We start from the raw sequence: 54,561 nt of genomic DNA on the forward strand, positions 1-54,561 counted from the left end.
TGACCCTCCTGTACGGCACCGAGGCCGCCACCGGCCGCCTCGTCCTCGCCGTCCGCGACGACGGCCACGGCCTGCCGCCCGGCCTCCCCGGCCCGCGGGAACTCGCCGCGCGCGGCCACTACGGCCTCCTCGGCCTGAGCGAACGCCTCGCGACCCTGCCGTACCCCACCCGCCTCACGATCGGCGCGCCGCCACGCGGGCCGGGCACCGAGGTCCGCGCCGAACTGACCCTCCGCACTGCCCGAGAGGAGCCCGAGGACCATGCCCATCGCTCCGCCTGAACCACTGCGGCTCGTCGTGGCCGACGACAATCCCGTCGTACGAGCCGGACTCCGCGCCCTCCTCGAAGGCCGCGCCGACGCGGTCGTCGTCGCCGAGGCGGCGGACGGCCGCCAGGCGCTGGCCGCGACCGAACGCCACCGGCCGGACGGGGTCCTCCTCGACCTGCGGATGCCGGTCGTGGACGGACTGACCGTCCTGCCCCGCCTCGCCCGCCTGGCACCCGTCCTGGTCATCACCTACGGAAGGGACGCGGAACTCCACGCGAGGGCGAGGCGGCTGGGCGCGGCGGGCTGCCTCGTGCACGGCGACTTCACCGTCCCCCAACTGGTCGGAGCCGTACGTCACTTACGCGCGGGGACTCCGGCCCCGCCACCCCCTTCGCAAAAGCAACCATCCGTGCGACCCTCGTGGGGCGGGCCGCTGAGCGCACGGGAGGAAGAGGTCATGAACCTCATCGCGGCGGGTCTGAACAACCGGCAGATCGCGGCGGCGTGCTTCATCACCGAGAAGACGGTGAAGAACCACATCAACCGCATCTTCGCCAAGCTCCAGACCACCACCCGCAGCGAGGCCATAGCCCGCTGGCTCGGCACGGCCCACCCCGCCCTGGGAGGCCCCCATGCCTGACCCCACCCCTTGGGCCCACGGACCCTCCCCCCACCACCCTCCGTCGCCCTACGGTCACACCACCACACCGGCCCACCCGGGAGACCACCATGCCCAAGCCCACCACCTGGCTCCCCACCCTCCTCAACAAGCTCCGCAGGGACGACGGGGCGGGGTTCGTGGAGTACGCGGGGTTGCTGATCATCATCGCGGGGATTTTCGTGCTGATCGACGGTTTGGGGCTCGACGGGAAGATCTCCGGTGCGATTCTGGACGCGGTGAACAGCGTGGTGGGCGGCTGAGGGCTGGGGACGGGCAAGCCGGTCAAGTGCTGCCGTTGTTCGTGTGGGCTACAGCGGCGATCCTCTTCGCGGCATTCGCGTTCTTTGCCTTCGCCCAAGCGGCGCTGGGGAGAAACGGTGCTCAATCAGCTGCTGACGCGGCTGCCCTCGCTGCGGCTCAGGAGGAGAGGGAGCAGCTTGCCGACGGATTTGTGGCTGCTCTGGAGCAGGACGGGGACTGGAAAAGATGGCTGGATGGTCTTGGTCGTGATGCTGTAGATCTCTCCCCAGCCGCAGAACGCCTGGCGTCGTCGAATGACTCCACCCTCGAAGACCTGCAGCGCGTCGACACGGCCGTGGGGCCGGGTGTTCGTGTGCGAGTGGTACGGAAGTCCGGCCTCGGGGCGAATGTGGTGGCGGGCGTTCAGGGGAAGCGCGCGCACGCTGAAGCGACGGCGGCGGTGAAGCCACTCTGTGCGATTGGCGAGGAGAAGGCCGAAGGTGGCCAAGTTTCCTTCGTTTGCGCGAAGGGTGAGCGCTACTCCTTCGATCCGGAAGAAGTCGACGAAGCGGAACTTCCAAGCGCTGCGGAGCTTTTTTCGGTGCAACTGACCCACTGATCACATTGGAAGGCAGAGTCATGGCTGTTCTCCGACGGCGTGCCCCGAGGGAGTCGAGAAAGGTGGTCGTGGCCTTTTCTCTTGTTGCTGTGATGAGTTTCTCCCTCGCCTCCTGCGGCGGAGGTGGCGAGGGGGATTCCGGAAAAGAACCGAAGGATTCGTCCCCCTCTGCGGCTCATGAAGACCGACCTTCATCACCAGCCGCCCAGCCTTCCTCGCAAGAAACCGGCGGGGCCACTCTCGCGGAAGTCAAGGGTGGACAGGAACTCGATCTGAAAGTTACGAGCGCGCAGCGTGACGCCGCGGGTTTCGTCACCGTCAGCGGCACTGTGACCAATGGCAGCGGAAACGCCTGGACGGCTGCTGACTGGCGTGGCGACGAGCGAGAGCTGCGCGACAACGGAGGGTCCATCGCCGGAGCCTCATTGGTCGACGCGACGGCAAAGAAACGATATCTCGTACTCCGTGACACGGCGGGACGCTGCCTCTGCACCCGCTTTGTCGGCGGTGTGAACCCCGGGGCGACGACCGACTGGTTCGCTCAGTTTCCCGCTCCCCCCGCCTCCACCAAGAAGGTCACCTTTCAGGTGGGGAGTATGCCGCCCGCCGAGATTCCGCTCAGTGAGGCGCGGTGATGGCGCGGGTGCGGGGCGGGGCCGTGGTGGTCGCTTCGGTGGTGCTCGTGTTCGGGCTGCCGGGGGGCGTGGCCGGGGCCGATGACGGGCCCACCGTGCCGCCGGGGAGTGTGACCACCTCGCCGCCCCCCGATGTCGATTCGAGCAGTCCCGGGCTCCGTCTCGCCGACGGCGCGCAGCTCGCGCCCGCCAAGGTGCTCGACATCAAGTCGGTCGTCGAGGACCTCGGCGGCGAGGAGCGCCGCGAGGACACCAACACCGACGTGAAATTCGCTCTCCAGGCAGAAGTCCTCTTCGACAAGGACAAGTTCGCCCTCGACCCCTCCGGCAGGGCCCGCATCAAGGCCATCGCCGAGGAGGCGAAGAAGCAGAGGGCCCGCACCGTCCGCGTCTTCGGCTTCACCGACAACCTCGGCAGCTACGCCCACGGCAAGACGCTCTCGAAGCGCCGCGCCGACATCGTCCACGACGAAATCGCCCCGTACCTCGGCCCCGAGGTCACCTTCGAGGTCCGCGGCTACAGCGAGGACTACCCCATCGCCGACAACACCACGGAGGAAGGCCGCCGCAAGAACCGCCGCGTCGAGGTCTCCTTCCCCCGCACGGGCTGAGCGGGAGGACCGGGGTACGCGAGCGAGCGCCGGCGCCGCCAGTACCACCTTCAAGCCTCCGTCGGCCCGGCCCCGTGCCGGCTCCCCACCCCGAAACCCGCTGGCCACACCCCTCGCACCCGCGTCATGCTCGCCCCATGGACTCCACCGCACACGACTCCACCGCACACGACTTCGACGCCCTCGTCCGTGACGGCGCCACCTCCCCCGTCGAAGGCTGGGACTTCTCGTGGTTCGAGGGCCGGGCCACGGAGGAACGGCCCCCGTGGGGGTACGCGCGGCTGCTCGGGAAACGCCTGGGGCGGGCGCGGGTGAGCCTCGACATCGACACGGGCGGGGGAGAGGTCCTGGCGAGCGCGCCCGCCGTACCGCCGTGCGCCGCCGCCACCGAGTCCTGGCCCCCGAACGCCGCGAAGGCCACCGCGCTCCTCGCCCCGCGCGGCGTCGTCGTCGTGGCGACGCGCGCGGGCGAGCCGCTGCCCTTCCCGGACGGCGTCTTCGACCTCGTGAGCGCGCGGCACCCGGTCCGTACGGACTGGCCCGAGGTCGCGCGCGTACTCGCTCCCGGCGGTACGTACTTCTCGCAGGAGGTCGGCCCGTGGAGCGGCGCCGAGGTGAGCGAGTGGTTCCTCGGCCCGCAGCCGGAGGAGACGTGGACGGCACGCGACCCGGAGAAGGCGCGCGCGGCCGCCGAGGCGGCGGGTCTGGAGGTCGTGGACCTGCGCGCGGTACGGCTGCGGATGGAGTTCCACGACATCGGGGCGGTCGTCCACTATCTGCGCAAGATCGTGTGGATGGTCCCCGGCTTCACCGTCGAGCGGTACGAGGACCGCCTGCGCGAGCTGCACGAGCTGATCGAGGCCGAAGGCGGCTTCCTCGCCCACAGCAGCCGCTTCCTCATCGAGGCCCGCAAACCGGTCTGAGCGCGGGCCGGGCCGGGAACAACTCCTCGACGAACGCGACCCGCCCGGCCACGTCGACGCAGGGCAGCGGCACGACCTCGTAGCCGTACTCCGCGTACACCGCCGCGATCACCTCGCCCGTGCGCCGCGCCACGGCGGGCGTCTGGGCGCGCTCCTCGTCGAGGCGGTAGATGTCCGGCCAGAAGGGCGCGAGGAGGACGCGCGGGTGGTACGGGTGCGCGCGGGCCGCGCGGGGGAGCGCGGGCGGCACGGGGAGGCCCTCCAGACGGAGGTAGCCGATCGTGTCGGGCAGGCCCCGGTCGAAGAAGACCGGCGGCCCGGTGCGGTCGGCTCCGGCGTACGTGGCGGCGTCCCGCGCGACCATCAGCTGCGCGAAGCGCGCCCGGTCGGCCCACGGCAGCGCGTCCCCGCCGCACGCCCGCTGCTCCCGGATGATCGCGCGCCCCGCCTCCGCCGTGACCGGATGGCCGCGCCGCGCCAGCGCGTCGAGCAGCCTCGTCTTCCCCGCCCCCGGCCCGCCCGTCACCACGACGAACGGCGGCGCGGGGGCGCCGGCCGCGTGCGGTGCGGGCGGACGCTCCCCACCACCGCCTGATTCCGCATCGTTATCGTGCGGGTCTCGTGCAGGCGTCATCGATCCCCTAAGTTCAGACCAACGGAAATCGCGTGCGCAAACGCGCGTGCTCCGGTACCGCGCGGTGGAGGGGGCCGCGCGGTACCTCTCCGCATTCGCGAAGGCACAGCCGACAGGTCCACAGCGCGGTCGGGGGCTCAGGCGCGGGCGTCCTCGTCGCTCTCGCCGTCCCCGGCTTTCTCGATGGCGACACGGGTCCCGGGGCGCAGCCCCCAGTCGGCCATCGCGCCCGCCTCCGCCTCCAGGACGTGCCGCGCCCACGGGCGGGGCAGGCCCAGGCGCCCGGGGCGCATCGTGCGCACGGACCGTACGCGCCACTCGCGGTCGAGGAACGCCACGTCGATCGCGAAGCGCATCCCGAGCGTGTGCACCGCGCTCGCGGGACTCAGCAGCAGCGCCCCCCGCACCGCGTCCCGCCCGAGCAGCCCACGCCCCCGTTCCCGCGCCGTCCGCGCGACCTCCAGCGGGACCGCCGAGCCCGGCGAACCGTCCCGGGCGAGGACCCGCAGCACGTTTCCCGGCGCGACGGGCTCGCCCTGGTGGCCGCCGGACGCGGACTCCGTACTCGTCATACCGGCGACCGTAGTGCCCCCGCGACGCCCGCGTGCCGTCCTCTCGTCAAACCAGACGCACCGGCTTCGCCCGTGTGGGTGGGATACGCCCCGAAGTGCCGTACGGCGATCCCGCGCTGCCCCGCCTCGGAGAGAAAGCGGCGGAAAAGGGCATCAAGGGGTCGCGAAGTGAGCGAATCGATCGGCGCCACGTCGCCGGGCGAACCCGGAGAGTAGTGGTTCGGTGTGAATGTCGCCGTCTTCCCTCACGAAGGGTTATGGTGGAGCTCCCCCCCTCGGGCCGGTCCGTACCCCCCCCCACGGACCGGCCCGTTTTCTTTGCCCGCAGCCGCCCCCGCACACGCCGGAGGCCGACGGGGCCCCGCAAGGTCCTCACGGACCCGGGCGGCACGGCACCCCACCGGCCTCAGCGCGTTCCTTCGGCTTCTCCGGCTCTTCGGCTTCTCCGCTCCTCGGGAGAGCGAGCGTTCAGCGGCCGAAGCCGCCGAAGGCCCTCAGCCCCAGCTCGGCTCCGCCACCCCCGTCACCACTCCACCGTCAGCGCGTCGATCCGCTCCAGCTCCTGCCCCGTGAGCGCGGGCGCCGACACGGCCGCCACGTTCTCGTCGAGCTGCCGGGTCGAGGAGGCGCCGATGAGCGCGGAGGTCATCCGGGGATCGCGGAGCACCCAGCTCAGCGCGAGCTGTGCGAGCGTCTGGCCCCGCCCGGAGGCGATCTCGTTCAGCTCGCCCAGCTTCTTGATCCGCTCCTCGGTCAGCGACGTCGGGTCCAGGGACTTGCCCTGCGTGGCCCGCGAGCCCTCCGGGATGCCGCCCAGGTACTTGCCCGTGAGCACGCCCTGCGCCAGCGGTACGAACGAGATGCAGCCCATGCCCGCCGTCTCCAGCGTGTCGAGCAGACCGTCCCGCTCCGTCCAGCGCTCGATCATCGAGTACGAGGGCTGGTGGATGAGCGCGGGCACCCCCATCTCGCGCAGGATGCGGGACGCCTCGGCGGTCTGCTCCGAGGAGTACGAGGACACGCCCACGTACAGCGCCTTGCCCTGCTGGACGGCGGTCGCGAGCGCGCCCATCGTCTCTTCGAGCGGTGTGTCGGGGTCGAAGCGGTGCGAGTAGAAGATGTCGACGTGGTCGGTGCCCATCCGGCGCAGCGAGGCGTCGAGCGAGTTCAGCAGGTACTTGCGCGAGCCCCACTCCCCGTACGGACCCGGGGTCATCAGGTAACCCGCCTTGGTCGAGAGGACCAGCTCGTCGCGGTACGGGGCGAAGTCCCGCGCGAGGAGCTTGCCGAAGTTCAGCTCCGCCGAGCCCGCCGGGGGCCCGTAGTTGTTCGCGAGATCGAAGTGCGTGATGCCGAGGTCGAAGGCGTGCCGCAGGATCTCGCGCTGCGAGTCAAGGGTGCGGTCGTCGCCGAAGTTGTGCCACAGGCCGAGCGAGACGGCGGGAAGGAGCAGGCCACTGCGGCCCGTCCGCCGGTACTCCATGGTGTCGTAACGGCCGTCCGCCGCCTGGAAGAAAGCGTTGTCTGACATGCGCGAAGGGTACGTGAGGGCCGTGTGACCCGGCGTCGGGGGCCGCCCGCGAACGGCGGTAGGGTGGCGCCTTCCGGAGTGCATTGCCTGCCGCACGGAGGGGCTGACAGACGTGAACATGCGCGACCTCGTGTACCGACTCTACGCACGGCGGGTGCGAGGGCGCCTCGACCACGCGCAGGTCCCCAAGCACATCGGCCTCATCCTCGACGGCAACCGCCGCTGGGCACGCGCCTCGGGCGGCACCACCGCGCAGGGCCACCGGGCGGGCGCCGAGAAGATCGAGGAGTTCCTCGGCTGGTGCGCCGAGACGGACGTCGAGGTCGTGACGCTGTGGATGCTCTCCACGGACAACTTCGACCGCCCCGAGTCCGAACTCGTCCCCCTCCTCGGCATCATCGAGGACTCGGTACGGGCCCTCGCCGCCGACGGCCGCTGGCGCGTCCACCACGTGGGCGCCCTCGACATCCTGCCCGACAACACCCGGACCACTCTCAAGGAGGCCGAGGCCGCGACCTCGGACAACACCGGGATACTGGTCAATGTCGCGGTCGGCTACGGCGGCCGCCAGGAGATCGCCGACGCCGTCCGCTCCCTCCTCCACGACGCCGCCCGCAAGGGCACGAGCTTCGAGGAACTCGCCGAGGCCGTCGACATCGACCTCATCTCCGAGCACCTCTACACGCGCGGCCAGCCCGACCCGGACCTCGTCATCCGCACGAGCGGCGAGCAGCGACTCTCCGGCTTCATGCTCTGGCAGAGCGCCCACTCGGAGTACTACTTCTGCGAGGTCTTCTGGCCGGCCTTCCGCAAGGTCGACTTCCTGCGCGCGATGCGCGACTACGCGGCCCGCCACCGCCGCTACGGAGGCTGAGCGGGCGGAGCGCGAGCCCCGCTACGAGGGGCCGCGCGCCGTACCACGCGGCCTCGCGTGTCCGCTCCCACCGCCCCCGGGTCCGCTCGTACCGCCCCCCACCGCGCGCCCCGGGCGCACCCCGCCGCTCCCCTGCTTCACCCCTCGTTCCCCCACGTGTCGTCAGACGCTCGCGCATGACCGGCTTCCGGTCCGGGAATAGCTCACCCAGGCCGGTATCCGACCCACGGACACCGGATCTCAGCGGGTGGCAGGGTGCCGCCCGCCCGGGAGGGCCCGTGCGCCAGGACGACCGAGCGGTACGTCTTCACCTCACCGGCCCACACGGCCGGACCGCCGGTTCGCGCGGCCGGCCCAACGGCCCGCGCGGCCGAACGGTCGTCCCCCTCGCGCCTGTCGCGGCCTCTCCCGGTCCCCGTTCCCCGGCCGTCCCTCCTCCCCGGACCCCGCACGCCCGCGTGCGCGGTGCGGGGGCGCGCGGGGCGGCCGTTCCCCGTCCTCGTCCGAGGGGGTATGTCTCTCCGTGGTGACCAGCACGCAGCGCCGCAAGCCCGACCGGCGCACCTACGTCATCGACACCAGCGTCCTGCTGGCCGACCCCAACGCCGTGCACCGCTTCGACGAGCACGAGGTCGTGCTCCCCGTCGTCGTGGTCACAGAACTGGAGGCCAAGCGCAACCACCCGGAACTCGGCTACTTCGCCCGCGAGGCCCTGCGCCTCCTGGACGACTACCGGGTGCGCTACGGACGGCTCGACGAGCCGCTCCCGGTCGGCGAGATCGGCGGCACGCTCCGCGTCGAGCTGAATCACTCGGACCCCTCGGTGCTCCCTTCGGGGTACCGCCTCGGCGACAACGACTCGCGCATCCTCGCCGTCGCCCGCAACCTCCAGGCCGAGGGGTACGACGTCACCGTCGTCTCCAAGGACCTGCCGCTGCGCATCAAGGCGTCCTCGGTCGGCCTGCTCGCCGAGGAGTACCGCGCGGAACTCGCCATCACCGACTCCGGCTGGACCGGAATGGCGGAGCTGAGCCTGACCGGGGAACAGGTGGACCAGCTCTTCGACGAGGAGCGGGTCAGCGTCCCCGAGGCCGCCGAACTGCCCGTGCACACGGGGCTCACCATCCAGTCCGAGCGCGGCAAGGCGCTCGGCCGCGTCACACCGGCGGGCGACATCCGCCTCGTACGGGGCGACCGCGAGGTCTTCGGGCTCAAGGGCCGCAGCGCCGAGCAGCGCGTCGCGCTCGATCTGCTCCTCGACCCGGAGGTGGGCATCATCTCGATGGGCGGCCGGGCGGGCACCGGCAAGTCGGCGCTCGCGCTGTGCGCGGGCCTCGAAGCGGTCCTGGAGCGCCGTCAGCACAAGAAGGTCATGGTCTTCCGGCCGCTCTACGCCGTCGGCGGCCAGGAACTCGGCTATCTGCCCGGCAGCGAGTCCGAGAAGATGAACCCGTGGGCGCAGGCGGTCTTCGACACCCTTTCCGCCGTCACCAGCCGGCAGGTCATCGAGGAGGTCGTCTCGCGCGGGATGCTCGAGGTCCTGCCGCTCACCCACATCCGCGGCCGCTCGCTGCACGACGCGTTCGTCATCGTCGACGAGGCCCAGTCGCTCGAACGCAACGTCCTGCTCACCGTCCTCTCCCGGATCGGCGCCAACTCGCGGGTCGTGCTCACCCACGACGTCGCGCAGCGCGACAACCTCCGGGTGGGGCGCTACGACGGGGTCGTGGCCGTCGTGGAGAAGCTGAAGGGGCATCCGCTCTTCGCACACGTGACCCTCACCCGTTCGGAGCGTAGCCAGATCGCCGCTCTTGTGACCGAACTCCTGGAGGACCGAGAGCTGTGAGAGGTACGGGTCAATTCCCGCCCTGAACAGGGAAGTTGACCCGCGCATCCGTGTGATCCCGAGACGCCGCCCGGCAGATGGCCAAGGAGCCTAGCCGGGCGGCGTCGTATCGCGCCGCCTTATCCATCAGAAACGCCACCCAAACGGCGTGTGACCTATCCCACGCAACGGAGAATTGCCTTGCGGCGTCCAGTTCCGGCAGAGTTCTCAGCCGTCAGGCCCCGCACACAGCTTGTGTCTCCCCGGCCCCGGCACCGCACCCGCGTCACGGGTGAGGCACCGGGCCACGCAACTCCATAGAGAAGCTGTGTGCCACCCGTGTCTTACGGGGCGCCCCGCTGTGAGGAAGCAGCCGGGCAGCGCCCCTCGGGTCCGTGCTTCCCGTGACCACGAGCAAGGGGAAGTCAGCGTCAGGGGCACGATCGCGCCCGCGAGGTCACCTAAGCGGGCGACGCTGGAAGGAAACCGTGTGAGCCGGATCTCGGTCCGGGGATTCGCAGTGGCTTCGGCCACCGCGGTCACCACCGTCGGAGCCGTGGTGGGCGTTGCCTCGGGCAGCACCCCCCAGCAGACCTCGAACGACTTCGAGGCGACTGCGGCGGAAGACGCCACCCTCCTCGCGGACATCCCGGCGGGCCAGCAGGCCCGCGTACAGACCGCGACGCTGACCCAGCAGGCCGACGCCCAGGCGGACGCCGCGCAGGCAGGCGCCCGCAAGTCCGCCGAGGAAGCGGCCCGCAAGAGCGCGGCCGAGGCGGCGACCGCCAAGAAGGAAGCGGCGGTCAAGAAGGCCGACGAGGCGAAGAGGAAGGCTGACGAGCTCGCCAAGCAGCGCGCTCAGGAGGCCAAGGAGAAGGAGCAGGCCGCCAGCCGCTCCGCGACCCGCGACGCCTCCTCCTTCACGGTCCAGAGCTCGTACTCGGTCGGCGACGTCCAGGCGATGGCACGCCAGATCGTGCCCGCGGACCAGTTCCAGTGCTTCAGCAACATCGTGAGCCACGAGTCGGGCTGGAACTACCGCGCCACCAACGCGGGCAGCGGCGCCTACGGCCTCGTCCAGGCGCTCCCCGGCTCCAAGATGGCCTCGGCGGGCGCCGACTGGCAGACCAACCCGGCGACCCAGATCAAGTGGGGCCTCAACTACATGGACGGCCGTTACGGCAGCCCGTGCGGTGCCTGGTCCTTCTGGCAGGCCAACAGCTGGTACTAGACCGGCCCGCCGGTACGCCGAGAGGCGCGCCGGTACGCCGACAGGCCCGCCGGTACTCGCACGTACCCCGGAACCCCTCGCCCATCCCGGCGGGGGGTTCCGCCGTGTACGGTCTTTTCCCAGGACCTCGGGGGTGGTCCAGGACTGACGGGGAACAGGGACGTACATGCCGAAGAAGCCGGAGTGGTTCGGGCGCGCGAGCGCGCGGATCACGCACCTGGGGCAGAGACTCGACGAGCGGCGCGCCGCGGCGGACGAACGGGACGAGCCGCGCCCGCCCGAAGCCGTGAGCGTGCCCGCGAGCGAGCCCCCGCCCCCCACCTACCGCCCGCTGCCGCGACCGCGCCCCGAGCCGGCCTCCGCCGTCCCCTGGGGCGTACGCGTCGCCGCCGAGGCGGGCTGGCGGCTCCTCGTGCTCGCCGCGACCGTGTGGGTGCTGATGAAGGTCATCAGCGCCGTCCGCCTCGTGGTGCTCGCCTTCGTGGTCGCCCTGCTGATCAGCGCGCTCCTCCAGCCGCTCGTGGCCCGGCTCACCCGCCACGGCGTCCCGCGCGGCCTCGCGACCGCGCTCACCACCCTCTTCGGCTTCATCATCATGGGGCTCATGGGCTGGTTCGTGGTCTGGCAGATCATGGAGAACGTCGACCAGCTCTCCAGCCAGGTGCAGGACGGCATCGAGGACCTGCGCCGCTGGCTGCTCGACAGCCCCTTCCACGTGACCGAGAAGCAGATCAACGACATCGCGAAGAACCTGCGCGAGGCGATCGGCACCAATACCGATCAGCTCACCTCGGCGGGCATCGAGGGCGTCACCGTCATCGTCGAGATGTTCACGGGGCTGCTCCTCGCCTTCTTCTCCACGATCTTCCTGCTCTACGACGGCGAGAGGATCTGGGGCTGGTTCCTCAAGCTCGTCCCCGCCGCGGCGCGCGAGGGCGTCGCGGGCGCGGGCCCGCGGGCCTGGAACACCCTGACCTCGTACGTGCGCGGGACGGTGGTCGTCGCGCTCATCGACGCGGTCTTCATCGGCATCGGCATCTACTTCCTCGACGTGCCCATGGCGGTCCCGCTCGCCGTGATCATCTTCCTGGCCGCGTTCGTGCCGCTCGTCGGGGCCGTCGTCTCGGGGGCGCTCGCCGTGCTCGTGGCGCTCGTGACGCAGGGGGTGTGGACGGCGATCATCGTGCTCGGCGTCGTCCTGCTCGTGCAGCAGATCGAGGGGCACGTCCTCCAGCCCTTCATCCTCGGGCGGGCGGTACGGGTCCACCCGCTCGCCGTCGTCCTGAGCGTCGCGGCCGGCGGGATGGTCGCCGGGATCGGGGGCGCGGTCGTCGCCGTGCCGCTCGTGGCAGTGCTCAACACCGTCGTGGGCTACCTGCGGCGCTACTCGGCGCGCGTGGACCCGCCGTTGCAGGGCGGGGCGCCGGAGATCGAGAAGGTCAAGGACCCCGGGCCGGGGCCGGGGGCGGTCCCCGAGCCGGAGCCCGCGCCGCGCCCGGCCAACTGAGTCTCGCCCGCACCGGCCGGTACGCGTGAGAGGGCCCCGTGGACATCCACGGGGCCCTCTCACGTACGTACCGCGCGCCCTCAGGCGGAGATGCGCTCCTCGGCGTCGATGGTGACACCGACGGCCTGGAGGACCGAGGCGACCTTGACGGCCTCCTGGATCGTCTCGCGCTCGACGCCGGCCTTGCGGAGCACCTGCTCGTGCGAGTCGAGGCACTGGCCGCAGCCGTTGATGGCGGAGACCGCGAGGCACCACAGCTCGAAGTCGGTCTTCTCCACGCCCGGGTTGCCGATGACGTTCATCCGCAGACCGGCCCGCAGGTTCCCGTACTCGGGGTCCGACAGGAGGTGGCGGGTGCGGTAGAAGACGTTGTTCATCGCCATGATCGCGGCGGCCGACTTGGCGGCCGTGTACGCCTCGGCGGAGAGGTTCGCCTTCGCCTCGGGCTCCAGCTCGGCGAGCACCTTCGGCGAGCGCGAGGCGATCGCGCAGGCCAGCACGGTGCCCCAGAGCTGCTGCGCGGGCAGCGGCGAATTGCCGATGACCGAGCCCAGGTTGAGGCGGAGGTCCTTGGCGTAGTCCGGTATCGCGGACTTCAGTTCGTCGAGGGCCATGGCTCACTCACCGGCCAGGAGCGCGACCGGGTCGAGGGTCTCGTCGCCCTGGCTCCAGTTGCAGGGGCACAGCTCGTCGGTCTGGAGCGCGTCGAGGACCCGCAGGACCTCCTTGGGGTTACGGCCCACGGAACCGGCGGTCACCATGACGAACTGGATCTCGTTGTTGGGGTCGACCACGAAGACGGCGCGCTGCGCGAAGCCGTCCTCGCCCTCGATGCCGAGGTCGCGCATGAGCTCGTGCTTCGAGTCGGCCATCATCGGGAAGGGGAGGTCGGTCAGGTCCGGGTGGTCCTTGCGCCAGGCGTGGTGCACGAACTCCGAGTCGCCGGAGAAGCCGAGGACCTGGGCGTCGCGGTCAGCGAACTCGCCGTTCAGCTTGCCGAAGGCGGCGATCTCGGTCGGGCACACGAAGGTGAAGTCCTTCGGCCACGCGAAGACGACGCGCCACTTGCCCTCATAGGACTTGTGGTTGATCTGCTCGAACTCCTTGCCCTTTTCGAGCGAGACACAAGCAGTGAGGTCGTACGCGGGGAACTGGTCACCGACAGTGAGCACAAAAGCCTCCGATGGTGCGGGGTTGGACAAGGCACAGCGTGCCACACAGCCGATCTAGCAGGGAAATCGATCAGTCGGTTCGTGTCGATAGGTATGCCCGATCAATACTCGATCATTAACGGTCCGTCTCCGAACAGGACCGGAACGTTCCGGTACCACCGTGCGTGCGGGGACTCGAACGAGGGTTCTGTACCCTCAGGTGTCCCGCGCCCGACTCCTCGGGTGCGGGCGGGAGTTGACAGTGCGGTGCGAGGGGGAGACCGGGTGACGGGCGGGCACAGGCAGCGAGCGCGACGGGGAGCGGCCGGACCGGGGAAAGGCAGACGCGCACTGCGCTGGACGGCGGTCACGGCGACCGTGCTCGTGCTCGGCACCGGGGCCGCCGGATACGCGTACTACGAGCACCTCAACGGCAACATCAAGAAGGACGAGCTCAACCTCGGCAAGCACGGCGTCGCGAAGGCCGCGCCCAACGCGGACGGCCAGACGCCGCTGAACATCCTGCTGCTCGGCTCCGACGACCGCAACAGCGCCGGGAACCTCAAGCTCGGCGGAGCGAAGAACGAGGTCGGGCGGGCCGCGCTCGCCGACGTGCAGATGCTCCTGCACGTATCGGCGGACCGGAAGAACATGTCCGTCGTGAGCCTTCCCAGGGACACCATGATCCCGATCCCGGAGTGCACCGACCCGAAGACGAAGCGGACCTACCCGGCCGCGGAGATGGAGATGGCCAACGCCTCGCTGTCGCACGGCGGTCCGGGCTGCTCCGTGGCGACGTGGGAGGCGCTGACCCGTACGCACATCGACCACTTCATGATGGTCGACTTCAGCGGGGTCGTCTCGATGGCCGACGCGATCGGCGGCGTCCCCGTCTGCGTCAAGCAGAACGTGTACTCGCACACCCCCGACGGCCACGGCTCCGGGCTCAGGCTCAAGGCGGGCACGACCTCGGTCAAGGGCGAGCAGGCCCTCCAGTGGCTCCGCACCCGCTACGGCTTCGAGGACGGCACCGACCTCGGCCGCACCCACGCCCAGCACATGTACATGACCTCGATGGTCCGCGAACTCCGCGAGAACGCGACGCTCACCAACCCCGGAAAGATGCGCTCGCTCGCCGAGACCGCGACGAAGGCCCTCACGGTCGACGACCGGCTCGACACGGTGAAGAAGCTCTACGACCTCTCGAACGAGCTCCGCAAGGTCCCGAGCAAGCACATCACCATGACGACCCTGCCGACCGCGCAGTGGTCCGAGGACCACAACCGCCTCGTCCCCAAGCCGGGCGACGCCGAGGCGCTGCTCTCCCTCGTCCGCAAGGACCAGGCACTCGACGGCAGCGGCACCGCGCCCAAGCCCAAGGAGAAGCCCGCGCCCACCCACCCGGCCGACTCGCTCGACATCCAGGTCCTCAACGCCACCGGGGCGGGCGCCGAGGCCCCCGTCCAGGGACGCGCGGGCCAGGTCGTGGAGCGGCTCAAGGCGAAGGGCTACACCGGCGCCGAGATCAACACACAGCTCACCCCGGGCCAGGAGACCGCGGTCCTCTTCCCCGCCTCCGTCCCCAAGGCCGACGCCCAGGCCGCAGGACACGCCCTCGGCATACCCGACGACCTGCTCCGCAAGTCCACCGACGTGCCGCGCATCACGATCCTCGTCGGCACCGACTGGCGCGAGGACACCGCCTACCCCGCCGAGAAGCAGCCGAAGAAGGCCCCGGAGTCGGCCGCGGTGCTCAACGGGGAGGACAAGGGGGCGTGCATGGCGGTGCAGCCGGGGTTCACGTGGTGAGGACGGGCTCGCGGCTCACGCGGTGAGCCGGGGCCGGCCCGTACGGGCGGGGGGCGCCTCGTACCCCGCCCGTACGACGAAGAGGCCCCCCATCCGCGTTTCCGCAGTTGAGGGGCCTCTTCCGAGAGGGTGAGTGACGGGACTTGAACCCGCGGCCACCTGGACCACAACCAGGTGCTCTACCAACTGAGCTACACCCACCATGACCGGCGCTTTTCTGACCGGCCGAGAAAAAGTGTACAGGGTTCTCGGGGGTGCTCGCGCACACCTTTTCCCGGGCGGCCCGGGAGCGCCGGAGAGAGGGGATCAGGAGAGCTGGTACTTGGCCGCCACGGCCCGCGCGGTGTCGGAGTCGGGGCCCGGCTGCGTGACGAAGACGGCCTCGCGGTAGTAGCGCAGCTCCGCGATCGACTCGCGGATGTCGGCGAGGGCGCGGTGGTTGCCCTTCTTCTCCGGAGCGTTGAAGTAGGCCCGCGGGTACCAGCGGCGGGCCAGCTCCTTGATCGAGGAGACGTCGACGATGCGGTAGTGGAGGAAGCCCTCCAGCTCCGCCATGTCGCGCGCGAGGAAGTTGCGGTCGGTGCCGACCGTGTTCCCGCACAGCGGCGCCTTGCGGGGCTCCTTCACGTGCTCCCGTACGTAGGAGAGCACGCGCTCCTCCGCGTCCGCGAGCGTCGTGCCGCCGTCCAGCTCGGCGAGGAGCCCCGAGGAGGTGTGCATGTCGCGCACCACCTCCGGCATCGTCGTGAGCGCCCGCTCGGGCGGGCGGATCACGATGTCCACCCCCTCCCCGAGGATGTTCAGCTCGGAATCGGTGACCAGTGCGGCCACCTCGATGAGCGCGTCGTTCGCCAGCGAGAGACCGGTCATCTCGCAGTCGATCCACACCATGCGATCGTTCATATGTCCCAGCCTACGCGGGACGCTCCCGCTGGCTGGGCAGTACGCCGCGGGCGGGCAGCCCCGCGAAGGCCTCGGCACGTTCCTCGCCCTGGCGCCGCACCTGGGCGGGGACCGCGCTCGGCGCGGGCACCCGCTCCACCGCGAGCGCCGCCGCCGGCTGCTCGGCGCGCTCCTGCTGCGGACGCCGGGCACGGTAGGCGGCCCGGTACGCGGCGGGGGAGGAGCCGAGCTGGCGGCGGAAGTGCCCGCGCAGCGCGACGGGGGAGCGGAAACCGCAGCGCCCGGCGACCTCGTCCACCGAGTAGTCCGAGGTCTCCAGGAGCCGCTGCGCCTGGAGCACCCGCTGGGTGATCAGCCACTGGAGCGGGGCCGAGCCCGTCAGCGAGCGGAACCTGCGGTCGAAGGTGCGGCGGCTCATGTACGCGCGCGCGGCGAGCGTCTCCACGTCGAACTGCTCGTGGAGATGCTCCAGCGCCCAGGCGACGACCTCGGCGAGCGGGTCGGCACCGATCTCCTCAGGTAAAGACCTGTCGAGGTAGCGCTCCTGACCGCCCGTGCGGCGCGGGGGCACGACGAGACGGCGGGCGAGCGCCCCGGCCGCCTCGCTGCCGTGGTCGGAGCGCACGATGTGCAGGCACAGGTCGATCCCGGCCGCCGTACCGGCCGAGGTGAGGACGTCACCGTCGTCGACGAAGAGTTCGCGCGGGTCCACGTGGACCGAGGGGTAGCGCTTGGCGAGCGTCGGGGCGTACATCCAGTGCGTCGTGGCGGGGCGCCCGTCGAGGAGACCGGCGGCGGCCAGCACGAAGGCACCCGTGCACAGGCCGACGATCCGCGCGCCCTCCTCGTGCGCCCGGCGCAGCGCGTCGAGCGCCTCGGCGGGGGGCGGGGCCGTGATGGACCGCCAGGCGGGGACCACGACGGTGCCCGCCCGCGACACGGCCTCCAGACCGTGGGGAGCCGTCAGTTCCAAGCCGCCGGTGGTGCGCAGCGGACCGTCCTCGCCGGCGCACACGAGCAGGCGGTAGCGCGGCACCCCGGCGTCCTGCCGGTCGATGCCGAAGACCGAGAGCGGGATCGAACTCTCGAAGATGGGACCGCCGCTGAAGAGCAGCACCGCGACGATCTCGCGTCGTCTGCGGCCCGAGAGCCTGCGGCCCGGCGCCTCCGGTGCGACAGTGACATCCTGGCTCATGGCGCTAAGCCCCCCTCGGTGTTCGACGCGCCCCGTCCGGACCATCCCCGCGGGCGCGGGGAAGAGACTCCTCGTTCTCGTCGGGCGTTCCGCTCCTGCACCTTGTCCCCTCGGTCCGGCACGAGTCCCCCGCCGTACGACAGTCATGATCGAATCTACTGTGTCCCGCGGTGCTCGCGTGACCTGTTCGCCACCGGCCACTATGTCGACATGGCAACGTGGCGTAAAGCATTCGATCACGAAGCGTTGCACTTGGCGGCCCGGCTGGGAAGTACGCCTCTCGCCGGTGGCCAATCCCCATAGGGTGCGTGGCACCCGCGCGAGGCTTCCCACCCTGCTCGGACGGGGCGTTGGCGGGGGTAAGGGGCACTCGGCCGGTTGACCGATAAGTTGGCTGAAAAGCTACGGGGGCGTGTACGGGCACACCTCACCCCCTCAGGGCGTGCGCCCCCGGGGCGCGCGGCTCCCGTCGCGCTCCCCGCAGCGCGCCGGGCGCCGGGGCGTACTCGTGCGTACGGGCCTCGTACCTCGTCAGATGAGCGGCTCGCCGCTCAACCTGACGGAGCATCAACTGACGGTGAGACGCGGAGCCGCACGTCCGAGCACCACTCCGGCTCTGTCGCCCGCGCGTGACCCGCGGGTGAGCGGGACCACCGGAAACAGGACGCCGCCGAACGCCGGCCGGTGCGCGACGGCGCCCCCTCGCGCTACGGCTGCCCGACACGGAGCACCCCTCCCGTACGCCGGGGCGCGCGCCCGCCTCGCCCACGCGCCACCGCGCCCACCTTCACGCCCCCGCGACCCTTCCGCGCCCGCCCCCACGTCCCCTCCCTGCCCGCGCCCGCCCCGCATCCCCGCCGCCGGTCCACGCGCCGCCCCGGTTCGCGAACGTGGCACGCGCCACCGGCCATTGCCAGAGGGGGCAGGACTCGGGCATGCTCCCTGGAACGCGTCGGCGGACCGCTTCGGGCGGGCCCTTCGGGGAGGAGTGAGGCCGTACCCTTGGGGGTATGCGCTGGGGAAGGCGATTCCCGGACAGTCGCACGGTCCGGTGGTCGTGCCGCTCCCTGTTCCTCCCCGTGCGCCGCTTTCCCCGCATTTCCCCCTGATTCGTCTTCCCTGATTCCTTCTTCCGTCTTCCTTGTCACGAGGACTCACTCGCCGAGACACCGATGGCCGGTCACGAATTCCCCGAACCAGCGGACCGCAAGCGGCCCACCGCCGAAACGGCGGCCGATCCCCTCGCGCTGGAGGAAAACCGCCCGTCCTGCGATCCGGCCTTCCGGCACGGCGTCGTGGTCGGCTTCGACGGTTCCACCTCCAGTGAACGGGCCCTCTCCTACGCCGTGGGGCTCGCGCTGCGCGCCGCCTCCGCGCTGATCATCGTCCACGTGGCCAACCGGCTGCCCACCACCGTGTGGGCGGGCTGCGAGCCACCCGTCTTCGTCGACGTCCCCGACCACCGCACCGAGGTCCTCGGCCTGGAGCTGGCCTGCGCCGACTTCCTCTCCGAGGTGCCCTGGGTCCTGGTGGAGCGGGGTGGCGACATCTGCCACGAACTGGAGGAGGTGGGCAAGGAGTACGAGGCGGACGCCATCGTCGTCGGTACGACCCACGGCGTCGTGGGCCGGATCTTCGGCTCCGTCTCGGGCCGCCTCGCCCGCCGCGCCCAGCGTCCGGTGATCGTCATCCCCTGAGCGGGACGCGACTCGGGACTACGGCAGGGGCGCCCCACGGCCTGGGGCGCCCCTCGCTCGTACGACTCGTGCTCCTCGTAGCTCGTACGACTCGTGCTCCTCGTACGAGCGAACCTCGTAGCCGCGCCCGCGCTGGAGCGAGCGCCGCCGACTACTCCACCGTCACCGACTTCGCGAGGTTGCGCGGCTTGTCGATGTCGCGGCCCATCGCGAGGGCCGTGTGGTAGGCGAAGAGCTGGAGCGGGATGCCCATGAGGATCGGGTCGAGCTCGTCCTCGTTCTTCGGCACGACGTAGGTGTCGTCGGCCTTCTCCTGCTTCTGGTGGGCGACGGCGAGGACGCGGCCCGCGCGGGCCTTGATCTCCTCGATCGCGGCCCGGTTCTTCTCCAGGAGATCGTCGTCGGGGACGATCGCGACGGTCGGCAGGGCGGGCTCGATGAGGGCGAGCGGGCCGTGCTTCAGCTCCGAGGCGGGGTACGCCTCGGCGTGCACGTAACTGACCTCCTTGAGCTTGAGGCTCGCCTCGCGCGCCACCGGGTAGCCGCGCACGCGCCCGATGAACATCATCGAGCGGGCGCCCGCGTACGCCTTTGCCAGCTCCTTGACCTCGTCCTCGCGCTCCAGGATCTCGACGATCTGCCCGGGCAGCCGCCGCAGTCCTTCCAGGAGCCGCTTGCCGTCCGCCACGGAGAGGTCGCGGATGCGGCCCAGGTGCAGGGCGAGCAGCGCGAAGGCGACGGTCGTGTTGGTGAAGCACTTCGTCGAGACGACGCAGACCTCGGGGCCGGCGTGCACGTAGATCCCGCCGTCCGTCTCGCGGGCGATCGCGGAGCCCACGACGTTGACGAAACCGAGCACCTTCGCGCCCTTGCGCTTCAGCTCCTGCACGGCCGCGAGCACGTCGTAGGTCTCGCCGGACTGCGAGACGGCGATGTAGAGCGTCTCCGGGTCGACGACGGGATTGCGGTAGCGGAACTCGCTCGCGGGCTCGGCGTCGGCGGGGATGCGGGCGATCTCCTCGATGAGCTGCGCGCCGATCTGCCCGGCGTGGTACGAGGTGCCGCAGCCGAGGATCTTGATGCGGCGCACGGTGCGGGCGTCGCGCGCGTCGAGGTTGAGCCCGTCGAGGCGCACGGTCGAGAAGCGCTCGTCGATCCGGCCGCGCAGCACGCGGTCGACGGCCTCGGCCTGCTCGCTCATCTCCTTGTGCATGTACGTGTCGTGGCCGCCCATGTCGTACGACTCGGCCTCCCACTCCACCGTGGTCGTCTCGGGGTTCGTGCGCGAGCCCTCGGTGGTGTAGGTGCGGAAGTCGTCGGCGGTGAGGGTCGCCATCTCACCGTCGTCGAGCGTGACGATCTGGCGCGTGTGGGCGACGAGGGCGGCGACGTCGGAGGCGACGAACATCTCCTTGTCGCCGATGCCGAGCACGACGGGGGAGCCGTTGCGGGCGACGACGATGCGCTCGGGGAAGTCGGCGTGCAGCACCGCGATGCCGTACGTGCCCTCGATCTGGCCGAGCGCGGCGCGGACCCTGTCCTCCAGGGTCTCGTGCGGGGCGCGGGCGATGAGGTGGGTGAGGACCTCGGTGTCGGTCTCGGAGGCGAAGACGACGCCGTCGGCGGTGAGGCGGGCGCGCAGTTCGTCGGCGTTGTCGATGATGCCGTTGTGCACGACGGCGACCTGCTCGGCCGGGTCGAGGTGGGGGTGCGCGTTGTGGTCGCTGGGGGCGCCGTGGGTGGCCCAGCGGGTGTGCGCGATGCCGGTCGTCCCGGCGAAGCGCTTGGGGATGCGCGCCTCCAGATCGCGGACGCGGCCCTTGCCCTTGGCGAGCTTGAGGCCGGGGGTCTTCGCCTTCGGGCTGGTGATCACGACACCGGCCGAGTCGTACCCCCGGTACTCCAGTCGCTGGAGCCCTTCGAGCAGGAGCGGGGCGACGTCGCGCCGGCCTACGTATCCCACGATTCCGCACATTTTGCTTCCGCCCCTTGTGTTGTCGCTGGTTCTGGCTGGTGGGTGGGTGGGTTCGCGGCTGCCGGGTATCCGGCCGCCGGGGTTTCCGGCCGCCGGGTTCGCGGCTGCCGGGCTCTCGGCTGTGGGGTATCCGGCTGCCGGGCTCGCGGCTGCCGGGTTCGCGGCTGTCGGGTGCCGCGTTCTCAGCCGTAGACGATGCGCCGCAGCTGCCGCAGGGACAGCTGGGGCGGGGCCACCGCGCGGTGCGGCAGCTCCTCGGAGATCCGCTCGAAGATCGCCGGGTTGGTCAGGCCCTTGGCCTGGAGTTCCCGGTGCCGTCTGCGCACCCATTCCTCGGTGGTCTCGTCGTAGAACGCCAGGACGTCCATCACCACGCGGTGGGCCTCGCCACGGCTCAGCGGGGTGCTTCGCGTGAGGTGGTCGAGCAGCTCGTCGAGGGGGTCGGGATCGGTCCGGCGTTCTTGCACCCGTCGATATTGGGGGAGGGGAGGGGGGTTTCGCAAGAAATCTGCCCGATATCGGGCAGGGGGGGTGGCGGCTCTCTTGGGTGGCCCCCTTCCTGCCCGGTTTTGGCCTCCTGGGCAGCCCCCTCCCTCCCTGGGGGTGGTCCTCGGGGTGGACCCTCCCTGGGGGTGGGGGTCGTCGGGGCGGCGCCCTCCCCCCCGGTGGTGGCTCCCCTGGGCGGCGCTCTCCCCCCGGTGGTGGCTCCCCTGGGCGGCGCCCTCCCTCTCCGGTGGTGGCGCACTGGGCGGCCCCCTCTCCCTTTCCAGGGGGTGGCCCGCTGGGCGGCTTCCTCCGTGGGGGTGCCCTGGACAGCCCCCTCCCTCCCTGGGGGGCGACCCCTATACCAGGATGTCAAACCCCCACCCTCCGTAACGCCACCCCAGCCCCCCGTGCCCAAATCTGTGGATAACTTCGCCGAAGTCGCGAATCGGCTCACTCCGGAGAGTGAGCCGATTCCTCGCGCGCACCAGTTTTTCCACAGGCTGCGGCCCGCCCGCCGTCGCTCAGCGACTGCCGACCAGCGCGGCCACCTGCCGCTCAGCGTCGACTGTCGGCCAGCGCGGCCATCTGTCGCTCAGCGACTGCCGGCCGGCGCGGCCGTCGCCGGCCCTCCCCCCCGTCAGTGGCGGCTCTTGCTCACGCCGCCGCTGCGGCTGCGGCTGCGGCTGCCACTCCCACTGCGACTCCGGCTCTTGCTCGTGCCGTTCTTGTAGCTCTTGTGGTTCTTGTAGCTCTTGTGGTCGTCGTCCGAGTACGACGAGGACGAGCCGTTCGACGACCTCTTGCAGTCGTCGTCCTTCGGTGTGAACTTCAGCCGGGCGCCCGGCTCGGAGGAGCTCGCCTTGCTGTAGTCCTTCTGCTTCACCTCGTACCAGCGGCCGTCCTGGCTCGACTTGCCGTTGACGTTGTCGAGCTGCACGCAGTAGAACGAGGAGGGGGTGTTCGTGGTCTGCACGAGAGTCCCCTTCACCGCCTTCTGTCCTCCGCCGCCGCACGCCGTGAGCGAGAGGCTGAGCGCGAGGCCGAGACAAGCGGCGGCGACCGTGGTGCGGCGTCCGGTGTGCATGGAGATCCCCCCGGGTAACGGACGCCGCCCCCTGCGACGCCTCTCCAGTAAGTCCGCTCCGCACCCCCGGGCGGTTCCCGCACGGGCGTACGGAGCGGAACCTTGGAACTTTACCCGAAGGGCGGTGACGGACCCACGGCGGGCCCCGCCGCGTGCGAACGTGGCCCCCGCGCCCCCTCACGCCGCTGTAGGCAACCCCAACTCCCGGGCGATCAGCATGCGTTGCACCTCGCTGGTTCCCTCGCCGATCTCCAGGATCTTCGCGTCCCGCCACATGCGCGCGACCGGGTACTCGTTCATGAAGCCGTAGCCGCCGTGCACCTGCGTCGCGTCCCGCGCGTTGTCCACGGCGATCGTCGACGAGTACAGCTTCGCGAGCGCCGCCTCCTTCTTGAACGGTTCGCCGTGCACGAGCCTGCTCGCCGCGTCCCGCCACGACAACCGCGCCGTGTGCGCCCGCAGTTCCATGTCGGCGATCTTGAACTGGAGGGCCTGATTGGCCCCGATGGGCTTCCCGAAGGCGTGCCGCTCCTTCGCGTACGTGACCGACTCGTCGACGCAGCCCTGCGCGAGCCCCGTCGCGAGCGCCGCGATAGCGACCCGCCCCTCGTCGAGGATGCGGAGGAACTGCGCGTACCCGCGCCCGAGTTCACCGAGCAGATTGGCGGCCGGGACCCTTACGTCCTGGAAGGACAGCTCCCGCGTGTCCGAGGCGTTCCAGCCGACCTTCGAGTACGGGGCGGCCACCGTGAAGCCCGGGGTCCCCGAGGGCACGATGATCGAGGAGATGCGCGGGCGGCCGTCGTCCTTGCGCCCGGTCACGGCCGTCACCGTCACCAAACCCGTGATGTCCGTACCGGAGTTGGTGATGAAGCACTTCGAGCCGTTGATGACCCACTCGTTCGTCGCCTCGTCGAGCACCGCCGTCGTACGGGTGCCGCCCGCGTCCGAACCCGCGCCCGGCTCGGTGAGGCCGAAGGCACCGAGGAGCTCGCCCGAACACAGGCGCGGCAGCCACTCGCGCTTCTGCTCCTCGGTGCCGAAGAGGTGGATCGGCATGGCGCCGAGCGAGACGCCTGCCTCCAGCGTGATCGCCACCGAGGAGTCCACGCGCGCGAGTTCTTCGAGCGCGAGGCCGAGCGCGAGGTAGTCGCCGCCCATCCCGCCGTACTCCTCGGGGAACGGCAGCCCGAAGAGCCCCATCCGGCCCATCTCGCGCACGATCTCGTACGGGAACTCGTGCCGCTCGTAGTAGTCGCCGATCTTCGGCGCGACGACGTCGTGAGCGAACTCCTCGACAGTACTGCGCAGTTGCTCGTGCTCCTCGGTGAGCCTGTGGTCCAGGGGCATGGGGGTCACTCCTCGGTACGGGTGAGCGGGGGCGCGCCCCGGGGTGCCGGGACGCGGGGGAGGTGGAGGCCGTCGCCGGTCGGGCGACGGGCCGGAGACGGGGACGAGGACGGAAACGGGGACGGGGACGTACGTACGGGGTCAGGAACCGGCCAGTGCGCGGACCGTGCGGGACGGGGACGGGCGGCCCAGGTGTCCCGCCATCCACGTACTCGTCTCCACGAGCGCGTCCAGGTCGACGCCGGTCTCGATACCGAGGCCGCGCAGCATCCACACGAGGTCCTCGGTCGCGAGGTTCCCCGTCGCGCTGCGCGCGAAGGGGCAGCCGCCGAGCCCGCCGGCCGAGGCGTCGACCGTGGTCACGCCCCCGCGCAGCGCCTCCAGGGTGTTCGCGAGAGCCTGCCCGTACGTGTCGTGGAAGTGCACGCCGAGCGTCGCGAGCGGCACGCCCGCTTCCGTGAGGCCGCTGAGCAGGGCCCGTACGTGCCCGGCCGTCGCGACGCCGATCGTGTCGCCGAGGCTCAGTTCGTCGCAGCCCATCGCTTCGAGCGCCTTCGCGACCCTGACGACCCGCTCGACCGGCACCGGGCCCTCCCACGGGTCGCCGAAGCACATCGAGAGGTAGCCGCGCACGTGCGCCCCGGCGGCCTTCGCCTCCGCGACGACCGGCGCGAAGACCGCGAGGGACTCGTCCACGGTGCGGTTCAGGTTCGCCTTCGCGAAGCTCTCCGTGACGCTCGCGAAGATCGCCACGCGGTCCGCGCCGAGCGCGAGCGCGCGCTCCAGGCCGCGCGCGTTCGGTACGAGGACGGGCAGCCGCACGCCCTGCTTCCGCAGGTCCGCGAGACGCGGGAAAAGCTCCTCGGCGTCGGCGAGTTGGGGCACCCACTTGGGGTGTACGAAGCTCGTGGCCTCGATCGTCGTGAGCCCCGCGGCAGCGAGCCGGTGCGCGAACTCGGCCTTCACGTCGACGGGTACGGTGCTCTTCTCGTTCTGGAGCCCGTCGCGCGCGCCGACCTCGTGGATACGGACGCGGGAGGGGAGCCCGTCGAGCGCGACCGTCATCGGGAGTCCCGTGCTCATCGCGCCACCTCGGTCAACGGCTCGACGACGGCGAGGACTTCGTCCATCGCCACGGTGCTGCCCTGCCGCACCGCGATCCGGGTCACCGTGCCGTCGTGCGGCGCGGTGATGACGTGCTCCATCTTCATCGCCTCCACGACGAGCACCCCGTCACCCGCCCGTACCGTGTCGCCCTCCTGGGCCTTGACGACCGTGACCGTGCCGGGCATCGGCGCCGTGAGCGAGCCCGTGCCGCCCGCGCCTCCGGCCGCGCGCAGCGCGGCGGCGACCGGGTCGTGGTCGCGCACCTCCCACGCGTCCCCGTCGCGCCCGAGCCAGTCCCCGGCCCGTACGAAGCGGAGCCGCCGCCCCACCGCCGTGACCGTCACGGCCTCCTCGCTCACCTCGGCGTCCGCGGGGACGGTCCGCTCGACCGGCTCATGGCCCGGGACCCGCAGCGGTACGCGCAAGGGGGCCGGGGTCCCGCCGAGCCGCCAGCCGTCCCCGGCGGCGAAGGGATCGCGCCACCCCGGCCCCTCGCCCCCCGCCGTGACGGCCGCGCGACGCACCGCCGCTGCCGCCGCGTACACCTCGCGCGGCACCTCGGGCTCCACGAAGGCGGCCGCCTCGCGTTCCACGAGCCCCGTGTCCAACTCGCCTGCCACCACCTGCGGATGAGCGAGCAGGCGGCGCAGGAAACCCGCGTTCGTCGGCACGCCGAGCGTCACCGTACGGGCGAGCGCGCCGCGCAGGCGGCGCAGGGCCGTGTCCCGGTCCGGGCCGTACGCGACGATCTTCGCGAGCATCGGGTCGTACGCGCTGCCGACCTCGACGCCCTCGCTGAGCCCCGAATCGACCCGTACACCCGGCCCCTCCGGTTCCTCAAGGCGCAGCACCGTGCCGCCGCTCGGCAGGAACGCCGGTGCTTCGTCGATGAGTTGCACCGACTCGGCGCAGATCCGCGCCTCGACCGCGTGCCCGTCGAGCCGTACGTCCTCCTGCGTGAGCGGGAGGCGCTCCCCGGCCGCGACCCTGATCTGCCACTCGACGAGGTCGAGTCCCGTCACCAACTCGGTGACAGGGTGCTCGACTTGGAGACGCGTGTTCATCTCCATGAAGTAATACGCCTCGGGCGCGGTGCCCGCCGGAGCGTCCGGGTCGGGGCCCGGGACGATGAACTCGACCGTGCCCGCGCCCTCGTAGCCGCAGGACCTGGCCGCGCGGACCGCCGCCTCGCCCATCGCCGTGCGCGTCGCCTCGTCCAGCAGGACCGAGGGCGCCTCCTCGATGAGCTTCTGGTGGCGGCGCTGGAGCGAGCACTCGCGCTCGCCGAGGTGGATGACGTTGCCGTGCCGGTCGGCGAAGACCTGGATCTCGATGTGCCGGGGGCGCTGCACCCACCGTTCGACCAGGAGCGTGTCGTCGCCGAACGAGGAGCGGGCCTCGCGGCGCGCCGCCGCGATCTCCTCGGCGAGCAGCGCCTCGTCCCGGACCAGGCGCATCCCCTTGCCGCCGCCGCCCGCCGAGGGCTTGAGCAGCACCGGCATCCCGATCTGCCGTGCCGCGTCCGCGAGTTCCTCGTCGTCGAGGCCGCTGCCGCTGGACCCGGGCACGACGGGGACGCCCGCCCCTTCGACCGTCTCCTTGGCGCGGATCTTGTCGCCCATGAGGTCCACGGCGTCCGCCGGGGGGCCGATGAAGACGAGGCCCGCGTCCGCGCAGGCGCGCGCGAAGGCCGCGTTCTCCGCCAGGAAGCCGTAGCCGGGGTGGACCGCCTGGGCGCCCGTGCGCCGGGCCGCCTCCAGGAGTGCGGGCACCGAGAGGTAGCTCTCGGTCGCCGGCGCGGGGCCGATGCGGACGGCCTCGTCGGCCTCCCGTACGTGCCGGGCGCGGGCGTCCGCGTCGCTGTAGACCGCGACGGAGCGGATGCCGAGGGCGCGCAGGGTGCGGATGACGCGGACGGCGATCTCGCCGCGGTTGGCGATGAGGACGGTGTCGAACAGAGCGGTTCCTGGCATGGCCACCTTCGAAGTCGCCTTTGACGTCGGGGGAGTTGAGTTCTGCACGGGGGGACGCGACACCGGGATCACATCCGGAAGACGCCGAAACGCGGTTCGGGTAGGGGTGCGTGGGCGCAGGCGGTGAGCGCGAGGCCGAGGACGCGGCGCGTGTCGAGCGGGTCGATCACGCCGTCGTCCCACAGGCGGGCGGTCGCGTAGTAGGCGTCGCCCTGCTTCTCGTACTGCTGCCTGACCGGCGCCTTGAAGCGCTCCTCGTCGTCGGCGGGCCACTCCTCGCCGCGTGCCTCCAACTGGTCGCGTTTGACGGTCGCGAGGACGGAGGCGGCCTGTTCGCCGCCCATGACGGAGATCTTCGCGTTGGGCCACATCCACAGGAAGCGGGGCCCGTAGGCGCGCCCGCACATCGAGTAGTTGCCCGCTCCGTACGAGCCGCCGACGACGACCGTCAGCTTCGGTACGCGCGTCGTCGCGACCGCCGTGACCATCTTCGCCCCGTGCTTCGCGATGCCGCCCGCCTCGTAGGCGCGGCCGACCATGAAGCCGGAGATGTTCTGGAGGAAGAGCAGCGGGATGCCGCGCTGGTCGCACAACTCGATGAAGTGCGCGCCCTTCTGGGCGGATTCGGAGAAGAGGATGCCGTTGTTGGCGACGATGCCGACCGGGTGGCCGTGGATGTGCGCGAAGCCCGTCACGAGCGTTTGCCCGTACTCGGCCTTGAACTCCTGGAAGCGCGAGCCGTCCACGATCCGCGCGATGACCTCGCGCACGTCGTACGGGGTGCGCGAGTCGGCGGGGACCGCCCCGTACAGACCCGCCGGATCGACCGCGGGTTCCTCGGACTCCCTTACCGCCCAGGGGAGTTCCTTGCGCTCGGGCAGCGTCGCGACGATGTTCCGCACGATCCGCAGCGCGTGCGCGTCGTCCTCGGCGAGGTGGTCCGTGACGCCGGAGACGCGGCTGTGGACCTCGCCACCGCCCAGTTCCTCGGCCGTCACGACCTCGCCCGTCGCCGCCTTCACGAGCGGCGGGCCGCCGAGGAAGATCGTGCCCTGCTCGCGCACGATGACGGCCTCGTCGCTCATCGCAGGGACGTACGCGCCCCCGGCCGTGCACGAGCCCATCACCGAGGCGATCTGCGGAATCCCGGCCGCCGACATGCGCGCCTGGTTGTAGAAGATCCGCCCGAAGTGCTCGCGGTCGGGGAAGACTTCGTCCTGCATCGGCAGGAAAGCGCCACCGGAGTCCACGAGATACACGCACGGCAGGCGGTTCTCCAGGGCGACCTCCTGGGCGCGCAGGTGCTTCTTGACGGTCATCGGGTAGTACGTACCGCCCTTGACCGTCGCGTCGTTGGCGACGACGACGCTCAACCGGCCGGAGATCATGCCGAGTCCGGCGACCACCCCCGCGGCGGGCGCGGCCCCCTCGTACAGCCCCTCGGCGGCGAGCGGCGCCAGCTCCAGGAACGGCGAACCGGGGTCGAGGAGTCCGTCGACCCGGTCGCGCGGGAGCATCTTGCCGCGCGAGACGTGCCGCTCGCGGGCGCGCTCGCCGCCGCCGAGCCGGGCCCGCTCCAGGCGCGAGCGCAACTCGTCGGCGAGCTTCGCGTGCGCCGCCTCGTTGGCGCGCCACGCCTCGGAGGCGGGATCGGCGGCGGTGGCGAGGACCGGGGCGAGCCGCGCCCCGGCCGCGGGGCGGACGCCGGAGGGGGCGGCCTCGGGGCCGGGGGAGGGGGTGTGCTGGTGGTGCGGGGCCGTGCCGCCCGTGCTGCCGCCGCCGCCCGTCGCCGTCATCTGGTCCGCCATGCGGTCGATCCCCTCGCCGGCCGGGCTCCGTCGCCCGGCGGTCGCTGAACGTATGAGTGAGCGTGTTAGTGAGCGTTAACGTCTGCCGTTCAGGTTAACGAGCGCTAACGACCTTGTCTAGAATGGCTTCCCATGAGCACCAGCCCCGCCAGCGCAGACGCGCCGACGAGACGCGTCCAGATCCTCCGGGAGGCGGCCCGCCTCTTCGCCGCGCGCGGCTTCCACGGGGTCGGGGTGGACGAGATAGGCGCGGCCGTGGGCATCAGCGGCCCCGGCCTCTACCGCCATTTCGCGGGCAAGGACGCGATGCTCGCCGAGCTGCTCGTCGGCATCAGCGAGCGCCTGCTCACCGGCGGCCGCGCGCGCCTCGCCGCGGCGGAGGGGCCTCCGGGAGCGGTGCTCGACTCGCTGCTCGCCGGACACATCGCCTTCGCCCTCGACGACCGCGCCCTGATCGTCCTCCACGACCGCGAGCTCGACCGCCTCCGCCCCGAGGACCGCCGCCGGGTGCGCCGCCTCCAGCGCGAGTACGTCGAACTCTGGGTGGACACCCTCCGCAAGGCCCGCCCCGCGACGGACGAACCCACGGCCCGCGCGACGGTCCACGCGGTCTTCGGCCTCCTCAACTCGACCCCCCACCAGGTGACGGACGGCATCGGACGGGCGGAGCTGGAGGACCTGCTGCTACGGCTGGCGCGGGGGGCGTTCGGGGCGGTGTGAGGGGCGTTCGCGGCGGTGTGAGGGACACGTGCGGTTCGCGGCGGTGATCAGCCCCGCTGCCGGCCGCTGGTCACCGGGGCCGGGGTGCCGCCAGGACATCGGACACGCGGAACGACCGCCCGCACGTCGGGCACTCCGCCTCGCCGCAGACGTACGTGAGCGCGCGGGCCACGTCCGGGTGGCCGTCGGCGAGCGCGTAGCCGTGCAGACGGGCGCCGGGCCCGGTGCCGGGGACGGCCGGGCGCAGGGGCACGCGTCGCACGTCGTCCTCGGCGAGCGCGTAGTCCTCGGCCGTGGTGAAGTGCCCCCGCTCTCCGAGGACCACCCACACCTCGCCGCACCCGTCCGGGCCCGGGCACTCGATCTCGTACTCCTCGTTCAGGAGCCCGCCGATCAGCTCCTCGGCGTACGGAGCGCCTCCCTCCACGCCCAGCAGCGCCTCCAGGACCACGCAGTACGTGCCGCTTCCCACGACCGCCTGCCGTGAGCGGTGCGCGGCGGCGAGCAGACGCGCGACCTCGAGGGCGTACGCCTCCCTGAGCCGGCCAGGCTCGGGGCAACCGTCGTCGCGTACGAGCAGCGCCCCCGCGAGGGAGAGCGCCTCCACCGTTCCCTCCTCGGCCATCGCGGTGAGGGCGGGCAGCACGAGAGGGTGGGCCGGGTCGAGCGTGCCGTTGTGGAACAGCTCGGTCCACAGCCCGCTCCAGGCCCGGCCGTCGCCGTGGGCCGCCGCGTCGAGCAGAGCGGAGAGACGCGGGGTGCCGGTGCCGGCGGTAAGGGGGGACTCGTGGGCGGAGTGGATGTCGGGCACGGGGCCATCCCAGCAGACGCCGTCGCCGCCTCGCACCCCGCCCTCACACCGCCTCCGTCACCCCTTCGCCGCTCCCCGCCACCGGCTTCGCCGGTTCCTTGCCGCGCAGGGGGACCTCCTCGATCGCCAGGGCCGCGAGGAAGGCGGCCACGCCCACGCAGGCTCCCACCAGGAAGATCAAGTGCGTGGCGTGGGCCACGTGTTCGGCGTAGACCGGGCCCTTCGCGGGGCCGCCCCGGACGCTCGACGTGAAGAGCGAGGCGAAGATCGCCAGGCCCAGGGAGCCGCCCAGCGTGCGGAAGAGGTTGGTCGCGGCCGAGGCCGCGCCGAGGTCGCGCGTCTCGACGGAGTTCTGCGCGATCGTGTTCGACATCTGCATCGCGAAACCGCTGCCGATGCCCAGGAAGATCATGGACACCGTCGTGAAGGAGTGGGGCGTGTCCGTTCCGGCCGCCGACAGCAGGCCCATGCCCGCGATCATGCTCGCCGCGCCCACGACCGGGAAGAGCTTGTAACGCCCCGTCGCCGACATGACCTTGCCCGCGACGGTCGTCGCGACGAGCGTCGCGATCATCATCGGGAGCAGCAACAGGCCGGAGTGCGAGGCCGAGGCGCCCTGCACCACCTGCTGGTAGAGCGGGAGATAGAGCGTCGCCCCGAACAGGGCCATGCCCGTGAACGTCAACAGCACGGCGGAGAGCGGGAAGTTGCGGTGGCCCGTGTAGACGCGCGGTGGCATGAGCGGGTCCGCGACGCGGCGTTCGGTCGCGATGAAGCCCACGAGGAGCGCGACAGCGAGCACGCCGAGGCCGATGATCTGCCACGAAGCCCACGCGTACGTGCTCCCCGCCCACGTCGCCGCCATCACGAAGGCCGAGATGGCCCCGCTGAGCAGCACGATCCCGGCCCAGTCGATCCGTACCGCGCCCTGCCGCTCGCGCGCCGGCAGGTGCAGCAGCAGCCCGCACCACGCGAGGCACACCAGGCCGACGGGCACGTTCACGTAGAACGCCCAGCGCCAGCCGAGGTGCCCCGTCACGAAGCCGCCGACGAGCGGCCCGCCGAGCTGCCCGACCGCCATCACGGCGGCCGTCAGGCCCTGGTACCTGCCGCGTTCGCGTGGCGGTACGAGCGCGCCGATCAGCGCGAACGCCCCCGCGCCCATGCCGCCCGCCCCGAGCCCCTGCGCGACGCGGAAGGCGATGAGCGCGTTCATCGACGGCGCGAGCCCGCACGCCACCGAGGTCGCGAGGAAGAGCGCGACCGAGAGGAGGAAGACGCGCTTGCGGTCGAAGAGGTCGCCGAGCTTGCCCCAGACGGGAGTCGAGCACGCCGTCGCGAGCGTGTAGCCGGTGACCACCCACGACATGCGGTCCAGCCCGCCGAGGTCCTTCACGACGGTCGGCATCGCGGTGCCCACGATCAGGCCGTCCAGCATCGACAGGAGCAGGGCGAGGAGGACGCCGAGCAGGACCCAGCGGACGGGGACGCTTCGGCGGGCGGTCGCGGGGGCGGTGTCGGGGGCGGCAGGAGAGGGGTCCTGGCGCGGGGTGTCGGCCATGACGTCCCCCTTTCTCGTTCTCGGGCAGGGGAGTGGCGGCGGAACGGGGCCTGCCGCGTCACCAGCGTAACGAACGCGTTCGTAACGAACAAGTTCGCCGCGTTCCGTCGGCATGCGGCTCCGGGTCCCGCACCCCCCTCGGTGGATCTGATCAATGGCTTCCCACCGGAGAAGGACGCCGCACCTCGGGGCGGTACGCGCAGACGTACGAGGGGCGTCGCGCCCCGGGCGTGCGGCACTGTCGTATCCGCCTTGATCAACAAGGGGCAAAGCCGCCGCGCCACTCCGCCGCGCAGGTGTACTTTCGGCCGAGCCCCGGCCCCCAGTCCCACCTCCCGCCCCGGTCCCGGCCTCCATCCCCCACTCAGCCCCCGGACCCAGCCCTCAGCCTCGGCCCCAGCCCCGCCCCCGCCCCGCAGCCCCGCAGAGGAGCCCCCTTCATGACGCAGCAACCCGCCGTGCCCGCCGCCGACTTCCCCGTCGTTCCCCTCCCCGGCGCCCGCCTCGCCTGCACCGTGCGCGGGACGGGGGCCGCCGTGCTGCTCGCGCACGGCATCACCTGTAGCCGCGCCCACGACGCCCGGTACGGGCTCCCCGACTACACCCCCGTCGCGGCGCACCACCGCCTCGTCGCCTACGACGCGCGGGGACACGGCGAGAGCGGGGGCAGGCCCGAACCGGCCGCGTACGAGTGGAGCGCTCTGGCCGGCGACATGCTCGCCCTCGCCGACCACTTCTCGCCGGAGGCGCCCGTCGCCGCGATCGGCTCCTCCATGGGCACGGCGACGGCGCTGCACGCCGCGCTGCGCGCCCCTGAGCGCTTCTTCGCGCTCGTCCTCACCGCCGTCCCCACCGCGTGGGAGACCCGCGCCGCGCAGGCCGGGCTCTACCGGCGGATGGCGGCGCTCGCCGCCGAGGACCCCGCCGGTCTGGACACCCTGCGCGCCGCCGCCCCCGCCCCGGCGATCTTCGCCGGGCGCGAGCAGGGCGGCATCGACATCCGCGCCTCTCTCCTGCCCGCCGTCCTGGAGGGCGCCGCCGGCTCCGACCTCCCGGCCCCCGAGACCCTGGCCCGCGTCACGGTCCCCACCCTCGTCCTCGCCTGGGACACCGACCCGGGCCACCCCGTCTCCTCCGCCGAGACCGTCGCGGAACACATCCCGGGCGCCCGCCTGTCGGTGGCGCGAACGGCGACCGAGGTCGAGGGCTGGGGGCAGGTGGCGGCGGACTTCCTGCGGGAGGTGGGGAGTTGACGGAGGGGCCCCGCGCGGGTACGCAGCCCGGGGCGCCCCTCACGCCCGTACGAGCACGTCCGCCCGCCCCCGACTGCCCTCCACCACCCGCGCGTTGACCTCGTCCGAATCCGCCACCCACCGCTCTGCCTCCGCGTGCGACCTCCCGTACCGCACGTGCCGTTCCACGAGCCGCCGTACGCGCGTGGCCGGGTCCGGGGCGAGGAACCACGTCTCGTCGAGCAACTCCCGTACGGGCACCCACGGGCCCGCGTCGAGCAGCAGGTAATTGCCCTCGGTGACGACGAGCGGGGCGCCGGGCCGCACGGGCACGGCCCCGGCGACCGGTTCCTCCCACTCCCGCCGGAACAGCGGCGCGTACACGACCTCGTCCGCCACCGGCTCCCGCAGCCGCCGCAGGAGCGCCACGTACCCGGCCGCGTCGAACGTGTCGGGCGCCCCCTTCCGCCCCGCGCGCCCCAGCCGCTCCAACTCCGCCTGCGCCAGATGGAATCCGTCCATCGGTACGAGCACGGAGCCGGGCACGGCGGCCACGATCCGCTCCGCCAGCGTCGACTTCCCGGCCCCGGGCGCCCCGGCGATCCCGAGGAGGCGACGACGGCCGGGGACGGAGAGACGGCGGGCGCGGGCGAGGAGGGCGTCGAAGGAGGGGTGCACAGAGGGCGATTATGCCGAGGCCGGTACTACTTCTGCGTGAGAACGGCCGGGTCCACGTCCAGGGGGAAGGGGGCCTTGAGGTGCGTGGTGGTGCCCGCGAGGGCGGTCAGCCGCTCCGTATAGCTGCCGTCCTCCAGCTCGTGGACGACGAGCATCGGAGCCGGGGCCAGTTCGAGCCGCCAGAAGTGTGGGATACCGGCTTCCGCGTAGAGGAACGGCTTGACCTGGTCCATGGCCCGACTGCCTGGCGTGACCACCTCGACCGCGAGCAGTACCGCCTCCGCATCCATACGTGCGCCGTCGGACTCCGTCACGGCGGAATCGCAGACGATCACATCGGGAACCGCCAAGCCGGAGGGCATGACAACGTTCACCGCTTCCAGGATGTCCACCGGTGCTCCCGCTGTGATCGCGGCGGTCCGGAGAAGCGTGTGCAGATGGAAGGAGGCGCGCTGGTGAGAGGAGCCCGGAGCGGGAGACACGAGAAGGCTTTCCCCCAGCAACTCGTGGCGGACGGTCCTGTCTTCCGGGAGGGCAAGAACATCCGCGACCGTCCACGGGCCCGTGTGATCCATGGCGACACTCATGTCAGTACGTCTCCTCGTCCGGTCGGGGATCCACGCGTGGCCCCGACGGGTGTGCGCCCACTTTAGGGAGATTGTTCCAGCCCCGGCGTCAGAAGTCCCCCCACGAGGGACACCCTGTACGCGCGTACGCCCCGCGTACAGTCGGTCCCGCACGACCACACACTCCCCGGAGGTGCACCATGACCGCTTTCTTCCCGCTCGGGCAGCTGAAGGCCGGGCCGCCCCCCGAGGCCGAGCCCGAGCCGGTCGGGATGGACCCCGCCGTGGAGGGCGAGGACGACGTCGACCCGGACGAGATGGCGGCGCTCCTCGTCTCCACGCGTGCCCAGCGCGGGCGGCCCGGGGGCGGCTCCTGCGCGGTGTGAGCCGGGCCGGTTCCGTCGTACGGGGTGCCCCGCTCCCGCCCCCCTCCCGTCTGGACACCCGCCATACGTGCGGGTAACTTCAAGGGTGAGCGGGCGCTTAGTATGTCCGGCGCCCCGCCTTCGTACGTACCGCGCCGACCGGCCCGCACCGGCCGCCGAGAGGCGGACCCCGCACCGGTCGCGGCAGAGGGGCGGACCGGCACCGGCCGCCGAAGGAGGGTGGCGTCAGTGCGCCGTACCGTTTACAACGAGGACCACGAGGCGTTCCGCGAGACGATCCGCGCCTTCATCGAGGCCGAGGTCGTCCCCCAGCACGAGGAGTGGCTGGCCGCCGGGCAGGCGCCGCGCGACTTCTACTACAAGCTCGGTGAGCTGGGCATCTTCGGGATCGAGGTGCCCGAGGAGTTCGGCGGCGCGGGCGAGGAGTCCTTCAAGTTCCAGGCGATCCTCTCCGAGGAGACCGCCCGCGCGGGCGTCTCGCTCGGCGGCAGCGGCGTGCACGTCGCGCTGTGCCTGCCCTACCTCAAGGCGTACGCCACCGAGGAGCAGAAGAAGCGCTGGCTCCCCGACTTCGTCTCGGGCCGCACCATGTTCGCCATCGCGATGACCGAGCCCGGCACCGGCTCCGACCTCGCGGGCATGAAGACCACCGCGAAGCTCTCGGCGGACGGCACGCACTACGTCCTCAACGGCGCCAAGACCTTCATCACGGGCGGCGTCCACGCCGACCGCGTCATCGTCTGCGCCCGCACCGCGCCGCCGAAGGAGGACGACCGCCGCTTCGGCATCTCGCTCCTCGTCGTCGACACGAAGTCCGAGGGCTACGCGGTCGGCCGCAAGCTCGACAAGCTCGGCCTCAAGACCTCCGACACCGCCGAACTCTCCTTCACCGACGTCAAGGTCCCCGTCACCGACCTCCTCGGCGAGGAGAACAAGGGCTTCTCCTACCTCGGCCAGAACCTCCCGCAGGAGCGCCTCGGCATCGCCGTCGGCGCCTACGCGCAGGCCGCCGCAGCCGTCCGCTTCGCACAGCAGTACGTTCAGGACCGCACCGTCTTCGGCAAGCCCGTCGCCGCGTTCCAGAACACGAAGTTCGAGCTGGCGGCCTGCAAGGCCGAGGTCGACGCCGCCGAGGCCGTGTGCGACCGCGCGCTCGAAGCGCACGACAAGGGTGAGCTGACCGCCGCCGAGGCCGCGTCCGCGAAGCTCTTCTGCACCGAGGTCGCCTCGCGTGTCATCGACCGCTGCCTCCAGCTGCACGGCGGTTACGGCTACATGAACGAGTACCCGATCGCCCGCCTGTACGCGGACAACCGCGTCAACCGCATCTACGGTGGCACGAGCGAGGTCATGAAGATGATCATCGCGAAGAACATGGGGCTGTGAGCCGGTGACCCGACCGACGAGGGAGTCCGCCCGGCGGACGGCGAGGCCGGCCGCCCGCACGGCGGACTCCGTCGCGAGTAGGAGAGAGTACGCCGTATGAGCGAAGCACTCGACGACCTGCTCGACCTGCTCGACCTGGAGCGGATCGAGGTGGACATCTTCCGGGGCCAGTCCCGGCCCACCCTCGTCCCGCGCGTCTTCGGCGGGCAGGTCGCGGCCCAGGCGCTCGTCGCCGCGGGCCGCACCGTGCCCGCCGACCGGTACGCGCACTCGCTGCACGCGTACTTCCTCGTCGCGGGCGACCCCGGCGCGCCCATCGTCTACCGCGTGGACCGCATCAGGGACGGCCGCTCCTTCACGACCCGGCGCGTCGTCGCGATCCAGCACGGTCAGCCGATCTTCCACCTCTCGTGCTCCTTCCAGGTGTACGAGGAGGGGCTCGACCACCAGGCGCCGATGCCGCCCGCGCCCGACCCCGAGTCGCTGCCCAGCGCGCCCGAGGCCCTGCCCCGGTACGCCGAGGCGGTCGGCGGCCCCGAGGTCGTGCGCAAGCTGCTCGAAGCCCGCGAGGCGGTCGACCTGCGGTACGTGGACCCGCCCCCGTACGCGACCGCCGGGCAGCCGCGCGAGCCCCGCTCGCAGGTGTGGTTCCGCACCAACGGCAAACTCGCGGGGGACGACCCGCTCCTGCACGTCTGCCTCGCGACGTACGTCTCGGACATGACGCTGCTCGACTCCGTCCTCCTCGCGCACGGGCGCGGCGGCTGGGTCACGGGCGACATCGTCGGCGCGAGCCTCGACCACGCGATGTGGTTCCACCGGCCCTTCCGCGCCGACGAGTGGCTCCTGTACGACCAGGAGTCCCCCTCGTCCTCGGGCGGCCGGGGCCTGGGCCAGGCCCGCATCTACACGCAGGACGGGCGGCTCGCCATATCGGTCATCCAGGAGGGCCTGATGCGGGTGCCGCGCGAGCGGTGACGGAGCGCGTCGCATGGGGATGGGCCCGGCGGGGCGTTTCCGCTGGGCCCGCAGGGCGTCACCGGCCCGCACCTCGCGTGGTCAGAGAGCGCCAGCGCTCTTCGCCCAGTCGGCGAAACCCCCGACGCCGAAGGGGAATCGGTAGTGCTTCCGGTTCAGGTCGTCCGCCATCGCCGACACGAGCGGCATCGTCAGCAGACCTTCGTGGATCGCCTCGCAGAGCAGTCCAAGCGTGCGACGTACCGGTATCCGGCGGCTCCGGGCGAGGTTGAGGGCGACCCTGTCGTCCACGAGGGCTGTCGTGTTCGAGGGCGACGTCTCGGCGAGTGCCAGGACTCCGCACTCGCCCTTGTTCTTTCCGTCGGGCCCGAGAAGGTGACCCGTGTAGAAGGCGAAGGCCCTCAGCTGTTCCGGTGTCACCAGGTCGACCGTGCTGATCCACTCGGCGTCCAGTACGGCGTGCAGGTGCGGGCGCTGGGCCAGGCCCTCGCGCATCTCCTCGGCGACCACGTCCGGGATGAGCACCTCGTACTCGCTGAGCAGAGTCTTGAGTACGCCCAGGTACTGGGCTTCCGCGAAGGCGCTCAGCGGCCCCGTGTCGATGACGTAGACGTCGCGTGGTGGGGTCACGAGATCGCGTCCCAGATCTCCGACTCCGGAACGGGGGCGAGTTCGGGCAGGGAGTCCCGCTCGATGGTGCCCCACAACAGTTCCAGGGCGCGTTCGGCGCTGATCGACTCGGCCCGGTAGAGCTTGAGCACCGCCTGCTCGTAGACACGTGGCAACGACACCGGCTTGAGGTCCGGGCGCACCACGAGGTTCTTTTCGATGATGTCCGCATCGTTCGTACGGACCTGCCGGATGTCATGGGCCTGGCCGTTTCGTACGAGGCCGAGTTCGAGGAGACGGCGGGCCAGGGTCGCCATGTCGACGCCGTAGTGGCTCGCGGCCCGGACCGTGGCGTCGCGCCATGTCTCGTCCGTACGGGCGAGCCATTGCGTCCAGCGTCTCGCCGCGTCCTCGGCGGGCATGAGCAGGGCGCGGGCAAAGCGGTCCAGGCGCGCCTCCAGGCCGTGGGATTCGGCGGCGATCCGCCAATCCAGGGAGAACTCGTCCGCGATGACGTAGTGGCCCAGCTCGTGCGCGGCAGACAGCCGACGGCGCCCCACCTTCCAGTAGCCGTTCACGACGGCGGCGCCGCCGCGTCGGAGGAGAACCGTCCCGGCGTCGGCGCCTTCGCCCAGGTCGGTGGAGAGGATCAGTAAACCCAGCCGAGCGGCGAGCGCGGCGAAGTCATGCAGAGGCTGCGCCTTCTCCAGGCGCAGGAGGAGACGCACCTTGTGGGCGAGGGCTTCTGCCTCTTCCATGGTCTTGGGAGCGGGAACCGGATCGGGCTGACCGGCGACCAGCGCGGTGCTGCCCTGCGCGATCACGAACTCCGTGTGGCGGGCAAAAGCGGTCAGCTCGGTATCGATGACCTCCCGTGGGGCCTGGCGTCGCGCGTTGCGGTAAGAGGTGAGGGCGGGCGGCGGCTCCTCCACGAACCACTCGACCCGGTGCCCCAGTTCGCGGGCCAGTGCCACGAGCTCTACGGCACTGATCCGGCGGTTTCCCGTCTCGATCTTGGCAAGCGCTGAGCGTTCCATCGCGAGAGCCGAGGCCAACTGTTCCTGAGTGAGGCCCCTTTCGGACCTCGCCTCAGCGACACGCGCGCCAATATCCATTGTGCGAAACTAGCACAACTCATCGCTTTCGGTGGTCATTCGCATGCGGAGCGTCGCACTCCGTCTCTGGGCGTGCGCCGGCCGGGGGGCGGCGCACGCGGTGACGGTGGGTGAGGGCGGAGGGGTGAGGGACATGCGGTGGCGTGTCCCTCGCGGCCGGAACTGCGCGGACGGCCATACTGCGCCGCTATGAGCAGCAGCGATCCCGTACCGCAGTCCCCGCCGTCCGAACGGTCCGCGCAGCCCTCGCCCGCCGCCACGCCCGACCCCGGTGGCGGCTCCGGTTCCGGTGGCGGTGAGAGCACCTTCACCGTCCTCGTCGCCGCCGGCGCCAACCTCGGGATCGCCGCGGCGAAGCTCGTCGCCGGGCTCGTCAGCGGCTCGTCCGCGATGCTGTCGGAGGCCGCGCACTCGCTCGCGGACACGGTCACCGAGCTGCTGCTCCTGCTCGCGCTGCGCCGCAGCGCCAAACCCGCCGACGAGGACCACCCGCTCGGTCACGGCCACGAGCGCTACATCTGGGCGCTGCTCGCCTCCGTCGCGACGTTCGTCGGCGGCGCGGTCTTCTCCGTCTACGACGGCGTCCACACGCTCACGCACGGCGAGACCCTCGGCAACCCCCTCGTGTCGTACATCGTCCTGGCGATCGCCTTCCTCCTGGAGGGCTACTCCCTGCGGACGGGGCTCCGGCAGATGGCGGGGGAGGCCCGCGCCGCCCGTACGACCTTCTTCTCCCACCTGCGATGGACGAGCGACACGACCGTCAAGGCCGTCGTCTTCGAGGACTCGGCGGCGCTCGCCGGCCTCGTCCTCGCCGCGGGCGGCATCGCGCTCGCGCACGCGACGGGCGACGGCACCTGGGACGGCATCGCCTCGCTCCTCATCGGCGTGCTCCTCGTCTGGGTCGCGTGGGTGCTCGGCCGCTCGAACGCCGAACTGCTCACCGGGCGCCCCCTCCCGCCCGCAGAGCGCGAGGCGATCCGCGCCGAACTCCTCGCGACGGAGCACGTCGAGGCCGTCCTCGACCTCGTGACCCTCGTCCAGGGCCCGGACGAGGCCCTGATCGCCGCGAAGATCGACTTCCGCGACGCGTCGACGGCGGCGCAGATCGAGTGGGCCTGCGAGCGGGCCGAACGCCGCGTCCGCGACCGCTTCCCGCGCGTGACCCGGGTCTACCTCGACCCGACGCCGGGGATGGGACAGCGACGACGGGAGGGGCTGAGCCCTTGGGGGGACGGGGGCCGTTGAGCGGCACGCGGGCGCCCTTGTGGCTGTACGGGGCATGTACGTCACCAGGTATGACGACCCCGTGACCGGGCACGCGGCCCGCAACACACCAGGGCCGAGACCGCTCGCGCCCACGGCACAAGGAGCCCCCCATGGTCGTCCTCGGCATTGTCGGCGTCTGCGTCGTTCTTCTCGTCCTCGCCTTCCTCGTCCCCCGGCTCTCCCACAAGCCGCAGCGCGGCACCCAGCGCACGCTCGGCCTCGGCTCGCGCGCCGGGTCCAAGGCCCCCGGCGTCCTCGGCCGCCTCTTCAGCAAGCCCTTCAGCAGCAGCTCCAAGGCGGTCGGCCACAGCGGCTCGGCGGGCCGCAAGGCGCGCGGCCACATGCCGTTCTGACGGGCCTCAGGAGGCCCGACGCGGGGCGGGGACGCGGGGCAGCAGCTCCCACAGGGGGCGCGCCCCGCTCGCCCATGTGCCGAGCAACTCCCGGCCCACCAAGTGCATGTGCAGGTCCCTGGCCAGTTCGGGGCACTTACCGCTGAAGCGGCCGTTGGTGACGACGAGGACGACGTCGGCGCCGTGGAGCTGACGGGCCGTGCCGTTGACGCGCTGGAGGTCTGGCGTACCGACGGCGGACCCGGCGGCCCCGTCCCTGCGGTGCTTGCACTGGACGAGCCACTTGCGCCCGTACGGGTCCGTGGCGAGGACGTCGGCGCCCCGGTCGTTCGCGCCGCCGACCTGCCGGGCGTCCGCGCACCCGTCGCGGAGCAGCAGGTCCCGCACCGCGTACTCGAACTCCCGGTGCCCCAGCGCGTCGAGCGTCCCCAGTTCGAGCCGCAACGCCCGCTGCCGCACCCGCTCCCACCGCACCCGCTCGGCCCGCCGCCGCAGTACGACCGCCCCCACGGCCACCCCGACGAGCGCGAGCCCGGCCGGCAGCCACCAGTGGGCGGCGAGCCAGCGGAGGAGGGCGAGGAGCAGGAAGAGGCCCAGGACGGCGAGGCCGGCGAAGCCGAGTGCGTCGTCGCGGCGCGGGGAGCGACGGCCGGAGCGGCGTGCGGGGGAGCGGCGAACCGGTGGCCGTCGGCGCGCGGGAGACCGTCGTCGGGCGGGAGGACGGCGGCCCGGGGGAGTGCGGCGGCGCGCGGGACTGCGGCGGCTCACCGCTCCCACCGCACCGGGTACGAGACCGTCCACGTCGGCTCGGGCCGGGGCTGCGGCGAGGGCTGCCGTACGGGGTAGGAGGCCGTCCAGCGCGGCTTTGGCCGGTCGCTCACGCGGGGCGCGCCCGGCGCCCCGGGCCGCGGGCCTCCGCCGTTCGCCGCGCCGCCGAGGGCCACCACGGCCACCACGCCCAGGAAGATCAGCGTCTGCCGCCCGGCCCCGGCGGGCGAGCGCCAGTGCCCGCGCACGACGGTCCCGTCCCGCCGCACGTACCGTTCGATCCAGCCCACGCGCCCCCCTCACCCCCGACAGCACCGCACCTCGCCATGACACCACGTGAGAGGGGGAACGCGGAAGGTGACATCGGTGCGGGCCCGGTGCGGGGGCGGGGCGCGGTACGGGGCGCCTCCGTGCGTACGCCCCCGCGCGCGCGTCCCCCGGCCACCCTCAACTGCCCTGCTCTGCCTGGCACATCACGACCCCGGCGGGCGCGATTCCCCCACGCTGACCCGCTCCAGGCTCCGTACGAGCTGTACGGCGACGACGGCCCCGAGCCTCGGGTCGCCGCGCGGCACGTAGTCGAGCACGGGCGGCCGTTCCAGGTCGTCGAGGTCGTACACGTACCCCTGCACGCCCGAGACCGGCGCCCGCAGCACCCATGCCACGGTCCACCCCCGCACCCGCCGCAGCCCGTCGCACCACAGCGGTCCGGTCCTCAAGTGCTCCGCGCACACGGGCGGGTTGGCCTCCAGCGCGTACCGCCACTCGCCCGCCTCGCGGACGGGTAGCAGCGTCTCGGGCGGCGCGTACGGCAGCAGGTACGCCGTGCCGCGCCCCGGTACGTGCAGCGAGGGCCGCCCGCACACCTGGCAGCGCAGGCGCGCCATGAGCAGCCGTTGCCGCCGCCCGTGCACCTCCGCGTACCGCTGACGCGTATCGCCGTCGACCCGGGGCGCGTACGGCAGCCACAGGACCCCGCGTTCGTCCCGGTCGCCACGCGTCTCCCCGCGCAGGGCGAGACGCCCCTCCCGGACGAGGAGGCGCGGTGGCGCGGGCAGCAGCGCGCGCTCCGAGTCGTAGGGAGCGACGAGGACTTGGAGCCCCGTGAACTCGTCCGGCAGCCGGGGCACTTCGTTCACGGCCGGTCTCCCTCGAAGGCGCAGGCGGGCGAGCCCGTCGCCGGCGCGGCGCGGCGCAGCGTGAAGAGCGGCCGTACGTGCAGGAGCAGCCACAGCCGGTCCGTCGCCATCCGCACCCAGTCCCGGTACACGACCGCCTGCGTACTCAACGCCCTTTCGTCGTACGTCAGTACGGCGTGCGCCTCGCCGCGCCGCAGCGCCGTCGTGACCTCGCCCCACCCCGCCCGCCTCCCGAGCGGCCCGCCCTCGTCCCAGTGAGCCGCCCCGCACAACCACCCCAGGGCGAAGGCGTGTTCGGCGAGCAGAAGCAATTCGCCGTCCGGGCGCCCCTCCCTCCCGGTCGCGTACGGGATGACGCGCGGCGCCCACCCCTCCGCCCGCGCGGCCCCGAACGTCTGTCGCACGAGCCCCAGCCGTACGCGGTGCGCCTCGCTCCACAACAGCGGCGAGCCGGTCAGCGCGGGCCAGACGAGCCCGCCGGGCGGCGGGGGAGGAAACGCGGGCGGCGGAGAGGGAGCGGCGGGAGGCTCGGGACGAGGAGAGGTTTCGGGCATGGGTGTGCTCCTGCTTTGCGGCGCATGACGAAACATAGCGACATGTACGAACCATCGGGAACGCCGGTTCGATACCGGTTCGAGGTCTCTGTCAACTACCGTGCTGCCGGGCGCCGATCACGAGCAAGCGAATCGGCGGCCGCAAGTGCGCTTCACCTCGGATTGGCATATGCGGCTCTGTACGGGACGCGCCCCGCGTGTGCAGAGGGGTGTCACAATCTGCGAGCAGGCCGCGTGTGATGGTCACGCAACCAGAAAGGCCGGGCCATGGCTGGGAGAGGACAGAGCCGAAGTGGCGGCGCCCTGCGCGCCGAACTCGCGGCTTACCTGCTCGCCGCACGCAAGAACACCTACGTCGACGGCTCCCCGATGACACGCAAGCAGGCCGCCGCCGCGCTGCGTCGCCAGAAGATAAGCGAATACGGGCTGGTGCGGATCGAGGGGGCGATCACCCGCATCAGGACGAAGTCGGTGCTGGAGGCGATGCTCGATCTCTACGAGGTCGGGGACGCGCAGCGGGAGCAACTGTGCGAGCTGTGGGCGCGGGACCGGAGCACGGAGGACTGGATCACGGCGTACCGGCCTGTCATGTCGGCGGGTATGACGACGTACGTGGGGCTGGAGGCGCAGGCGGAGGAGATCAAGCTGTACCAGCCGGTCACCGTGCATGGCCTGCTCCAGACGGAGCGCTACACGCGAGCCGTGTATGGGAACGGGCAGCGGGTGAACGATGTACAGATGAGCTTCATCAAGACGCACGTTGAACTTCGTCGGGAGCGGAAGCGCCGAGTCTTCCAGCGGCAGCCAAGGCCGGTGCGGATTCGGGCGGTGCTCAGCGAGGCCGCGTTGCGGACTTTGGTGGGCAGCGTGGGGACCATGCGGGAACAGTGGGAGGAGATCGCTATGCTCTCTCGGCTTCCGCACGTGCAGATTCAGGTACTTCCGCTGTGGAGCGGAGGACAGATGCACCGCGAGTACCACGACTTCGCGATTCTCACCTTGGAGCCGCCCCTCCGGCCCCATATCCAGGTGGACACGCCCTGGGGGGCCGTGAGTACATCCGACAAGGAGAGCGAAGTGCAGCGCTTCGAGCGTGCCTTCGCTGAGATGTCCAGCTACGCGCTGGCGCCGGAGGAGACTTCGGAGTACCTGCATCAACTCAGCAAGGAGATCGACAAACCGTGACCAGCACCAAGCGCCACGACGCCGCGCTCGTCTTCCGTAAGTCCTCGTACAGCAGCGGCAACACCGGCAATTGTGTCGAGGTCGCCCGCACGGCCTCTGCTGTGTGGGTCCGGGACTCCAAGGACTTGGCTCGCCCCGCTTTCCGTATCGCTGCGGCGGCTTGGGAGGCGTTCCTGCCGGAAGCGCGTTGAGCGGAGGGGATTTCGGGGCTCGCTCGCTGGGCAGCTTCCTCGGAGCCTGAAGTGAGGGAGCCCCGGAATGCCCGTTTCCCAGCGCTGCCAGCGCCCGCCACTCGTCTTCCGCAAGTCCTCGTACAGCAGCGGCGACACAGGCAACTGCGTTGAGGTCGCCCGTACCCCCTCCGCTGTCTGGGTGCGTGACTCCAAGGACCTCACTCGCCCGGCCTTCCAGGTGGGCGCGGCGGCCTGGGCGGCGTTCCTGCCGGAAACGCGTTGAGCTGAGGGGATTTCGGGGCTCGCTCACTGGGCAGTTCTCTTGGAGCCCGAAGTGAGGGAGCCCCGGAATGCCCGTTTCCCCGCGCTGCCAGCGCCCGCCGCTCGTCTTCCGCAAGTCCTCGTACAGCAGCGGCGGCAGCGGCAACTGCGTCGAAGTCGCCGTCTCTGACACACGCGTTCACGTCCGCGACTCCAAGGATCTCGACCGCTCCGCCTTCCGGATCGGTCCGGTGGCCTGGGCAGCATTCCTGTCCGGGGGACTGGGGGAGTGACGGCCGATGCCGGTTCCGGCGTGGTGTGGGAAACGTGGCGCGATCTGGAACGCGGCGGGCTTCTTCCCCTTCAAGAGGAACGGCTGCCCGTCTTCGAGCGGACTCGGCGCTTTCGCACGTACTCGCCCACCCTCGTGTGCGGGCTCTTGCAGACCGCCGCCTACACCGAGGACGTCTTGCGCAACGTCCGCACGCGGCGCGACGTCCCGGACGACGTCATGGAGGCCGTCGCCTCGCGGATGGCACGGCAGCGCGTGCTTCTCGACCGAGGAAAGGAGTTCGCGTTTGTCATCGAGGAACACGTGTTGCGCAATGCCGTCGGCGATGCGCGGACGCAGATCGAGCAACTCGACCGCCTGCTGACGACGGCCGAACTGCCGCACGTGCGGCTCGGGATCGTGCCCGGTGGGCTGGGGCGGGCGCGCGTCGCCCCCGAAGGGTTCTGGGTCTACGACTCCGATGCGGCCAGTGTGGAACTGGTCTCCGGCTACCTCAGACTCACCGCTCCCGCTGACGTACAGGCGTACGCCGACGTCTTCGCGGAGCTGGACGGGATGGCCGCGCACGATGACGCGGCCCTGGCGCTCATCGCGCGCGCCCGCGCCGCCTTTGCGTGAGGCGGTGGACCGTCCGTCCTCGCCCGCCCGCGCCGCTCTCCGCTCCTGACGCCCGGCGAAAGGGCGAGGTGAGGTGTGCTGGCGAGCTGACCGAGGCGGTCCGCGCCCCACCCGCCGCAACCGCGCCCCTCCCCGTCACTCCCGCGAGCGGTGGTCCAGGTCCGTCAGCTCTTGGGCGAAGGTGAGGTTGAGCGGTTCGGGGCCCACGTACCGCTGGCAGGGGCAGTCTCTCGCCTCGTACCGCTCCGGCTTGTTGTCCGCGTCCCAGGCGACGGCCGTCCGTACCGTCTCGTGGCAGTGGCCCTCCGTGTCGTGCGTCGCGAGGTGGTGTCCGCAGCCGCACACCGGCTCGGGCGGCCGGGCGGCGTCGAGCCGCGCCCGTTCGCCGCGCGCCTTCGCCTCCGCGAGTTCGAGCCTGCGCTTGTGGCGCGTCCGCAGCGCCCTGCGCGCGCGCTCACCGATCCCGCCGCCCCCGAAGACGACCACGAAGAACAGCACCCACAACCACGTACTCACGTGCCCAACCCCCCGTCCGGCATGGATGGTTCGAGTCTACGCGCGGGGAGGCGAGGGGGCGGGGTGCCGACCGGCGTACGGGGCCGCCCCCTCCCCTCACCGCCCTCGCCGCCCCCACCACACCGCCAGCCCGCCCAGCACCACCCCGCCCGCCGCGAAGGCCGCCCGCGGTCCCGCCGCCGTCGTCAGCGCGCCCGCGAGCACCGCTCCCGTCGCGCTCGCGAGCCCGCACACCGCCGCCCCCGCGACCCCCGCCCGCCCCATCAGCTCGACCGGGGTCCGCCGCTGCCGTTCCGTCTGCGCGTGCACGTTCCAGGCGCCGAAGCCGAGGCCGTACGTGAAGAGCGCGACGCCCGCGAGGAGCGCGCCGTGCGCCGTCGCGGCCAGCGCGGACGCCAGCGCCGCGCACCACGGTGCCGCGCGCAGCACGCCCCGTACCGGCAGCCGGGGCGCCACCAGCGCGCCCGCGAGCCCGCCCACGGCGAAGGCCGCGACCAGGAGCGCGTACCCGAGGTCGCCGAGCCCGAGCACCCTCCCCGTCCACACCACGAGCATCGCCGCGAGACCGTCCGTGACCAGCGAGAACGTGGCGCTGCCGAGCAGCGAGCGGCGGATGGCCCGGTCCCGCGCCACGAGCCGGAGGCCCGCCAGCGCCTCCGCCCGTACCCGGCCCCCGAGCGGCGGCGCGGGCGGCCTGCCCGGCAGCGTCGCGCACGCCACGAGCCCCGCCGCGAGCGCGAAGCTCACCGCGTCCGCGCCGAGCGGCACGGCCGCGCCCGCGCCGAGCAGAATCGCCCCCAGCGGCGGTCCGAGCAGCGTGTCGCTGAGGATCGCGGACGACTGGAGACGGGAGTTGGCCGCCGCCAGCCGGTCCGTGCCGACGAGCGCGGGCACCGCGCCCGCGCACCCCGCCGCGTACAGGACCTCCCCGCAACCGAGCAGGAACGTGACGACGGCGAGCAGCCCCACCGAGGACTGCCCCGAGGCGACCGCCCAGGCGAGGAGCCCCGCGAGCAGCGCGCGGCCCGCGTCGACCCCGACGAGTACCGGACGCCGGGGCAGCCGGTCCGCGAGCAGCCCGGCGAGGGGACTGAGCAGCCAGGAGACGTGCCCGGCGACCGCGACGAGGGCGATGAGCCGGGGATCGCCGGTCACGCGCGAGGCGAGCAGCGGCATCGCGACGAACCGGATGCCGTCACCGAGCGCGGAGACGGTGACGGAGGCCCACAGCAGCCGGAAGGCGAGGGCGCGGGAGCGGGCGGGAGCGAGCGTGGCCATGGTGTCCCCCCTAGAACATGAACATGACTCGTGTTCATGTTTGACTGGCCCGCTCCTCCCGTCAACCCCTCTCCTGTGCCACGCTGACCCCATGGCCGAGACCGCACCCCCCGCCGCGAGCGACCGCACCCCGGCACCGGCCCCCGCGCCCGCCACTCCCGCCGCCGCGCCCCACGCCGAGCCCTCCGCCCCGCCGCCCGCCCCGCCCCTCGCCGCGCGCGAGCGCCCCCAGCAGCGCCGCAGCAAGGAGAAGGTCGCCCGGATCAAAGCCGCGACCATGCGTCTGCTGGACACCCGCCCGTACGGCGAGATCACGACGAAGCACATCGCCGCCGAGGCCGGGATCTCCGTCGGGGCCCTCTACCGCTACTTCCCGGACAAGGAAGCCGTCGCCGCCGCGCTCGCCCGCGAGTTCCAGGACAGCCACGTCACGCTCGTCGCCCGGCACACCGCCGAACGCCCGCCCGGCGAGACCGTCGAGGGCCTGATCCGCCGCCTCGTCGCGGCCTTCGCCGAACGCTTCCGGACCGAGCCCGGCTTCCGCAGCCTGTGGCTCGCGGGCCCGCCGCGCCTCCCCGAGGCCCGGGAACTGAGCGACGGGGCCAACGCGCGCGTCGCCGCCCTCGTGCACCGCGCGCTCTCCACGCACTACGGCCTCCCCGCCACCGACGAGGCCGAGCGGCGGGTCGCGATGGCCGTCGACGCTCTCGACGACCTGCTCCAGCGGGCCTTTCGCGAGGACCCGCGCGGCGATGACTGGGTCCTCACCGAGGCGGCCCGCATGATGGCCCTCTACCTCACGACGCCACCGAAGGCCGAGAACCCGAGCGAGCACCCGATCGAGGAGCCGACCGCATGAGCAGCAGCAGCCCCGTCCACTGGGGGTACGCCTTCGTCGACCGCCCCCGCGCCGGTGCCGACCGCGACCGCGCCTTCTGGGCCGCCGTGACCGGCACGGAGGTCTCCGAGCCGCGCGGCGCGGAGGGCGAGTTCGTCACGTTCCTGCCGCCCGAGCCCTACGACGCCGTCCTCAAGCACCAGTCGCTGCGCGAGGGCAGGGGCGGTACGCACCTCGACCTCGGGGTCGCGGACGTCGAGGGCTTCGCGCGGAACGCGGCTGGGCTCGGCGCCCTCACGGAGCACGAGGAGCCCGGCCTCGTCGTGCTCCGCAGCCCCGCCGGTCTCCCCTTCTGCGTCGTCCACGACGACGGGCTCAACGTCCCCCCGCCGAGCTTCGGCGGCGCGCGCCTCGACCAGGTGACGCTGGACATCGGCCCTTCGGCGTACGAGGACGAGGTGGCCTTCTGGACCGGCATGACCGGCTGGGAGGCCGAGCCGACCAACCAGGACGAGTACCAACACCTGCGTACGGCACGGGACTTCCCCTTCCGCATCCTCGCCCAGCGCCTCGCGAAGGACCGCCCCGCCGGCGCCCACATCGACTTCGCGACAGCCGACCGCGAGGCGGCCCGCGCCCGCCACGAACTCGCGGGCGCCACCTACGTACGCGAAGGCGCGGAGTGGCACGTGATGCGCGACACGGCGGGCATCGAGTACTGCCTGACGGACCGCTCGCCGGAGCAGTGAGGGGGCGGGCGCGAACGCCCCCCGTCCCAGCGCTTCCGTCCGAGCCCTCCGCCTAAGCTCTCCCGCATGGTCTCCGTAGTGCAGAACGTGGCGATCGACTGCGCCGACGCGTACGCCCTCGCGTGCTTCTGGAGCGAGGTGACGGGCCGCCCCCTCGACCCGGACTGCGCCCCCGGCGACCGCGAGACGGCGGTGCTTCTCGCTGAGGGCCCGATGCTGTACTTCAACGAGGTGCCCGAGCCCAAGACCGCGAAGAACCGCGTCCACTTGTGCCTGCGCCCCGAGACCACCCGCGACGCGGAGGCCGACCGCCTGCTCGCCCTCGGAGCCACCCTCGTCGCCGACCACCGCCGACCGGACGGTTCGGGCTGGCTCGTCCTGGCCGACCCGGAGGGAAATGAGCTGTGTGTACTGCGGGGGGACGCGGAGCGGGCGGGCTGAACCCCGGGCGGGCCGGAAGGGCTGAACCGGCGGGTTCGGGCGGGCGGGGAGCTGGGTGCGTCGCGTGCCCCGGGTGCGCCGAAACCCCCTACCGCCTCCGCCGCGCGCCTTGTTACTCTCCCCGCGACCCAGGGCATGCCCGCTCTCTCCGTGGAGCCGACTGCCGTTAGGGCCGGTGCGTCCGTGCCGGTCCTGCGCCGACCGGCAGGAGAGTGTCGTGACGACCGTCCGCACCACCATTCCGCGCGCGAGCGGCGTGCTCGGGGCCGCCACCGCGTGTTACGCGCTCGCCATGTCCGTGTTCGGGACGACGACCAGTCTCTTCCTCGCCGACGAGGCCGGCGCCGGGCCCGGGCGGGTCGGGTTGTACTTCGTGCTGAGCGCCGTCGTCTCCGTGGGGCTCGGGCTCACCGTCGGGCGGTGGTCGGACCGGCTCACCGACCGCAGGAACGTGCTCGTCATGGCCGCGCTCGCCGGGGCTGCGGGAGCCGGTGGCTTCGCGCTCGTACGCCAGTACGCGCTCGTGTGCGCGATCGGCGCGCTGCTCGGCGGGCTCGCCCAAACGTACGCGTCGCAAGTGTTCGCGTACGCCCGGGAGTTGTCGGAAATCACCGGCAGATCCCTCACACGCGGGACCGCCTCCGTGCGGGCCGTGTTCTCGGCCGGATGGGTGCTCGGGCCGCCCGCCGGGCTCTTCCTGCTCACGCGGACGGGGTTCGGGGCGCTGTACGCGGGCCTCGCCGCGCTTCTCCTGCTCGCCGCGCTCCTCGCCCGCTGGGTGCTGCCGCGCGTGCCCCGCGCGCATGCGCCCGCCACCAGTTTGCGTGACGCGCTCAACCAAGTGCCGCGACGCACCTGGCTGTTGCTCGGTGCCGCCACGGCCGTCAACGTCGCGGACGGTATGTACCTCATCGCGCTCGCCCCGTACGCCACGCACGAACTCGGCCTGAGCGCCACGCTCGTGGGCCTGCTCGCGGGGACGTGCGCGGCGCTGGAGATACCGCTGCTCATCGGCGTGGGCAGGCTCGCCGGGCGGCTCGGTGAGGAACGGCTCGTGCGGGGTGCCGCCGTGCTCGCGGCGGGGTTCTTCGTCCTCATGCCGTTCGCCGCGTCCGGTCCGTACCTGCTCCTCCTCCAGGTGCCCAACGCGCTGTGGACCGCCGTGCTCGTGAGCCTGCCCATGGTTCTCGTGCAGCGCGAGATCCCGGGCGGGGCGGGGACGGCCGCCGCGCTCTTCTCGGCGACCTTCCCCGTCGCCCAGCTCCTCTCCGGCGGCCTCACCGGGCTCGTCGCCGCCCACAGCGGCTACCGGGGCACCTTCTGGTGCGGGGCGGCGCTGAGCGCGCTGGCGTGGGTGCTGCTGCGGGCGCGGCGCAAGGCGTGAGGCCCGGCGCGGGTCTTCCCTCAGCCCGTACCGCGTCTACCGGGCGCCGCGTTCCTCGCCGGAGGGCTCGACCGCCGTGGACGGCGCGAGCGTCTCCGTCGGCTCGAAGTCCTCCGACGGGCCGAAGACGATGTCGAGGACGTGGCTCATGCGGACGTCGTAGGTGTGGGTGCCGGGGGTGACGAGCTGCTCGGCCCTGTCGTACTTCCAGCCGTTGTTCACGCCCTGGTAGTGGCGGTGGTGGATCAGGTCGTTCTTCCGCGCGTTCGCGCCCGCGACGCTGTGCACGCGCCACTGCGTGGACCGCCAGTCCACGACGCCGGGCAGGACCGCCCACTTGACCGTGGTGGTGCCCTTCGCGCGGTGGCGGTAGTCGGTGAAGCGGCGCTGGCGCGCGGGGTCCATGGGCTCCGCTGTCGCCTTGGCGATCCAGCGGCCGTCGAACATCACGGCACCCGCCTCCGACTCCTGCGCGTGGTCGAAGACCGAGCGCGCGTCGTCGCACAGGACCAGTTCGTCGATGTCCACGCTGACGACCCCGGCCGCCTGGGAGAGGTAGCGGAAGCGGCCGTGCTCCAGGAGCCCGTACTGACAGTAGTCCGAGTCCCAGACCTCGTTCGGGCCGCAGTTGGGCCCCCAGGGGTAGCGCCAGTCCACGACGACGGCCGTCGTGATGCCCTCCACCGCCGCGATCGCGTCGGCCACGTCCTGCGGCGTGTAGCGCGTCGAGCCGTTGTCGTAGAACACGACCCCCGTCACGCCGTGGACCAGGTGGTAGTACTGGAGGAAGTCCTGAATCCAGACGAGGTCGTTGTCCTTGGACTTCGTGATGAGCGTCCGCTGCCCCGCGAAGAGCCCGGACTCGTCCGGTGAGATCTCCGCGCTGAACCGCTCGTCGCCGAGGCCCAGGGTCAGGCGTTGCCCCGGACCCGCGTTCCTGATGCGGGAACGCTGGGTCCTGCCCCAGTCGGAGAGCGAGACGGCCGCGCCGACGTCCTTGCCGTCCACCCGCCAATCGGCCTTCTCCAGCGGCTCCTTGAGGTTGTTGAGCGGTGGCCCCGAGAGCCAGACGTCCGCGCCCAGCCGGAACGCGTCGTAGAACAGGGTGCGGCTGTCGAACTTCTCCAGGTAGTCCGGCTGTTGGTCCTCCGGCTTGCGGGGCGGCACGCGGCGCAGCGGGGAGTCCCCGGGGAGCGTGATCCCCGAGGGCCGTACGACCTTGACGGTCTTCTGCTCCGGCTGCCCGACCGAGCGCCGTACGTCCCAGGCCGCGCGCGCCTCGCGGAGCGGCTGGAGGAACTCGTCGAGCGTGAGCGCGCCCGGGGGACGGGGGCGCTCCGCCTCCAGGCGGGTGAGGCGCCGGTCGAGCGCCGCGAGGTCGGCGGGCGGCAGCGCGGTCGTCTCGGTCCCGTTCGCCGGTCCGGTTCCTGTCTCGCCGAAGGCTCCAGTGGTCACGTTCGCTCCTGTTCCGGAGAGTGCCCCTCCCGGCCCGGTGCGCGCGGTGCGCGGCTCGCGGTGTGCGGCTCGCGGTGCGCACCGGAAGGAGGGCGCGGAGAGGGTCGGGTCGTGCGTTCCCACTGAATATCGCCGCCGCGTGCGGGCGGCACGGCGGGCGGGCGGGGAGAGGGCCGATCGGGGGAACCGGGCGGGTCGTACGAGTGGATTCCCGGGCGGGCGCGGTGCGGGTCCGCCGGGGGTGTGCGGGTCTGTCCTACGCGGCCGGGGCGGCGAGCCCGCGCGCTGTCTCGCTCTCGCCCGTGACCCGTACGAGCCCCTCCTTGACGGCCTCCGGCAGCGTCAGCGTGCCCTCGCCCAGGGCGCGGCACGTGTCGGCATCCATGTGCAGGCGCGCGTCGGGGGCCTCGGCGGGGCCCTCGGCGTAGGGCGGGTGGGTGTCGGGGGTGTGCGGGCGGAGGTGGAAGAGGCCCTCGGGGAGTTCGATCTCGACGACGGCGGGGCCCGGGAGCGTGCCGGCGAGCGGGGTGAGGAGGGGGAGCGCGAGCCAGTGGGCGCGGACCGCGTCGGTGGGGCGGCGGCTCGTGAGGTCGGGGGCGCCCCAGGCCGCGAGCGCGGTGAGCACGGGCAGCAGCTCACGGCCCCGGGCGGTCAGCTCGTAGACCGAGGCGGAGGAGGGGGCGGGGAGTTTGCGACGGGTCGCGAGGCCGTCGCGCTCCATGTCGCGCAGGCGGGTCGCGAGCATGTCGGTGCTCACGCCGGGGAGGTCGGCGAGCAGATCGGTGTAGCGACGCGGGCCCGCGAGCAGTTCCCGTACCACCAGCAGGCTCCAGCGGTCGCCGACCGAGTCGAGGGCGCGCGAGAGAGCGCAGTACTGGTCGTAGCTGCGGCGGCGGGGCTGCGGCTGCCGGGCTTGCGACTGCCGGGTCTGCGTCTGTCGGGTCTGCGTCTGACGTGGCATGAGTCGCAGTCTAGACACAGGGTTGGACTTTCCAAGTGCCCGCTTGGTAAAACCAAGCATCACAGTTTCCGTGGAGGCATCGATGGAGTTCCGGCAGTCGAACAAGCTGAACGGGGTCTGCTACGAGATCCGGGGCCCGGTGATCGAGCAGGCGAACGCGCTGGAGGAGGCGGGCCACAGTGTGCTGCGGCTCAACACGGGCAATCCCGCGCTCTTCGGCTTCGAGGCGCCGGAGGAGATCGTCCAGGACATGATCCGGATGCTCCCGCAGGCCCACGGCTACACCGACTCGCGCGGTGTCCTCTCCGCGCGCCGTGCCGTCGCCCAGCGGTACCAGGCGCTCGGCGTCGAGGGGGTGACAGTCGACGACGTGTGGCTCGGCAACGGCGTCTCCGAGCTCATCACGATGGCCGTGCAGGCGCTCGTCGAGGACGGCGACGAAGTCCTCGTGCCCGCACCGGACTTCCCGCTGTGGACCGCCGTCGTCACGCTCTCGGGCGGCAAGGCGGTGCACTACGTGTGCGACGAGTCCGCCGAGTGGAATCCTGACCTCGCCGACATGGAGTCCCGGATCACCGACCGCACGAAGGCGATCGTCCTCATCAACCCCAACAACCCGACGGGGGCGGTGTATCCGAAGGAGATCGTCGAGGGCGTGCTCGATCTCGCACGGCGCCACGGGCTGATGATCCTCGCCGACGAGATCTACGACCAGATCCTGTACGACGACGAAGTGCACCACAGCGCGGCGGCGTTGGGCCCGGACGTGGTCGTCCTCACGTTCAGCGGGCTCTCCAAGACGTACCGCGTCGCCGGGTTCCGGTCCGGGTGGCTCGTCGTGAGCGGGCCGCGGCAGCACGCGCGGGACTACCTGGAGGGGCTCCAGATGCTCGCCTCGATGCGGCTCTGCGCGAACGCGCCCGCGCAGTACGCGATCCAGGCGGCGCTCGGGGGGCGGCAGTCCATTCGCGAACTCACCTCGCCCGGCGGGAGGTTGCGGGAGCAGCGGGACCGGGCCTGGGAGAAGCTGAACGAGATCCCCGGCGTGAGTTGTGTGAAGCCGAAGGGGGCGCTGTACGCGTTTCCGCGGATCGATCCGGCGGTGCATCCGATCGTGGACGACGAGCGGTTCGTGCTCGATCTTCTGCTGCGGGAGAAGATCCAGGTGGTGCAGGGGACGGGGTTCAACTGGGGGCGGCCTGATCACTTCAGGATTCTGACGTTGCCGTATGCGGATGATCTGGAATCGGCGATCGGGCGGATCGGGCGGTTTCTGGCGGGGTACCGGCAAGCGGTTTGAGTGGGGCCGGGGCGCGGGCTCGGCCTCGCGGGGCTCCGCCCCGGGCCCCGATTCGGGGCTCCGCCCCGGGCCCCGCTCCTCAAGCGCCGGAGGGGCTGCGTTTTTCGGCCCGGGGGGGAGGGCTGGCCCGGATCGCGGTGGGCCTCGCGGGGCTCCGCCCCGGGCCCCGCTCCTCAAGCGCCGGAGGGGCTGCGTTTTTCGGCCCGGGGGGGGAGGGCTGGCCCGGATCGCGGTGCGCCTCGCGGGGCTCCGCTCCTCAAACGCCGGAGGGGCTGAATTTGTGGCCCGGTCAGGCCAGTCCCGTCTTCAGCCCCG

59 protein-coding genes and 1 tRNA gene (2 of these 60 running past the window's edge) are annotated in these 54,561 nt (G+C 72.0%); 30 read left to right on the forward strand and 30 right to left on the reverse strand.

All coding sequences use genetic code 11. The annotated features are described in order from the left end of the window. The 7 genes from ACIP4O_RS12235 to ACIP4O_RS12265 all read left to right on the forward strand — a co-directional run. On the forward strand, window positions 1-281 hold the 3' portion of the coding sequence (locus ACIP4O_RS12235) for a sensor histidine kinase (protein WP_401574291.1). It extends 1,174 nt beyond the left edge of the window; the window shows 281 of its 1,455 coding nt (coding positions 1,175-1,455); its start codon lies beyond the left edge, outside the window; the stop codon is at window positions 279-281. After that, window positions 262-909, forward strand: a complete 648-nt coding sequence (locus ACIP4O_RS12240; protein ID WP_361328238.1) for a response regulator transcription factor — start codon at window positions 262-264, stop codon at window positions 907-909. Before ACIP4O_RS12235 ends, ACIP4O_RS12240 begins: the two co-directional genes overlap by 20 nt. A gap of 89 nt (window positions 910-998) precedes the next feature. Beyond that, window positions 999-1,190 carry a hypothetical protein gene (locus ACIP4O_RS12245; protein ID WP_401574294.1) on the forward strand — a complete coding sequence of 64 codons (192 nt, stop codon included), beginning with the start codon at window positions 999-1,001 and terminating at the stop codon, window positions 1,188-1,190. 26 nt (window positions 1,191-1,216) lie between these two features. Beyond that, window positions 1,217-1,789 (forward strand): pilus assembly protein TadG-related protein, encoded by a 573-nt coding sequence (locus tag ACIP4O_RS12250; RefSeq protein ID WP_401574297.1) that lies wholly within the window; start codon window positions 1,217-1,219, stop codon window positions 1,787-1,789. Window positions 1,790-1,857: 68 nt separating this feature from the next. Further along, a complete protein-coding gene (locus tag ACIP4O_RS12255; RefSeq protein WP_401574299.1) occupies window positions 1,858-2,424 on the forward strand; it encodes a hypothetical protein in 567 nt (188 codons plus the stop codon). Next, on the forward strand, window positions 2,424-3,035 hold the full coding sequence (locus tag ACIP4O_RS12260; protein ID WP_401574300.1) for an OmpA family protein: 612 nt from the start codon (window positions 2,424-2,426) through the stop codon (window positions 3,033-3,035). The genes ACIP4O_RS12255 and ACIP4O_RS12260 overlap by 1 nt, the downstream gene beginning before the upstream one ends. A gap of 137 nt (window positions 3,036-3,172) precedes the next feature. Then, complete coding sequence (locus tag ACIP4O_RS12265; RefSeq protein ID WP_401574302.1) at window positions 3,173-3,958, forward strand: methyltransferase domain-containing protein; 786 nt, start codon at window positions 3,173-3,175, stop codon at window positions 3,956-3,958. Here ACIP4O_RS12265 and ACIP4O_RS12270 read toward each other — a convergent pair. From ACIP4O_RS12270 to mgrA, 3 genes are all read right to left on the reverse strand, one after another. Then, window positions 3,933-4,592, reverse strand: coding sequence for an AAA family ATPase (locus ACIP4O_RS12270; protein WP_401574303.1), 660 nt, complete (start codon window positions 4,590-4,592; stop codon window positions 3,933-3,935). The genes ACIP4O_RS12265 and ACIP4O_RS12270 overlap by 26 nt on opposite strands. A gap of 137 nt (window positions 4,593-4,729) precedes the next feature. Beyond that, the gene (locus ACIP4O_RS12275) at window positions 4,730-5,164 is read right to left on the reverse strand and encodes a DUF192 domain-containing protein (protein WP_401574305.1); all 435 of its coding nucleotides are present in this window, start codon (window positions 5,162-5,164) and stop codon (window positions 4,730-4,732) included. 523 nt (window positions 5,165-5,687) lie between these two features. Then, window positions 5,688-6,695: an L-glyceraldehyde 3-phosphate reductase gene (gene mgrA / locus ACIP4O_RS12280; RefSeq protein WP_401574307.1), complete on the reverse strand. Its 1,008-nt coding sequence runs from the start codon at window positions 6,693-6,695 to the stop codon at window positions 5,688-5,690. 112 nt (window positions 6,696-6,807) lie between these two features. Between mgrA and ACIP4O_RS12285 the strand changes: the two genes are divergently transcribed. The 4 genes from ACIP4O_RS12285 (at window position 6,808) to ACIP4O_RS12300 (ending at window position 12,132) form a co-directional block, all read left to right on the forward strand. Next, a complete protein-coding gene (locus ACIP4O_RS12285) occupies window positions 6,808-7,569 on the forward strand; it encodes an isoprenyl transferase (protein WP_010264684.1) in 762 nt (253 codons plus the stop codon). A 523-nt stretch (window positions 7,570-8,092) separates the two neighbouring features. After that, window positions 8,093-9,415 carry a PhoH family protein gene (locus ACIP4O_RS12290; protein WP_401574309.1) on the forward strand — a complete coding sequence of 441 codons (1,323 nt, stop codon included), beginning with the start codon at window positions 8,093-8,095 and terminating at the stop codon, window positions 9,413-9,415. A 469-nt stretch (window positions 9,416-9,884) separates the two neighbouring features. After that, window positions 9,885-10,625 carry a lytic transglycosylase domain-containing protein gene (locus tag ACIP4O_RS12295; RefSeq protein WP_361328267.1) on the forward strand — a complete coding sequence of 247 codons (741 nt, stop codon included), beginning with the start codon at window positions 9,885-9,887 and terminating at the stop codon, window positions 10,623-10,625. Window positions 10,626-10,791: 166 nt separating this feature from the next. Next, window positions 10,792-12,132, forward strand: a complete 1,341-nt coding sequence (locus ACIP4O_RS12300; RefSeq protein WP_401574311.1) for an AI-2E family transporter — start codon at window positions 10,792-10,794, stop codon at window positions 12,130-12,132. Between the two features lie 80 nt (window positions 12,133-12,212). On the opposite strand, the gene ACIP4O_RS12305 is transcribed toward ACIP4O_RS12300, so the two are convergent. Both ACIP4O_RS12305 and ACIP4O_RS12310 read right to left on the reverse strand, forming a co-directional pair. Next, a complete protein-coding gene (locus ACIP4O_RS12305; RefSeq protein WP_361328273.1) occupies window positions 12,213-12,746 on the reverse strand; it encodes an alkyl hydroperoxide reductase in 534 nt (177 codons plus the stop codon). A 3-nt stretch (window positions 12,747-12,749) separates the two neighbouring features. Further along, window positions 12,750-13,304, reverse strand: coding sequence for a peroxiredoxin (locus ACIP4O_RS12310; RefSeq protein ID WP_361328276.1), 555 nt, complete (start codon window positions 13,302-13,304; stop codon window positions 12,750-12,752). Between the two features lie 357 nt (window positions 13,305-13,661). On the opposite strand from ACIP4O_RS12310, the gene ACIP4O_RS12315 reads away from it, so the two are divergent. Continuing rightward, complete coding sequence (locus ACIP4O_RS12315; protein WP_401574935.1) at window positions 13,662-15,092, forward strand: LCP family protein; 1,431 nt, start codon at window positions 13,662-13,664, stop codon at window positions 15,090-15,092. Window positions 15,093-15,220: 128 nt separating this feature from the next. On the opposite strand, the gene ACIP4O_RS12320 is transcribed toward ACIP4O_RS12315, so the two are convergent. The 3 genes from ACIP4O_RS12320 to ACIP4O_RS12330 form a co-directional block, all read right to left on the reverse strand. Beyond that, window positions 15,221-15,293 (reverse strand) — tRNA-His (locus ACIP4O_RS12320). A 105-nt stretch (window positions 15,294-15,398) separates the two neighbouring features. Further along, entirely contained in the window at window positions 15,399-15,995 is a 597-nt protein-coding gene (gene orn / locus ACIP4O_RS12325) for an oligoribonuclease (RefSeq protein ID WP_401574314.1), read from the reverse strand. A gap of 10 nt (window positions 15,996-16,005) precedes the next feature. Then, complete coding sequence (locus ACIP4O_RS12330; protein ID WP_401574316.1) at window positions 16,006-17,190, reverse strand: helix-turn-helix domain-containing protein; 1,185 nt, start codon at window positions 17,188-17,190, stop codon at window positions 16,006-16,008. A 1,172-nt stretch (window positions 17,191-18,362) separates the two neighbouring features. Between ACIP4O_RS12330 and ACIP4O_RS12335 the strand changes: the two genes are divergently transcribed. Beyond that, window positions 18,363-18,887, forward strand: coding sequence for a universal stress protein (locus ACIP4O_RS12335; protein WP_007822581.1), 525 nt, complete (start codon window positions 18,363-18,365; stop codon window positions 18,885-18,887). Between the two features lie 151 nt (window positions 18,888-19,038). Here ACIP4O_RS12335 and glmS read toward each other — a convergent pair whose 3' ends face one another. The 7 genes from glmS to ACIP4O_RS12370 form a co-directional block, all read right to left on the reverse strand. Continuing rightward, window positions 19,039-20,862, reverse strand: coding sequence for a glutamine--fructose-6-phosphate transaminase (isomerizing) (gene glmS, locus ACIP4O_RS12340; RefSeq protein WP_401574318.1), 1,824 nt, complete (start codon window positions 20,860-20,862; stop codon window positions 19,039-19,041). A gap of 182 nt (window positions 20,863-21,044) precedes the next feature. Next, window positions 21,045-21,329, reverse strand: coding sequence for a hypothetical protein (locus tag ACIP4O_RS12345; RefSeq protein WP_361328291.1), 285 nt, complete (start codon window positions 21,327-21,329; stop codon window positions 21,045-21,047). Window positions 21,330-21,985: 656 nt separating this feature from the next. After that, window positions 21,986-22,432: a hypothetical protein gene (locus ACIP4O_RS12350; protein WP_401574321.1), complete on the reverse strand. Its 447-nt coding sequence runs from the start codon at window positions 22,430-22,432 to the stop codon at window positions 21,986-21,988. Window positions 22,433-22,609: 177 nt separating this feature from the next. Beyond that, entirely contained in the window at window positions 22,610-23,782 is a 1,173-nt protein-coding gene (locus ACIP4O_RS12355) for an acyl-CoA dehydrogenase family protein (RefSeq protein ID WP_401574323.1), read from the reverse strand. 141 nt (window positions 23,783-23,923) lie between these two features. Then, a complete protein-coding gene (locus ACIP4O_RS12360; RefSeq protein ID WP_401574326.1) occupies window positions 23,924-24,865 on the reverse strand; it encodes a hydroxymethylglutaryl-CoA lyase in 942 nt (313 codons plus the stop codon). Then, window positions 24,862-26,862, reverse strand: coding sequence for a biotin carboxylase N-terminal domain-containing protein (locus tag ACIP4O_RS12365; protein ID WP_401574328.1), 2,001 nt, complete (start codon window positions 26,860-26,862; stop codon window positions 24,862-24,864). The genes ACIP4O_RS12360 and ACIP4O_RS12365 overlap by 4 nt, the downstream gene beginning before the upstream one ends. A 68-nt stretch (window positions 26,863-26,930) precedes the next feature. After that, complete coding sequence (locus tag ACIP4O_RS12370) at window positions 26,931-28,670, reverse strand: carboxyl transferase domain-containing protein (protein ID WP_401574330.1); 1,740 nt, start codon at window positions 28,668-28,670, stop codon at window positions 26,931-26,933. Between the two features lie 132 nt (window positions 28,671-28,802). Between ACIP4O_RS12370 and ACIP4O_RS12375 the strand changes: the two genes are divergently transcribed. After that, the gene (locus ACIP4O_RS12375) at window positions 28,803-29,390 is read left to right on the forward strand and encodes a TetR/AcrR family transcriptional regulator (protein WP_401574332.1); all 588 of its coding nucleotides are present in this window, start codon (window positions 28,803-28,805) and stop codon (window positions 29,388-29,390) included. A 70-nt stretch (window positions 29,391-29,460) separates the two neighbouring features. On the opposite strand, the gene ACIP4O_RS12380 is transcribed toward ACIP4O_RS12375, so the two are convergent. Together ACIP4O_RS12380 and ACIP4O_RS12385 are read right to left on the reverse strand one after the other, a co-directional pair. Then, window positions 29,461-30,201, reverse strand: a complete 741-nt coding sequence (locus ACIP4O_RS12380; protein WP_401574334.1) for a hypothetical protein — start codon at window positions 30,199-30,201, stop codon at window positions 29,461-29,463. 43 nt (window positions 30,202-30,244) lie between these two features. Then, a complete protein-coding gene (locus ACIP4O_RS12385) occupies window positions 30,245-31,762 on the reverse strand; it encodes an MDR family MFS transporter (protein ID WP_401574336.1) in 1,518 nt (505 codons plus the stop codon). 440 nt (window positions 31,763-32,202) lie between these two features. Here ACIP4O_RS12385 and ACIP4O_RS12390 point away from each other — a divergent pair, with 440 nt between their 5' ends. Then, window positions 32,203-33,015 (forward strand): alpha/beta fold hydrolase, encoded by an 813-nt coding sequence (locus tag ACIP4O_RS12390; RefSeq protein ID WP_401574338.1) that lies wholly within the window; start codon window positions 32,203-32,205, stop codon window positions 33,013-33,015. 39 nt (window positions 33,016-33,054) lie between these two features. Here the strand turns inward: ACIP4O_RS12390 and ACIP4O_RS12395 are convergent, their stop codons facing one another. Beyond that, window positions 33,055-33,672, reverse strand: a complete 618-nt coding sequence (locus tag ACIP4O_RS12395) for a nucleoside/nucleotide kinase family protein (protein WP_401574340.1) — start codon at window positions 33,670-33,672, stop codon at window positions 33,055-33,057. Window positions 33,673-33,698: 26 nt separating this feature from the next. Further along, a complete protein-coding gene (locus ACIP4O_RS12400; RefSeq protein WP_401574342.1) occupies window positions 33,699-34,259 on the reverse strand; it encodes a Uma2 family endonuclease in 561 nt (186 codons plus the stop codon). A gap of 179 nt (window positions 34,260-34,438) precedes the next feature. Here ACIP4O_RS12400 and ACIP4O_RS12405 point away from each other — a divergent pair, with 179 nt between their 5' ends. The 3 genes from ACIP4O_RS12405 to ACIP4O_RS12415 all read left to right on the forward strand — a co-directional run bounded on the left by ACIP4O_RS12405 (window position 34,439) and on the right by ACIP4O_RS12415 (window position 36,988). Beyond that, on the forward strand, window positions 34,439-34,624 hold the full coding sequence (locus ACIP4O_RS12405) for a hypothetical protein (protein WP_164286643.1): 186 nt from the start codon (window positions 34,439-34,441) through the stop codon (window positions 34,622-34,624). A 228-nt stretch (window positions 34,625-34,852) separates the two neighbouring features. Continuing rightward, a complete protein-coding gene (locus tag ACIP4O_RS12410; RefSeq protein WP_401574344.1) occupies window positions 34,853-36,010 on the forward strand; it encodes an acyl-CoA dehydrogenase family protein in 1,158 nt (385 codons plus the stop codon). A gap of 96 nt (window positions 36,011-36,106) precedes the next feature. Further along, window positions 36,107-36,988: an acyl-CoA thioesterase gene (locus ACIP4O_RS12415; RefSeq protein WP_401574346.1), complete on the forward strand. Its 882-nt coding sequence runs from the start codon at window positions 36,107-36,109 to the stop codon at window positions 36,986-36,988. An 81-nt stretch (window positions 36,989-37,069) separates the two neighbouring features. Here ACIP4O_RS12415 and ACIP4O_RS12420 read toward each other — a convergent pair whose 3' ends face one another. After that, window positions 37,070-37,618 carry a hypothetical protein gene (locus ACIP4O_RS12420; protein ID WP_401574348.1) on the reverse strand — a complete coding sequence of 183 codons (549 nt, stop codon included), beginning with the start codon at window positions 37,616-37,618 and terminating at the stop codon, window positions 37,070-37,072. Beyond that, a complete protein-coding gene (locus ACIP4O_RS12425) occupies window positions 37,615-38,712 on the reverse strand; it encodes a helix-turn-helix domain-containing protein (protein WP_401574350.1) in 1,098 nt (365 codons plus the stop codon). The genes ACIP4O_RS12420 and ACIP4O_RS12425 overlap by 4 nt, the downstream gene beginning before the upstream one ends. Window positions 38,713-38,901: 189 nt before the next feature. On the opposite strand from ACIP4O_RS12425, the gene ACIP4O_RS12430 reads away from it, so the two are divergent. Together ACIP4O_RS12430 and ACIP4O_RS12435 are read left to right on the forward strand one after the other, a co-directional pair. Beyond that, a complete protein-coding gene (locus ACIP4O_RS12430) occupies window positions 38,902-39,960 on the forward strand; it encodes a cation diffusion facilitator family transporter (RefSeq protein ID WP_401574352.1) in 1,059 nt (352 codons plus the stop codon). A 131-nt stretch (window positions 39,961-40,091) separates the two neighbouring features. Beyond that, a complete protein-coding gene (locus ACIP4O_RS12435) occupies window positions 40,092-40,334 on the forward strand; it encodes a DUF6411 family protein (RefSeq protein WP_401574354.1) in 243 nt (80 codons plus the stop codon). A gap of 6 nt (window positions 40,335-40,340) precedes the next feature. On the opposite strand, the gene ACIP4O_RS12440 is transcribed toward ACIP4O_RS12435, so the two are convergent. From ACIP4O_RS12440 to ACIP4O_RS12455, 4 genes are all read right to left on the reverse strand, one after another. Beyond that, window positions 40,341-41,102, reverse strand: coding sequence for a restriction endonuclease (locus ACIP4O_RS12440; RefSeq protein WP_401574356.1), 762 nt, complete (start codon window positions 41,100-41,102; stop codon window positions 40,341-40,343). Then, window positions 41,099-41,392: a hypothetical protein gene (locus ACIP4O_RS12445; RefSeq protein WP_401574358.1), complete on the reverse strand. Its 294-nt coding sequence runs from the start codon at window positions 41,390-41,392 to the stop codon at window positions 41,099-41,101. The genes ACIP4O_RS12440 and ACIP4O_RS12445 overlap by 4 nt, the downstream gene beginning before the upstream one ends. Before the next feature lie 183 nt (window positions 41,393-41,575). Continuing rightward, window positions 41,576-42,241: a hypothetical protein gene (locus ACIP4O_RS12450; RefSeq protein ID WP_401574360.1), complete on the reverse strand. Its 666-nt coding sequence runs from the start codon at window positions 42,239-42,241 to the stop codon at window positions 41,576-41,578. Next, window positions 42,238-42,795, reverse strand: coding sequence for a hypothetical protein (locus tag ACIP4O_RS12455; RefSeq protein ID WP_401574362.1), 558 nt, complete (start codon window positions 42,793-42,795; stop codon window positions 42,238-42,240). The genes ACIP4O_RS12450 and ACIP4O_RS12455 overlap by 4 nt, the downstream gene beginning before the upstream one ends. 267 nt (window positions 42,796-43,062) lie before the next feature. Between ACIP4O_RS12455 and ACIP4O_RS12460 the strand changes: the two genes are divergently transcribed. From ACIP4O_RS12460 to ACIP4O_RS12480, 5 genes are all read left to right on the forward strand, one after another. Then, a complete protein-coding gene (locus ACIP4O_RS12460; protein WP_401574364.1) occupies window positions 43,063-43,980 on the forward strand; it encodes a DUF5753 domain-containing protein in 918 nt (305 codons plus the stop codon). After that, a complete protein-coding gene (locus ACIP4O_RS12465) occupies window positions 43,977-44,171 on the forward strand; it encodes a DUF397 domain-containing protein (protein WP_401574367.1) in 195 nt (64 codons plus the stop codon). Before ACIP4O_RS12460 ends, ACIP4O_RS12465 begins: the two co-directional genes overlap by 4 nt. A gap of 67 nt (window positions 44,172-44,238) precedes the next feature. After that, entirely contained in the window at window positions 44,239-44,436 is a 198-nt protein-coding gene (locus ACIP4O_RS12470) for a DUF397 domain-containing protein (protein WP_401574369.1), read from the forward strand. A 67-nt stretch (window positions 44,437-44,503) separates the two neighbouring features. Then, on the forward strand, window positions 44,504-44,707 hold the full coding sequence (locus ACIP4O_RS12475) for a DUF397 domain-containing protein (protein WP_401574371.1): 204 nt from the start codon (window positions 44,504-44,506) through the stop codon (window positions 44,705-44,707). Further along, window positions 44,704-45,324 (forward strand): DUF5753 domain-containing protein, encoded by a 621-nt coding sequence (locus ACIP4O_RS12480; RefSeq protein ID WP_401574373.1) that lies wholly within the window; start codon window positions 44,704-44,706, stop codon window positions 45,322-45,324. Before ACIP4O_RS12475 ends, ACIP4O_RS12480 begins: the two co-directional genes overlap by 4 nt. A gap of 135 nt (window positions 45,325-45,459) precedes the next feature. On the opposite strand, the gene ACIP4O_RS12485 is transcribed toward ACIP4O_RS12480, so the two are convergent. Next, the gene (locus tag ACIP4O_RS12485) at window positions 45,460-45,840 is read right to left on the reverse strand and encodes a hypothetical protein (RefSeq protein ID WP_401574375.1); all 381 of its coding nucleotides are present in this window, start codon (window positions 45,838-45,840) and stop codon (window positions 45,460-45,462) included. A gap of 96 nt (window positions 45,841-45,936) precedes the next feature. Then, window positions 45,937-47,118, reverse strand: a complete 1,182-nt coding sequence (locus tag ACIP4O_RS12490; protein ID WP_401574377.1) for an MFS transporter — start codon at window positions 47,116-47,118, stop codon at window positions 45,937-45,939. A gap of 91 nt (window positions 47,119-47,209) precedes the next feature. Between ACIP4O_RS12490 and ACIP4O_RS12495 the strand changes: the two genes are divergently transcribed. The 4 genes from ACIP4O_RS12495 to ACIP4O_RS12510 all read left to right on the forward strand — a co-directional run bounded on the left by ACIP4O_RS12495 (window position 47,210) and on the right by ACIP4O_RS12510 (window position 50,530). Beyond that, window positions 47,210-47,977: a TetR/AcrR family transcriptional regulator gene (locus ACIP4O_RS12495; RefSeq protein WP_401574379.1), complete on the forward strand. Its 768-nt coding sequence runs from the start codon at window positions 47,210-47,212 to the stop codon at window positions 47,975-47,977. Further along, on the forward strand, window positions 47,974-48,705 hold the full coding sequence (locus ACIP4O_RS12500) for a VOC family protein (protein ID WP_401574381.1): 732 nt from the start codon (window positions 47,974-47,976) through the stop codon (window positions 48,703-48,705). The genes ACIP4O_RS12495 and ACIP4O_RS12500 overlap by 4 nt, the downstream gene beginning before the upstream one ends. A 66-nt stretch (window positions 48,706-48,771) precedes the next feature. Beyond that, entirely contained in the window at window positions 48,772-49,146 is a 375-nt protein-coding gene (locus tag ACIP4O_RS12505; protein ID WP_361328378.1) for a VOC family protein, read from the forward strand. A 217-nt stretch (window positions 49,147-49,363) separates the two neighbouring features. After that, window positions 49,364-50,530 (forward strand): MFS transporter, encoded by a 1,167-nt coding sequence (locus ACIP4O_RS12510; RefSeq protein ID WP_401574383.1) that lies wholly within the window; start codon window positions 49,364-49,366, stop codon window positions 50,528-50,530. 36 nt (window positions 50,531-50,566) lie between these two features. Here ACIP4O_RS12510 and ACIP4O_RS12515 read toward each other — a convergent pair whose 3' ends face one another. After that, window positions 50,567-51,985 carry a capsule biosynthesis protein CapZ gene (locus ACIP4O_RS12515; protein WP_401574385.1) on the reverse strand — a complete coding sequence of 473 codons (1,419 nt, stop codon included), beginning with the start codon at window positions 51,983-51,985 and terminating at the stop codon, window positions 50,567-50,569. Between the two features lie 256 nt (window positions 51,986-52,241). After that, window positions 52,242-52,946, reverse strand: coding sequence for a winged helix-turn-helix transcriptional regulator (locus tag ACIP4O_RS12520; RefSeq protein ID WP_401574388.1), 705 nt, complete (start codon window positions 52,944-52,946; stop codon window positions 52,242-52,244). Window positions 52,947-53,028: 82 nt separating this feature from the next. Here ACIP4O_RS12520 and ACIP4O_RS12525 point away from each other — a divergent pair, with 82 nt between their 5' ends. After that, entirely contained in the window at window positions 53,029-54,246 is a 1,218-nt protein-coding gene (locus ACIP4O_RS12525; protein ID WP_401574390.1) for a pyridoxal phosphate-dependent aminotransferase, read from the forward strand. 289 nt (window positions 54,247-54,535) lie between these two features. On the opposite strand, the gene ACIP4O_RS12530 is transcribed toward ACIP4O_RS12525, so the two are convergent. Further along, window positions 54,536-54,561 carry the 3' portion of a threonine synthase gene (locus ACIP4O_RS12530; RefSeq protein ID WP_401574392.1) on the reverse strand. 1,087 nt of this gene lie beyond the right edge of the window, so 26 of the gene's 1,113 nt are visible here — the last part of the coding sequence; its start codon lies off the right edge, out of view; it ends in the stop codon at window positions 54,536-54,538.

This window comes from Streptomyces sp. NPDC088923, from assembly GCF_044749745.1.
Taxonomy (GTDB): Bacteria; Actinomycetota; Actinomycetes; order Streptomycetales; family Streptomycetaceae; genus Streptomyces.

Bases quoted from the DNA above. Each gene is read 5' to 3' on its own strand.
- ACIP4O_RS12370 (WP_401574330.1), bottom strand. From the start codon at position 28,670: ATGGCGGACCAGATGACGGCGACGGGCGGCGGCGGCAGCACGGGCGGC.
- mgrA (WP_401574307.1), bottom strand. From the start codon at position 6,695: ATGTCAGACAACGCTTTCTTCCAGGCGGCGGACGGCCGTTACGACACC.
- ACIP4O_RS12525 (WP_401574390.1), top strand. From the start codon at position 53,029: ATGGAGTTCCGGCAGTCGAACAAGCTGAACGGGGTCTGCTACGAGATC.
- ACIP4O_RS12455 (WP_401574362.1), bottom strand. From the start codon at position 42,795: ATGCCCGAAACCTCTCCTCGTCCCGAGCCTCCCGCCGCTCCCTCTCCG.
- ACIP4O_RS12520 (WP_401574388.1), bottom strand. From the start codon at position 52,946: ATGCCACGTCAGACGCAGACCCGACAGACGCAGACCCGGCAGTCGCAA.
- ACIP4O_RS12260 (WP_401574300.1), top strand. From the start codon at position 2,424: ATGGCGCGGGTGCGGGGCGGGGCCGTGGTGGTCGCTTCGGTGGTGCTC.
- ACIP4O_RS12495 (WP_401574379.1), top strand. From the start codon at position 47,210: ATGGCCGAGACCGCACCCCCCGCCGCGAGCGACCGCACCCCGGCACCG.
- ACIP4O_RS12270 (WP_401574303.1), bottom strand. From the start codon at position 4,592: ATGACGCCTGCACGAGACCCGCACGATAACGATGCGGAATCAGGCGGT.
- ACIP4O_RS12275 (WP_401574305.1), bottom strand. From the start codon at position 5,164: ATGACGAGTACGGAGTCCGCGTCCGGCGGCCACCAGGGCGAGCCCGTC.
- ACIP4O_RS12335 (WP_007822581.1), top strand. From the start codon at position 18,363: ATGGCCGGTCACGAATTCCCCGAACCAGCGGACCGCAAGCGGCCCACC.
- ACIP4O_RS12305 (WP_361328273.1), bottom strand. From the start codon at position 12,746: ATGGCCCTCGACGAACTGAAGTCCGCGATACCGGACTACGCCAAGGAC.
- ACIP4O_RS12375 (WP_401574332.1), top strand. From the start codon at position 28,803: ATGAGCACCAGCCCCGCCAGCGCAGACGCGCCGACGAGACGCGTCCAG.
- ACIP4O_RS12505 (WP_361328378.1), top strand. From the start codon at position 48,772: ATGGTCTCCGTAGTGCAGAACGTGGCGATCGACTGCGCCGACGCGTAC.
- ACIP4O_RS12405 (WP_164286643.1), top strand. From the start codon at position 34,439: ATGACCGCTTTCTTCCCGCTCGGGCAGCTGAAGGCCGGGCCGCCCCCC.
- ACIP4O_RS12425 (WP_401574350.1), bottom strand. From the start codon at position 38,712: ATGGATATTGGCGCGCGTGTCGCTGAGGCGAGGTCCGAAAGGGGCCTC.
- ACIP4O_RS12240 (WP_361328238.1), top strand. From the start codon at position 262: ATGCCCATCGCTCCGCCTGAACCACTGCGGCTCGTCGTGGCCGACGAC.
- ACIP4O_RS12385 (WP_401574336.1), bottom strand. From the start codon at position 31,762: ATGGCCGACACCCCGCGCCAGGACCCCTCTCCTGCCGCCCCCGACACC.
- ACIP4O_RS12355 (WP_401574323.1), bottom strand. From the start codon at position 23,782: ATGCCCCTGGACCACAGGCTCACCGAGGAGCACGAGCAACTGCGCAGT.
- ACIP4O_RS12460 (WP_401574364.1), top strand. From the start codon at position 43,063: ATGGCTGGGAGAGGACAGAGCCGAAGTGGCGGCGCCCTGCGCGCCGAA.
- ACIP4O_RS12300 (WP_401574311.1), top strand. From the start codon at position 10,792: ATGCCGAAGAAGCCGGAGTGGTTCGGGCGCGCGAGCGCGCGGATCACG.
- ACIP4O_RS12490 (WP_401574377.1), bottom strand. From the start codon at position 47,118: ATGGCCACGCTCGCTCCCGCCCGCTCCCGCGCCCTCGCCTTCCGGCTG.
- ACIP4O_RS12430 (WP_401574352.1), top strand. From the start codon at position 38,902: ATGAGCAGCAGCGATCCCGTACCGCAGTCCCCGCCGTCCGAACGGTCC.
- ACIP4O_RS12265 (WP_401574302.1), top strand. From the start codon at position 3,173: ATGGACTCCACCGCACACGACTCCACCGCACACGACTTCGACGCCCTC.
- ACIP4O_RS12390 (WP_401574338.1), top strand. From the start codon at position 32,203: ATGACGCAGCAACCCGCCGTGCCCGCCGCCGACTTCCCCGTCGTTCCC.
- ACIP4O_RS12330 (WP_401574316.1), bottom strand. From the start codon at position 17,190: ATGAGCCAGGATGTCACTGTCGCACCGGAGGCGCCGGGCCGCAGGCTC.
- ACIP4O_RS12245 (WP_401574294.1), top strand. From the start codon at position 999: ATGCCCAAGCCCACCACCTGGCTCCCCACCCTCCTCAACAAGCTCCGC.
- ACIP4O_RS12470 (WP_401574369.1), top strand. From the start codon at position 44,239: ATGCCCGTTTCCCAGCGCTGCCAGCGCCCGCCACTCGTCTTCCGCAAG.
- ACIP4O_RS12500 (WP_401574381.1), top strand. From the start codon at position 47,974: ATGAGCAGCAGCAGCCCCGTCCACTGGGGGTACGCCTTCGTCGACCGC.
- ACIP4O_RS12400 (WP_401574342.1), bottom strand. From the start codon at position 34,259: ATGAGTGTCGCCATGGATCACACGGGCCCGTGGACGGTCGCGGATGTT.
- orn (WP_401574314.1), bottom strand. From the start codon at position 15,995: ATGAACGATCGCATGGTGTGGATCGACTGCGAGATGACCGGTCTCTCG.
- ACIP4O_RS12475 (WP_401574371.1), top strand. From the start codon at position 44,504: ATGCCCGTTTCCCCGCGCTGCCAGCGCCCGCCGCTCGTCTTCCGCAAG.
- ACIP4O_RS12365 (WP_401574328.1), bottom strand. From the start codon at position 26,862: ATGCCAGGAACCGCTCTGTTCGACACCGTCCTCATCGCCAACCGCGGC.
- ACIP4O_RS12415 (WP_401574346.1), top strand. From the start codon at position 36,107: ATGAGCGAAGCACTCGACGACCTGCTCGACCTGCTCGACCTGGAGCGG.
- ACIP4O_RS12360 (WP_401574326.1), bottom strand. From the start codon at position 24,865: ATGAGCACGGGACTCCCGATGACGGTCGCGCTCGACGGGCTCCCCTCC.
- ACIP4O_RS12350 (WP_401574321.1), bottom strand. From the start codon at position 22,432: ATGCACACCGGACGCCGCACCACGGTCGCCGCCGCTTGTCTCGGCCTC.
- glmS (WP_401574318.1), bottom strand. From the start codon at position 20,862: ATGTGCGGAATCGTGGGATACGTAGGCCGGCGCGACGTCGCCCCGCTC.
- ACIP4O_RS12435 (WP_401574354.1), top strand. From the start codon at position 40,092: ATGGTCGTCCTCGGCATTGTCGGCGTCTGCGTCGTTCTTCTCGTCCTC.